Here is a 56,501-nt window from a genome sequence, read left to right as displayed (position 1 = left end):
AAAAAGGGCGGCACGTAGCGGTCAATAAAAGGTGCCCACAAAAACTTGAAGGTATAGGCTGCGCCCACCAATGTCAGAAAACCAATTTCGGTAAGCGGCACGTTCTCGACCGTAGCCCAGGCCTGCAGTGTCCCGCCGGTCAGCGCCAGCGGCAGCCCGCTGGCCAGACCCAGCAGCAACAGCGGGTAAACTCGCGGGCTCAGGTACGGGCGGATCAGATTTATCATGGCGCGGACTTTCTATCGGTCTCGAAATGATAAACCGCCAACGTACTGCGCAAACTGGGCATCAGGGAAATTTCGGTCTCTTCCCGGAAGGTGGCGCGCTCCAGGATCCGGAATCCAAGGCGTGTGGCCAGGTCTTCAAAATCTTTCAGCGTACATAAATGAATATTGGGTGTGTTATACCACTCATAGGGCATCTGGCCGGTAACCGGCATACGCCCGGTCAGAATGGACAAGCCATGCGTCCAGTGGCCGAAGTTGGGAAACGACACCACGCCATAGCGCGCAACGCGTCCCATCTCCTTCAGAATATGTTCGGTGTTGACCACCGCCTGCAAGGTCTGGGAAAGCACCACTGTATCGAACTGCCGGTCGTCAAACATGGCCAGCCCGTCATCCAGGTCCTGCTGAATAACGCGCACCCCTTTGTTGACGCAGGCGATGACCTGGGCGTCTTCCTTTTCCACCCCGACCGCCGTCACGCCGCGCCGGCTTTGCAGATGGGCAAGCAGCATACCGTCGCCGCACCCCAGGTCAAGCACCCGGGAATCGTCGCGAATCCAGCCGGCAATGCGCAGCAGATCGGCGCGTACTTTTTTTTGCTCTGTCTTGGTCGTCATGCTGCTTCCTGGTCAAGTGGCATCGTCGTCAGGTTCAGGCTGTCGGCAATACGCTGATAGTAAGCCCTGACCACTGCATGGTAGCGCGGGTCGTCCAGCAAAAACGCATCGTGTCCATGCGGCGCGTCAATTTCGGCATAGGTCACCGGCTGCCCGTTTTTAAGCAGCGCCTTTACCAGCTCGCGCGAACGCTCTGGCGGAAAGCGCCAGTCGGTGGAAAAAGACACGGTCAGAAATTCGGCCTGTGCCGGGCGCAGGGCTTCGGTCAGGTCGCCGCCATGTTTGCTGGCCGGGTCAAAGTAATCCAGCGCCCGCGTAATCAGCAAATAAGTATTGGCATCAAAGTAGCGGGAAAATTTCTCGCCCTGGTAACGCAGATAGGACTCGACCTCGAACTCGACATCGTAGCCAAACCGGAACTGCCCATCTGCTGTCGGATTGCGTTTTGCACGGCCGAATTTTTCGGCCATGTCGTCATCGGATAGATAGGTGATATGGCCCACCATGCGCGCCACGGACAGGCCGCGTGCGGGTACGGTATTGTATTCGTAATAATTACCGCCATGAAAATCGGGATCGCTGATAATCGCGCGCCGCGCCACTTCATTAAAGGCAATATTCTGTGCCGACAGATTGGTTGTGCTGGCGACCACCACGCAATGGGCAATGCGCTCGGGCAGCTCAATAGCCCAGCTCAGCGCCTGCATCCCGCCCAGCGATCCGCCCATGACCGCAGCAAAACGGTCGATACCGAAGTGATCGGCGACCCGGGCCTGGGCTTTTACCCAGTCCTCGACCGTCACCACCGGGAAGGTTGATCCCCAGGCTTGCCCGTTGCCGGATCGATCGAGGCCGGCCCGGTCGAGCCGAAGCAGGAGCCCAGATTATTAACGCCAATGACGAAATAGATATTCGTGTCTACCGGTTTGCCGGGTCCGACCATATTGTCCCACCAGCCAATGTCTTTTGCATCGGTGGCAGACACGCCGGCAACATGATGCGACGCATTGAGCGCATGACAGACGAGCACGGCATTGCTGCGCTGGGCGTTGAGCGTGCCATAGGTTTCCACGGCAAGCGTGTACGACGGCAACACCTGGCCACTGCTGAGCGTGAGCGGTTGATCAAACTGAAGAAATTGGGGCGTAACCACGCCCACAGACTGCTGTGAAGTAGAATGTTGTGAGACCATACGGACCTTTTTAGCGGGATTTTTGAGGCGCCCGCAAGCGGATCAGACAAATCGGCGCCGACCTTTATCGCATTGTATCATTTTAAGAATAAGCGGACAGGTCGCTATCGGAGCGTCATGCCGTTCAGGAACTCGTCGGCGACCGACTCTTTCAACGTGTTGTCCTGACCGGCCGCATAAGCCTGAACAATCACGCCACTGCCCGCGAACACCTTGACGTAAACGCTGGCATTCTCGTTGCCCACGGCTTTTCTGAAAGTCAGTTTCTGTCCGAAGGGCGGCAACGGCTCGGGCACCGGCTCATTCATGCTGGCGTATACCGAACGCAGCAGTGCCTCGCCCGCCTTGCGTGTACTGGCCTCGTCCTGCTTTTCCTGCGGCAGCAAGCTGTAGACAACCGCAAACACCTGATCGTCCACCAGCGCCATGTCCATGGTAAAGGGATATTGCACGCCTTCGATTTGCGTGCTGCGCGATTCACTGCGCGGCTTATCAGGGAAAATCGCCTGCACCCGCCCACCAGCGGTGGACACTTCGCGCCAATCGTACTTTGGCGAACAACCCGCCAACAAAACCATGAAAAAAACAAGAGCCAGACGTTTGATCACCTGCACCACCCAAATTAATTAATTCGAAACAAACCGTTTAAAAACTGAAAAGCTGCGGAACTCCCTTAAAATCAGCAATTATTGATTTCAGAGATATCTCAGGACGACTTGTGCAGCGCATGACCACACTACAGCAGCATCGAGACTCGCTAACTCATATTCTACGCGGAATTGAACGCGAAGGGCTACGGATCGACCGTGATGGCGCGCTCGCCACCACGCCGCACAGCACCCTTCTGGCTCCGCCCTGACCCATCCGAATATCACAACTGACTATTCGGAAGCGCTGATCGAGTTGATTACCGGAACCCATACTTCAGTGGACGATCTGCTCGAAGAGCTGACCGACGTACATCGCTTTGCCACCCGTCAGTTTCCGTCCGAAAGCATCTGGATGCAATCGATGCCCGGGCACCTGCCTGCCGACGACCAGATTCCCATTGCGACTTACGGAAAATCCAATAGCGGCATGCTGCGCCATGTGTACCGTCGCGGACTGGCCGAGCGCTATGGCCGCACCATGCAATGCATCGCCGGTCTGCATTACAATTTTTCATTACCCGATTCGCTGTGGCAGGTTCTGGATCTCGAAGGTACAACCGAGACCGAGCGCCAGTCTGTCGGCTATATGGGCTGATTCGCAATTTCACCCGTTATAACTGGCTGCTCATGTATCTGTTCGGCGCATCGCCCGCCGTTCCCCGCTCGTTCCTGGGCGATCGGCCTAATCCGCTGCGCGAACTGGATCACGACACGCTGTATCTGCCCTACGCCACCAGCCTGCGCATGAGCGATCTGGGCTACCAGAACGATGCCCAGGCCGGCTGAAAATGTGCTACAACGACCTGTCCACCTTCATCAGGAAAATGTATCACGCCGTCACGCAACCCTGGCCTGAGTACCAGCGCTGGGCACCCACCGCGACGGTCAGTGGATTCAACTGAACACCAATGTGCTGCAGATCGAAAATGAGTACTACTCAACGATCCGGCCCAAGCGCACTACCGCGCGCGGCGAAAGACCTATTACTGCGCTCATGGAGCGCGGCATTCAGTACGTGGAGATCCGCTGCCTGGATATTGATCCTTTCAGCGCTGTCGGTATTTCAAATGCAACCTGTCATTTCATGGATGCGTTCCTGCTGTTCTGTGCCGTGCATGACAGCCGGCTTTTCCCTTATGACGGTTTCTGTGAGGAAAGCCAGGCCAATTTCACCGACGTGGTCAACCGCGGCCGTGACCCCGCATTGCGCCTGACCAGCAACGGCGAAGACATTTCCATCCCCGTCTGGGGCAATCAGTTGCTCGATCAGATTGCGCTATACGCCAAGGAACTGGATATCGCTTTCAGCACCACGCAATACAGTGCTGCGATCCAGGAGCAGCGCCACAAACTGGATGACGTTTCTGCCACGCCCTCAGCCCGTATCCTGCAGGAGTTGCGCGACAGCGGCTTAAGCTTTGCCGACTATACTCAGTTGCAAAGCCAGCGCCTGACCGACGAGCTGCGCTTTGGCGAGCTGTCTGCCGACACCGAGCAGAAAATGCGCGCCAGCGTGAAAAAGTCGCTTGAGGACCAGGCAGAAATAGAAGCGTCCGACAACGAAAGCTTTGACGAATATGTCGAGCGTTATATGGCAGCCCTGAAACGGCCGGAATAGACGGAGATTTTCATGTTTCTGAAGAATGCATGGTATGTCGCGGAATGGAGCCACGACATTGTCCATGAGCTTTATCCATTGCAATTGCTTAATGAATATCTGGTGTTCTATCGCCAGCAGGACGGCCAGGTCGTCGCCCTTGAAGACGCCTGCCCGCACCGCAAGCTACCCCTGTCTATGGGCCGGCTCATTGATGATGCCGTAGAATGCGGCTACCACGGACTTACCTTCAACGGCCAGGGCACCTGTATTTTCGCGCCGGGCGCCAAAATCCCGCGCGCGGCCACCGTCAAAAGTTTTGCCACCACTGAAAAATACGGTCTGGTCTGGGTCTGGATGGGCGACGCAGACAAGGCCGATGCATCCCTGATTCCGCAAATAGCAGAGTACGGTCATCCTGATTGGGGCATCAATCAGGGCGATGCCATGATCGTCGAATGCAATTACCTGTACATGACCGACAATCTGCTGGATCCTTCGCATGTGGCCTGGGTACACCGCAGCTCATTCGGCAACAGCGCCTGCGTGAACGAACCCTTGACCACAACGGTGACCGATAGCGGTGTCATCGTTTCGCGCTGGATGTACGACACCGAAGTGGCGCCTTTTTATGCGAAGTTTGTCAAGTTCACCGGCAACTGCGATCGCAAGCAGCATTACGAAGTGCGCTATCCGTCGCACGCCATTATCAAGGCCATCTTTACACCTGCCGGCACCGGCGGCGACAACGCGACAATCCATCCCGACGTATTTCTGATGGACTCCTATAATTTTCTGACGCCGGTCGACGAAAAGACTACACGCTACTTCTGGTTCCAGCTCAGAAACTTCAGTCCCAATGATGCAGACGTGTCGCGCCAGTTCGCCGAAGGCGTACGCAAAGCATTTGAAGAAGACCGGATCGTGCTGGGCGCTGTACAAAAGGGCATGGACAATCGCCGGACGCCATTCATCAATCTTAAACTGGATGGCGGGCCGATCAAATTCCGCAAGGGGTTGGAACAGCTGATCAAGCAGGAAGAGGCAATGGCATCCGCAGAAGCCATGAGCACCCGGCCGACTGTGATCCCCATACAGGAAACCGCCATTGCCCAGCCCGATTAATTTGGCCGATTAATTTTCCCGATCAGCCAGGAGATTTGCCAGGCAACATGAGCCGGCGCAGCAAACGCCATAGCGCTGTTGCGCCAGCCCCGCGAGGTCGCTTAAACAGGCAGGACAGGTACCGGCGACATTGCTCGCCGTCATCGCGCTGTCCGCCATGCCGCGCGGCCTGTGCTTACAGGAAAATCTAGCTGTCAGTTCAGCGGACACCCGGCAGCGACTTAGTCCCTGTCCCTGCCCTTGTCCCCGACATGTTCCGGCTTGCCCTTGCGAGGGGTCGAAGCCAGTTCTTCCAGTTCCTTTTCCGACATCGAGTCATACATCGATTTGGACGCGCCTTTCAAACTGCTCACCTTTGTTTCGCCGCGCTTGGCAGCCAGTGCCGCGCCCGCGGCTTGTTGCTGGTCCTGAGATTTTGCCGGCATGATTTGGCTCCTTATCTCAAGTCGTTCGCGTTGCATGATTCGCTGACCGGGCCACAGAGCGACAGCGACCGACATGGTTTGGCCCGTATCGTCCGACCTTATCATTATTGTCCTGGCCGACGCATCTTTTTACGTAGCCTGCCTGGTTCATTTTGTTATCAAATGCGAAATCACACCACGTTGTGGTTATGCCAAATGTCATTAACCTTAACGCAAATCTTCGTAACAGCAGAGATCAGCCGACAACGTCGCCTCGGGCAGATAAGCGTCGGTATGTGTACCATTTTTTTATCAGCCACTACCGTTTGTTAGCCCTGACTGGATACGCAATCGCCCTTGCGAGCACAGCAGGCGAGCCACTGAAGGCGGTGCTGATTAAGAACGTCGCTACTTAAGCGCTTTGCTACTTAGAAACCGTACTACTTAAGATTTCCTGCCAGAAAGGTCGCCAGCCGGGCGCTTTGAGGATTGCTCAGAATCTGGCCCGGCGCGCCCTCTTCTTCGACCACACCCTGATGCAAAAACATGACATGACTGGACACCTGGCGGGCAAACGCCATCTCGTGTGTCACGATGATCATGGTGCGCCCCTCCTCGGCCAGTTTCTGCATCACGCGCAGCACTTCACCAACCAGTTCCGGGTCCAGGGCCGAAGTGGGCTCGTCAAACAGCATGACCTCTGGCTCCAGCGCCAGTGCACGCGCGATCGCTACTCGTTGCTGTTGCCCGCCGGACAGGTGCACCGGGTACTTTTTCATTGTATCCAGGCTCAGCCCGACCTTGAGCAGATTGCTTTCCGCCCTGGCCTGCGCCTCTTGACGCGACAGGCCCAGAACATTGACCGGCGCGGCCGTAATGTTCTCCTGCACAGTCATGTGCGACCAAAGATTGAAATGCTGGAACACCATGGACAGCCGGGTGCGCATATATTGCAATTGGCGGCGGTCAGCCGGCACCAGCGTACCCTTGCGCTGAACGGTGCGCAGCTCTTGCCCATGAATAAATATTCTGCCTGAATCGGGCGTTTCCAGAAAATTGATACAACGCAGTAGCGTGCTTTTACCTGAACCGCTGGAGCCGATGATACTGATTACATCACCCTTGTTAGCCAGCAGCGACACGCCCTTGAGCACCTCGTTGTTGCCGAAACGTTTGTGAATATCCTGGACGCGTAAATTTTCCATGGTGATAACCTGTTAAACAGCAGCGGGTTTCAGAAACCCGAGCCATTTGCTCTCTGCCTTGCGAAACAGCGCAACCAGAACCATTGCCAGAACGGCGTACAGGATGGCAGCAATGCCAAAGGCGGGTAAGGAATTGAACGTGGCGCTATTGACATCGCGCGCCACCTTGAGAAGCTCGGGCACCGTTGCCGTAAACGCCAGTGAGGTCGAATGCAGAACCAGAATAACCTCGTTGCTGTAAAACGGCAGGGCGCGCCGGAATGCAGAGGGCAAAATGATCTTCGTGTACAACCGGAAACGGGAAAAGCCAAAAGCCTGCGCCGCTTCAATTTCGCCATGAGGAATGGCCCGAATTGCGCCCGCCAGCACCTCTGTCATGTACGCGCAGGTGTTGATGGTAAAGGCAAGAATCACACAATTGAAACCGTCACGGAAAAACGTGGCCAGCATTGGCGTGCCACGCACTACGCTCAGGCTGAACAGGCCGGTGTAAACCAGCAGCAACTGCACGTAAAGCGGCGTGCCGCGAAACACAAAGGTGTACACGCGCACCGGCACGCTGACCCAGCGGTTGGACGAACTGCGCCAGATCGCCATGGGAATGGCCAGCACCGTGCCAAACAACACGGACAGCAGCAATATCCATATGGTCATGGCCAGCCCCGTCATGGGAATGCCAAAACCAAGGTAGGCTTGCCAGTAGCGCTCCAGAATTTCGCTCACAGCCTCACCTCCCGCACCCCGGCCGAATAGCGTCGATTAAGCCAGGACAACACGATCAGGCTGACAGCCGTCATGCACAGATAAATGGCTGCGGCCACCAGATTGAAGAAAAACAGCTGCTGGGTACTGCGTCCGGCCTGCTGCGTGACTGTCACAATATCGAGCAAACCGATAATGGAAACCAGGGCCGTTGCCTTGATAATAACCTGCAGATTATTGTTCAGCCCGGGTAAGGCAAAGCGGATCAATTGTGGCAACAGGATCAGGCGAAACACCGTCAGGGGGGCCATGCCTGTCGCGTAGCCTGCTTCCAGCTGGCCTTTGGGCACAGACTGGATCGCTCCGCGAAAGGTCTCTGTCATATAGGCGCCATAGATAAACGATAGCGTTGTCACCCCTGCCGAAAACGCATCCATCTGGTATTGCGGCCAGCCGGCCCAGGTACAAATGGCGTTGATGAGTTCCTGCAGGTTATAAAAAACCAGTAGCATGATCACCAGGTCGGGAACACTGCGGATTAATGTCGTATACCCTGTGAAGGTCCAGCGCAGCAAAGGATTGGGAGACAGCTTGCACAAAGCCCCGATCATTCCGATGATGATCGAAAAAACCAGCGTTAACAGGGTCAGCAGACAGGTTGCGAGTGTACCGGCCCATATCTGGGATCCATAACCGTACAGCATCGGGTTCCTTAAATATCGTTATTAATAATGTAATGCAACTGCATGGGGGCGGTGCGGCTCATGCCGTTGTATCCCGCCGTACATGCGATGCGGGCAACCAGGCTGCCCAAAAATGCAAACTGCGCGGTCACCGGCGTAAAGCCGGTCCGCGCAGCACCGGTCAGACACGCTTATTCGTGTTCCTTGATGCCGTATTTCTTGTAGCTTCCAGAATTTTTGCGTATTCGCCGTCCTTTTTCATATCAGCCAGCGCCTTGTCGATTTTACCCTTGAGCTCGGTATCTTCCTTGCGCAGGCCGATGCCGTTACCATTGCCGAAGACTTCTGCATCGGACACAGGCGCGCCTACCAGCTTGAAGTTCTTGCCGTCAGGGCTATCGAAGAAGATCGTGGCCGCCGCTGCGTCCTGCAGCGTGGCGTCCACACGACCCAGTGCCAGATCCTGCTTGGCCAGATCGTCATTCTGATAGGAAACCAGATTGATGCCCTTGCCTTTCCAATGCTTGTCGGCATAGGCGGCCTGCGTGGTGCCCTGAACAACCCCTACCGTTTTACCCTTGAGCGACTCGGCGGTCGTATCCAGCCCTTCACTGTTGGCCGGTACCATCAGCCGCGTGGAGCTGGCGTACATCACATCCGAAAACAGAACCTGCTTCTCGCGCTCTTTGGTAATGGTCATTCCGGACAGGATGCCGTCTATTTTCTTGGCTTTCAGGGCTGGAATCACGCCATCAAAATTCATGCGGATCCATTCGCAGTCAGCTTCAATGCGCTTACAGATGGATTTACCCATATCAATATCAATACCAACCAGCTCGCCCTGTGGATTGACCGACTCGAAAGGAGCGAACGTGGGGTCAACGCCCAGACGCAGTTTGGCGGGTGCCGCAGACACCACTGTCGGTAACAATGCAGCCAGCATTGCCGCAACAAAAAGTTTTTTCATTCCTAACCCCGGGAAACATATCGTAAATAATTGAAGTAGTATAACGCCTTGTCCCTGGTTCACAGCTGTGATTGCAGGCAGGTTACAACGCGCGGACACGAGATTTTTGCATAAATTTCCCGCTCGCTTCCTGATTTTGTCCGAAACCCATGTTTTTCTTGCCTTTCGGCCCGAGAATTCGCTCATGACACCCTTCGATTCCGCAGATTTGCCCATTTTCCGGCTCGCGCCCGGCCAACTGACCTACTCGCAGTTGCGCGCCTCGTTCCTGAAGGCTGCCCATCACCGCGGCGCTCGCCTGCATTCGTACCCGCATCCGCTCAAGGGCGTGGAAAACGAGAATCTGTGCACCGACGTGGCCATCGCCGGGGATCCCGATGCCGAAAAATGGATGGTGGTGGTGTCCGGCACACACGGCGTCGAGGGTTACTATGGCTCCATCTGCCAGACCCGCTTTCTGCTGGAACAGGATATCTCGCCGTCGGCGGGCGTGGGCATCCTGTTCATTCACCTGATCAATCCGTGGGGTACTTCCTGGAAGCGAAGGGTTAACGAAGACAATATGGATCTGAATCGCAATTATGTGGATTTTGACCAGCCCTTGCCAGCCAATCCGGGCTACGAAGCGGTTCATGACTTGTTTGCGACCGATATCCGTGACGCCGCCAGGCGTAAAGCGCGCGATGTGCGCTGGCGCCAGACCGTACAGGAAAAAGGCTATGCTGCGCTGATGAACATTGTGGAAGCCGGCCAATATCGCCACCGGGATGGTCTTTATTACGGCGGCGAAAAACCCAGCTGGTCCAATATCACGCTGCATAAAATCCTGAAAGACCATCTGCCGGCGCATGCCAGGGAAATCATCAGTTTCGATCTGCACACAGGCGCCGGGCAGTTCGGCCACCCCATGCTCATGGCCATTGCCGAACAGGACTACCCCGGCATCACGCGCGCCCGGTCCATATACGGACCATGGTTGTATACGGTGATTACCGGCGCCAACAATGCCAGCGATACCGGCATCTCGGCCGCCGCCACCGGTTACACGTCTGCGGCCATGATCAAGCTATTCAGTGACCGTAAATTTACCCAATTGGTTGTCGAATGCGGCACCTATGATAGCCAATCGGTGGGTCAGCCCGCTTTGCTGGACGATCATTTCCTGCACCTGCATGGCGACCCGGCCAGTGCCGAAGGCAAGAAGATAAAACAGCGCCTGCTGGACTTTTTCTTCCCCGCCGACCCCGACTGGCAGGCGCTGGTGCAATTCAGAACCCGCCAGATCCTGGAGCGCGCTGTTCGCGCGCTGCGCAACGAGCCGTAATCAGTAGAAGGCAGTCAGCGTTATCGAATTAAAAGAAGGGGCACGCTTGCAGTGCCCTTCTTTCATGGCGTTTATCCCTGGCGCCTACCAATGGCACACATCCGGCAAACGCAGTACGCTCTGGTTGTTGTCGTGTTTTCAATACATTCACTCTCGCAACCTTAAAGAGCACTCAAAACACGTCAATGGATGGCACATAGCCGGCTTTCCGATACAATCGCAAAAGGCGATGGGTCCCGACCCTGCCCCTATTTCAAAGCACATTTCATTCAAACGAGACATTTCTATCATGCCCATTCTTCAAGTTCAGGTCACTGCCGGCCGCAGCCAGCAACAAAAAACCGCCTTCCTGCAAAATGCCACCAAAGTCATAGAACAAACGCTGAATGCAGCCTTGCCCAGCATTCGTATTTCCCTGCAGGAAGTTGAGCAGCAGGATTCGATTGTCGCCGGCCAGATCGGTGCTGAATTCGTCAACATTGTGGCTTTCCTGCTTGCTGGCCGGAACGATGAACTCAAGGCTGATTTCATGGCAGCCATCAACAAAGCGGCCGTTACCTCGCTTGACGTATCCGATACCTGCATCCGCACAATGGTGATCGATGTTGCGCCGGAGCATATGGGCGTGCAGGAAGGCCTGAGCGCCAAGGCGTTTCGCGCCAGAAGCGCCAGCTGATGCGGCCATAACGACCGCAGCGCCTGCTGCGTATTACCCTGGGCCTAGCGCCCGAAGTAAACCGCAGCAGCGCCAACACCCTGCCTTGGCACCGCCCCTGGCCGCCGGCTCCCTTTCCCGCTCCCTTTCCCTTATTGACAATACCTCCTGATCCAACCTATTCTTCTCTGAATTATTACCAATTACAACAAACCCTTTCGGAGCGGACATGAAACTATCAGGCATCCTGCGGTCGTGCATTGCGGCCACCACATTTTTTGCTGCAGCAGCCAGCGCACAGGTCAGCGTCATGCTGCCGGCCAACCCCGGCGGCGGCTGGGATGGAACGGGCCGGCAGGCCTTCTCGGCCATGAACAAGGCCGGCATTTATACCGGTAGCGTCAACTTCACCAACAAGGGCGGTGCCGGCGGCACCATCGGTCTGGCCGAGTTCCAGAATGGCACCAGCGGCAAACCGGATAATCTGGCGGTATTTGGCGCCATTACCGTGGGCGCAATCACGCTTAACAAATCACCGGTCGATCTGTCCAAGTTCAAACCGGTAGCACGCCTGACGGCAGAGTACCTGGTGCTTGCAGTACGCCCAGACTCTCCTTACAAAACGCTGGCTGATTTTGCCAAGCACTCAAGGAAAATCCGGGTGGCACACCGGTAGGCGGCGGCTCGGCCGGTGGAGTGGATCATATTGCCCTGGCCCTGCTGGCCAGGCAAGCGGCACTGCAGTTAACAAACTCAATTACATCCCGCAGGCCGGCGGCGCCGATACCGTCACCGGTATTGTGAACGGCACACTCAAGGCCGGCATCTCGGGCATCTCCGAATTTCAGCAATTTGCCAAGTCCGGCCGCGTCAAAATACTGGGTATCACCTCGGCAGAGCGCATGAAAGGGCTGGATGCGCCCACCTTCAAAGAAGCCGGCTACGATGTCGAACTGGCAAACTGGCGTGGCGTTCTGGGTTCTGTGGACATGCCCGAAGACAACTACAAAGTTTGGGTTGACCGCTTCACCAAACTGAATGAGAGCGATGCCTGGAAGCAAACCATGGCCACTCAGGGTTGGGACCAGTTCTTCCTGGCCGGACCTGAATTTGGCAGCTTCATCAAGGATGAAAGTGACCGTATCAACAAAATCCTGAAGGACGCAGGTCTTGCAAAATAAGGAAACACCATCGCCGACAGGCGCAACACCGGCGGGGCCAGAAGCTGCGGCGCCTGGCGCCCGGCCCTGGTGGCTGGGTATTGCCGTCATAGTCCTGGGCTGTATCTGCCTGTATGCCACAACCACGTTGCCCGCGACGGCACAGTACGCGGCTATCGGCCCGGGCATGTTTGTTACCATTGCCGGCGGTGGCCTGCTGTTGCTGGGCATTTTGCTGTTGATTCAAATTGCCCGAGGCGAACGTTTCGAAGCACAGGATGCGGAAAATGCCGCGGGCAATCTGCCCATGGACAAGCGGGCTTTCTTTACCGCGCTTGCCGCCACCATCGTACCGGCACTCACCATGGAGGCACTGGGCCTGCCCATTACCGCCATGCTGTCGTTCATGCTGGTCGCGCGCGCTTTCGGTTCAAAAAAAACAATCATTGACCTGATCACCGGCGCCATTCTGGGCTCGGTGTGCTGGTTTCTTTTTTCGCGCCTGGGTCTGCAACTAGGCGGTTTTCTTCCCCTGGCAGGCTTCTGAATGGATACCTTCGGCTTATTACTGCAGGGCTTTGATGTTGCCCTGCAACCCATGAATCTTTTCTGGGCGCTGGTCGGCTCCGTGCTTGGCACCGCCATTGGCATCCTGCCGGGCATCGGCCCGGCGCTGACCATTGCACTGCTGCTGCCGGTCACCGTGTCCGTGGGACCGGTCTCGGCGTTCATCATGTTCGCCGGCGTTCTCTACGGCGCGATGTACGGCGGTTCCACCACATCGATTCTGATCAATACCCCCGGCGAAGCGGCTCCATGATGACGGCACTGGAGGGCAACAAAATGGCGCGCTCCGGGCGCGGGGCTGCGGCGCTGGCCACGGCGGCGGTCGGTTCCTTCGTCGCCGGCACCATCGCCACCCTCCTGCTGACCTTCGCGGCGCCGTCCATTGCCGAGCTGGCGTTCTACTTCAAACCGGCAGACTATTTTGCGCTCACCGTTCTGGCCTTTACGTCCGTCGCCGTGGTCATGGGAACTTCACGGGTTCGCGGCTTTGTTTCCCTGTTCATTGGTCTGGCACTTGGGGTTATCGGCATCGACAAGATGACCGGGCAGCCGCGCATGACCTTTGGCGCCAGCTCGCTGCTCGATGGGATGGAGCTCACGGTGGTGCTGGTATCGCTGTTTGCTATCGGTGAAATTATTTATGTTGCCAGCCGCTACCGGCATCAAAGCGACGATGTGCTGCCCATCAAAGGCAGTATCTGGATGACCAAAGAGGAATGGAAACGCTCATTCATGCCCTGGTTGCGTGGTACCGCCATCGGCTTTCCCATGGGCGCTCTGCCCGGCGGTGGCTCCGAGATTCCAACCATGCTTTCCTACACGCTGGAAAAGAAGCTGTGCAAAAAGAAAGAGGAATTCGGTACCACCGGCGCCATTGAAGGCGTTGCCGGTCCTGAAGCGGCGAACAATGCGGCGGCCGCCGGCGTACTTGTCCCCTTGCTGACACTGAGACTGCCAACCTCTGCCACCGCGGCTATTTTGCTGGCGGCGTTCCAGAACTTCGGACTGCAGCCCGGCCCGTTTCTGTTTACCTCCAACCCGGAACTCATCTGGGGGCTGATTGCCTCCCTGTATGTCGGGAATGTGATGCTGCTGATCCTGAACCTGCCGCTGGTGGGCATGTGGGTCAAGTTGCTGCTAATTCCCAAGCCGCAACTGTATGCAGGCATTCTGGTGTTCGCCATGATCGGTATCTGGGGCGTATCGGGCTCAACCTTTGACCTGGCCTGCATGGTGATCGTTGGCCTGATGGGATATGTCATGCGCGTCTATGACTTTCCCATTGCACCCATTCTGATCGGCCTGATCCTGGGCCCATGGCCGAGAACCAGCTACGCACGGCCCTGGCCGCTGCCCAGGCAACCCGGCCGTGCTGGTCGAAACGCCCATTTCAATTGTCATTCTGATCGTATCTGCGCTGTTTCTGCTGGCGCCCATTGTTTTGCGCAAGCTGCGCAAGGCGGCATAAGGCCACGCTATTGTTATCTGCTCCCGTAGCCATCGTCAGTGTCTGGCAACGGGAGCAGTAACGAACACCAGCCGCTTCTGGTCCAGCGCCCGCGCCACCTACCGGTTCCCTGGCTCTTGTGCCTGCCACGGCGCCAGCAACGGCTAGCCCGCTACGCCAGCAAGATCACCAAACATGGCGCGTACAATAGGCTGATGCTTGGCCGTGAACAATGCCACCAGATCCAGGTCCGGCAGTGCATCATCGGCCACATCACAAAATCGCACACCATCAAATCCGATAGACCGAATCCAGTTCGGCAACAATCCGACTCCCAGGTCTGCAGCCACACAGGCGAGCACGGTCAGGGTGCGGTTTGCATATTGGTTCACACTTACTGTGAGGCCCGAGCCAGTAAACGCGTTGAGAATATCAGTATGCAACGCAGGCAATTGCGAGGCCGGATAAAGCACCAATCCATGACGGGCAATTTCCGCCAGCCGAATACTGTCCTTCCTGTAAGTGACTGCGCTTTCGGGGATGGCAGCAATCAGCTTTTCGCGGCATACGGTCAACTGATGAACGCGCCCTTCCAGGTTGACCGGCGAGTGCACCAGTGCAATATCCAGATTGCCTTCGTGAATTTGCCTGACTTGCTCCTCGTTGCTGAGCTCCAGCAACGTTACATGCAACTGTGGTGCGATCGCCTTGAGTTTTCGCAGCGCTGTCGGCAGGATATTGAAAAGCGCGGACGACACAATCCCGATATTCAAGTTACCGCTAAAGCCGGATCTGGCCATTTGCACTTTGTGGCTGACCTGGTCAAGATAAAAACTGCCCTTTTTAAGATCGTCATAAATCAGGCGGGCAGCGTCTGTTGGCATGGCACCCCGTCTTGATCGCACAAAAAGGTGCGTGCCAAGCTTTTTTTCCAGGCGGGCAATCGACTGGCTCAGGCCGGCTGGGCCATTCCCAATGCATCGGCCGATTTACTGATGGAACCGAGTTCGAAGACGGATAAAAAATATTTAATCTGATTTATTTCCATATCACTATGTTATGAATAATTATCATAAACATAATATATCAATATGCGATCGTTCTCTAGAATAGCCATCATATTAATCGGGAATGATCATGCCGCAAGCAGTTATCGATAGCCATGCACACGTTTTTTCCAGGGACTTGCACTGGCGCCCGGGCGTCGCTATGCGCCCAGCTATGACGCCACGCTGGACCAATATCTGGCACTACTGGATCAGCATCAGGTGGCGTACGGCGTGCTGGTTCAGCCCAGTTTTCTTGGCACGGACAACAGCTACTTGCTAAACGCGCTGCACAAATCAGCGGGCCGTTGCGTCGGTGTTGCGGTAGTGGATCCTGCCTGCCATATCGAAGCGCTGGCTGCATTACGGGCGCAGGGCGTCAGAGGTATACGCCTGAATCTGTTTGGCGCAGGCGCTGTGGATTTGCGCCAGGGGCACTGGCAGCAACTGTTTACACACATCAAAGCATTGGATATGCACATCGAACTGCATGCCCCGTCGTCAATGCTGGAGCACTATATTGCTCCCATCCTGGTTCATGACGTTGCGCTGGTCGTCGACCACTTTGGTCGCCCGCAAATGGACCAGCTATGTCAGACCGACCAGCTTGCTATCTTTTGTCGCTTGCCGATAAGGGCCGGCTTTTTATCAAGGTCTCAGCCATTTATCGTATTTTCAGGCAGCCGCAGGTCGATTCACTGAACAGGCTTGTGTCACTTTTCATCCGTACGTTTTCATCAGAAAAACTCATGTGGGGAAGCGACTGGCCTCATACCCAGCATGAATCCGAACATCGGTTCAGCGACAGCCTCAACTGGGCCTTGCAGCACATCCAGCGGCCACAGGACCGGCAGAATATTCTGTATCGTACGGCCGCAGCATTCTATAACATCAAGGGAGATGACATATGAAATTATCCACAACGCTACTTGCCGCCATCACATTGTCTTTGGCCAGTGCTGCCCATGCAGCTATCCTGAAAAACCCGTAACCATGGTCGTAACCTATCCGCCGGGCGGTACGGTTGACGCAGTTGCCCGGCTCATCGGCCCCAGCCTGAGCAAAGCCCTGGGCCAGACGGTGATTATTGAAAACAAAGGCGGTGCCGGCGGCATGATCGGCGGCGCTTATGTTGCCCGAGCCAAACCGGATGGCTACACCATCATGCTGGATGCCTCAAACTTTGCACAAAATTTTGCCCTGCGCCAGAAAATGTCATTCAGTGCAGCAGATTTCGAACCGGTTTCCTTACTGCTCAAAGTGCCCAACGTGCTGGTGGTCAACCCACAGAGTGGATACCAAAACGTTGCCGATGTGATCAAAGCAGGACAGTCCGCCCAGCCTGCCCACTTTGCTTCTGCTGGGCCCGGCTCGGCACAGCATTTGGCAGGGGAACTGTTCAATCTTAAGGCCAAAACACATCTGTCGCACGTCGCGTACAAGGGTGGTGGTCCTGCTATGACAGACGTCATGGGAGGGCAGGTACCCATCATGTTTGCCAGCCTGGGATCGTCGTGGCCCCATATCAAGGCAGGCAAGCTGAAAGTCCTGGCTACCGGCGGCGACACGTCCTCAGCCCTGCTGCCCAACATTCCCACGCTTGAGAAAAGCGGTGTCCCGGATTTCTCATCCTATGAATGGAACGCAGTATTTGCGCCAAAAGATACACCGGCCGACGTCATACAGACTCTATCGACGGCAATAACAAAAGTACTGAAGGACCCGGATATTGCCAGTCGGCTGCAGGCATTGGGTGCGGATATTGAAGCCTCTACACCACAAGCGCTGCAGGCATTCGTTGATGCAGAAGAAACCAAGTGGCGTACGGTTGCCAAACAAGCCCATATCACCTTGGACTGACCAGACACACTGTAGCGGCAGGCGCGCTTGATGCACTCACGATCACACCTGGTGCGCGCCGCCTTTATCGCTCGCCGTGCCGACATGCCGGCCACCGCCAATGAATAATTATGCTGGTTGCATGCAAGCCCAGGCGCCTATAGCATCTGCAACGCGCCTTCCTGTGCCGTTTTAGAACAAAATTTTCGCCCGCCGGCACCATGCATGTCCCCGATTGGACGCATATTCTGCACTGAAAAGAAAAAAAATCGGCTTTGACGCAACGAATGCGCGTCACAGATGAATGCCTCCATCTAGGTGTTCTCCCTAGGTGAATTGGTATTATCCCTAGGACAACGATACGTCAATACCCCAATACACTTATCGTCCCGGCCGAGCCATCTCGGCATGATTCATCGATATTTTCCAGTTCGAGCAGGCAATGACACTAAGACAACTCGAGGCATTTCGCGCCCTCATGATCAGCCGTACCGTTACGAAGGCAGCGGAGTTTCTTTCCATCTCGCAACCTGCCACTACACGCTTGATATCCGATCTGGAAGCTTCTGTCGCTTTCCGCTATTTGAGCGACGCCAGGGCCGCCTTTTCCCGACACACGAAGCAGAAGAGCTGTTCAAGGAAGTCGAGCGCAGTCTGGTCGGCGTTCAGGAAATTGCCTATGCCGCCAGCCAGATCCAGAAAGCGCAAAAGGGCCAGTTCCATATTGCCGCGGCACCCTGCCTGGCCTCTGCGGCATTGCCTTTCCTGCTGCACAACTTCATGCAAGCGCATACCGACCTGTCGGTCAAGTTAACCACTCATGCCTCTACCACCATCATGGACATGGTACAGAATGCCAAGTGTGATCTTGGCATGGTCATTCTGTCCAGTGAATATCCCAGTCCGCTAGGCGAGCATTTGTTCTCGCTGGATTCGAAGATTGCCATTCCGCGCAACCATCCGCTGGCGCAGAAAAGCGAGATCCACGTCACCGACCTTCAGGGACAGACCATGATATTGGGGTCCCACGACATGGACACCCGCCAGGCGTTTGGCCTGTTACTGGTATCCCACGGCATCAAGGTATTCTCAAGCGTTGACACCAACACCTCGCAAACCATGTGCTCGTTCGTGGAGTCCGGCAATTGCCTGGCCATTGTCGATCCCATCACGGTGATAACGTATATCGGAAACAACATTGTGTTCAGGAATTTTTCACCGCGACTGATGGTCCATTTCAGTGCGCTTTATCGCGCCGACAAGCCGGCTTTGCGCGTGCTTAAGGATTTTGTGCACTACGTCAAAACAAATGTGACCATGACAATCGCACAAAACGGCAAGCTGCTTTAACGTGGTGAAAAAGCGTGTGCATGCCATAACACCATATTATGGACGGGCCAAAAAAAAGCATTTTACATAGCGGGCAGTGTTCTCTATTGTTATCCGTAAGTTGTTCCCCCCACCACGGAGAAAATGATGAAACGCAAGCTTATGACAATTGCCATAGCAGGTTTAATGGCTCCGGCAACCTCGATGGTATATGCGCAAACGCCCACGTTGTATCTGGGATCATACGGCGGTTCAACGCAAAAGGCATTTGAGGAAGATGTGCTTCCCGCGTTCGAAAAGGCCAACAACGTCAAGGTTGTTTATGTTCCGGGCAACTCGACCGATACACTGGGAAAACTGCAGGCTCAGAAAAGTAATCCTGAACTGGACGTGGTCATGCTTGATGACGGTCCTATGTATCAGGCAATGCAATTTGGCTTCTGCGACAAAATCGACAAAAGCGCGCCCGTATTCAAAGACCTGTACCCGATTGCTGACCTGGGACCCAATGCCCTGGGCATCGGACTGGTGGCCACCGGCTTGTTCTACAACGAGGAGGCTTTCAAAAAAGAAGGCATAACGCCGCCCACATCATGGCACGACCTGGAAAATCCCCAGTTCGAACAACGCACGGTCATACCGCCACTGAACAATACGTACGGCCTGCACACACTGGTGAAATTTGCCAAACTCAATGGCGGCGATGAAAAAAACCGGACCCCGGCTTTGATGCCATTATCAAAAAAATCAACCCGAATGTACTGGCCTGGGAACCCTCGCCTGGCGGCATGACCTCGCTGTTTCAAAACGGCGAAGCAATTATCGGCGTCTGGGGTAATGGTCGTGTAGAAACCCTCAGATCTACCGGCTTTCCAGTCAAATTCGTCTATCCCAAGGAAGGCGCCATGGCATTGCTCACAGCAGCCTGTCCTGTTGTCAAAAGCAATGTGCCTGAACTGGCCCAGAAACTGGTGCAGTATCTTGCCTCGCCTGAAATACAGATGGTTTTTGCGCGCACCCAAAGCTGGGGCCCGGTCAACAAAACCGTTAAGTTGCCTGCAGAGGACGCACAGCGCGTGGTGTATGGCGAGGCAGTCGACAAACTGGAAAAGACCGACTGGGATACAGTTAATGCCGTGCGCACGCAATGGAACGATCGCTGGAACCGGACAGTGGAGCGGTAAATGAGTTTTCTTTCTGTCAGAAACCTGGGCAAAGACTACGGCTCGGCCAGCGTGGTCAAATCCATGGATCTTGAAATCGAGCGCGGTGAGTTTGTCTCGCTGCTGGGCCCATCGGGTTGCGGCAAGACCACCACGCTGCAAATGATTGCCGGATTCACCGATCCCACCCGTGGCCAGGTCATTCTGGATGGCACGGACCTGACCGATATGCCGCCAGAAAAGCGTGATATCGGCGTGGTATTCCAAAGCTACGCGCTGTTCCCTCATATGACTGTCCAGGACAATATCAGTTTCGGCCTGGAAATGCGGAAAATGGCCAGAGCCCAACGCCGCGAGCGCATCAACGAAGTACTTGACATGGTCAGCCTGACAGGAATGGGCGAGCGCTACCCTGCCCAGCTCTCCGGCGGGCAGCGGCAACGTGTCGCGATCGCCCGTTCACTGGCCATCCAGCCCAGGCTGCTCCTGCTGGATGAACCCATGTCCAATCTGGACGCCAAGCTGCGCGAAAACATGCACATTGAGCTGCGTCGGATCCAGCGCAAACTGGGCATTACCACAATTCTGGTTACCCACGACCAGACCGAGGCGATGACCATGAGCGACCGTATTGCACTGATGAACGATGGATGCATTCAACAGCTGGCGCCGCCGCTCGAGGTATACCATAACCCCAGGACGCTGTTTGTATCCGGGTTTCTGGGCCGTGCCAATGTATTTGAAGGCACAATTGCGCGTAGCGATACGCCGGGCTATCAGGTCAGCAGCAATGGCCTGACCTTCGCGGTGTGCCTGCCGGAAAACCATCTTTTTCGTGCGGGCACGGCCAATATTATGATTCGACCCGAGAACGTCCGTTTTGCCGGCCCCGGCACTGCGGGCAAACTATCGGGAACGCTGTCCGAGGCCGTCTTTCTGGGCACGCACTGGCTATGTGAAGTGACAACGCCACTGGGCATGTGGTTTGTCTCGATCCAGACGCTCACCGCGCAGCCCGGCGAGACGGTTGCACTGGACTGGCAAGACTGCGATCTGCGTATTATCGCCGAGCAGCAGTAGGACAGGTGGCCCACATGCGTAAAGAACCCTATGCCCTGCTGGCGCCCGCACTCCTGCTGTTTTGCGGCATGCTCATCATTCCCATGCTGCTGGTTGCGGTGCTGTCCTTCTATGCTTTTAACGGCACCATCGGCATCATTCCGGATTTTTCGTTTGGCAACTATATAACCATCTTTTCGGACCCCTACTATGGGGAGATTTTCCTGCGCACCGCCGGTATGGCCTTGCTGGTCACCGCGATCTGCCTGGTCCTGGGCATTCCGGAAACGCTCATCCTGGCACGCATGCGCGCTCCGTGGCGCGGCATCTTCCTGGTCATGGTGCTGGGGCCTTTGCTGATTTCGGTTGTGGTGCGCACGCTGGGCTGGTCCATCCTGATGGGCCGACAAGGCCTCATCAACGATACCCTGCTCCTGCTTGGCCTGGTCGATTCGCCCATCCGCCTCACGTTCACGTTCACCGGCATGGTCATCGGCCTGGTGCACGTCATGGTGCCCTTCATGATTATTTCAATCTGGGCGACCCTGCGCAAGCTGGACCCCACCGTGGAATATGCGGGCCGCTCGCTTGGCGGCTCACCCCTCACCGTCTTTCGCCGGATTATTTTCCCGCAGTTAATGCCGGGGATACTATCAGGCTCCATTATCGTTTTCGCCCTGTCGGCGTCGGCATTTGCCACGCCTGCCATTTTGGGTGGGCGCCGTCTGAAAGTAGTGGCCACGGCTGCCTATGACGAATTTCTCAACTCCCTTAACTGGCCGTTGGGCGCCGCCATTGTGATCCTGCTGCTGATCGCCAACATCATCATTATCATGGGACTGAACCGCTACACCGAAAGAAAGTACCGCATGATCTTTTCTGCCGGAGAAAATGGATGAAACGCAATAGAACGCTCTCGCTGCTCTTTCATACGGCTTTCATGCTGTTTCTGCTGGCGCCCCTGCTCATCGTGATCGTTGTCTCGTTCACCGACAAAGGCTTCATTTCCTATCCGAGCGATGGGCTGTCATTGCGATGGTATCAGGCAGTGCTGGAAGAGCCGCGGATTACGCAATCTTTCTGGCTGTCCCTGAAACTGGCTACTTTCGCATCTACCATTGCCGTCTGCCTGGCGGTGCCGGCCGCGCTGGCGCTGACCCGTTTCCGTTTTCCGGGGCGCGATGCCGTCAGCGCATTCCTGATGTCGCCGCTCATGATTCCAAATGTGGTATTGGGCGTGTCGTTCCTGCGGTTTTTCAATATCGCCGGGCTATCGGGATCGGTATTCTGGCTGACTATGACACATGTCATTTTCATTTTTCCCTATTCCCTGCGTCTGGTCCTGGCGTCAGCTACCGGCATGGACCGGGAAGTTGAAATGGCAGCAAGATCGCTTGGCGCCGGCAAACGCCATGTATATGGCCGTATCATACTGCCATTGATCCTGCCCGGCCTGACCGGCGGCTGGCTGCTGTCCTTTATCCAGAGTTTCGATGAACTGACCATGACGGTATTCGTTGCAACACCGGGCACAACGACATTGCCGGTCTGGATGTATAACCATATTGCGCAAACCATTGATCCACTGATTACCTCTGTATCGGCAATACTTATTATTGCAACGGTAATAATGATGATCATCATGGACCGTCTGGTTGGCCTGGATAAAGTGTTGATTGGAAAAGGTTGAAATGTACAACACAGATATTATTGTAATAGGCGGCGGTATCGTCGGATCAAGCGTCGCCTATGGTTTGGCCCGTCAAAATGCAAAAGTGCTCATGCTTGACGAAGGCGACGTTGCCTTTCGTGCATCCAGGGGCAATTTCGGGCTGGTGTGGGTGCAGGGAAAAGGCTATGGCTTTTCTCCGTATACCCGCTGGACCATGCAATCGGCCCGCAACTGGCCGGCGCTGGCCCGCGAGCTTACCGAGAGCACCGGCATCGATCCCTATCTGCAGCAGCCGGGCGGCTTTGTATTCTTTACCAATCAGGCAGAAATGGACGAAAGGCAGCAACTGATGCGCCACATCCAGGCCTCGGTAGACGAAAAGTATGACTACACGTTTATGACGCCGACAGAAGTACGCAAGTATATTCCTGCGATCGGCCCCAAGGTGATCGGCGCCTGCTATACGCCCATGGATGGCCATGCCAACCCACTGAAGCTGTTGCCCGCGTTGCAGCAGGGTGCCCGCCAGTTGGGTGTGGACTACCGCTACAACAACCCTGTCGAGCATATCGATTATCGGTCAGGCAACTTTATCGTGACCACACGCGCCGGTGAAAAATATACCGGAAAAAAAGTGGTGCTTTGCGCGGGCCTGGGCAATAAGCGATTAGGTAACTTTGTTGGCCTGCACGTGCCGGTCGAACCGAATCAGGCCAGGTCATGATCGGCGAGCGCTGTGCTCCCTTTTTGTCCTATCCCACCATGCATGTGCGACAGACCAATGAAGGCACGATACAGATCGGCGATTCGCTGGAAGACGTTGGCTATGACGACACAACACGACTGTCATTACAGCAGGCCATCGCCCGACGGGCCATCGATTACTTCCCGGCGCTGGCCGACATGCGCATCATTCGCTGCTGGGCGGCGCTGCGGATTATGTCGCCTGACGGCGTGCCGATCTACCAGGAGTCGTCCGACATGCCCGGCGCCTACGTCGTGACCTGTCACAGCGGCATCACACTGGCGGCCAATCACGTTTTCACGATTCCCGACTGGATTCTGCGCGGCGCCGCTGCCCAGACCATCGCCCCATTCTCAAACCAGCGCTTCTGCAATTTGACCAGAGATCCATCATGAACACAGTACTTTTCAGAACCGTGCAGACCGACAGGAGCGAGGCATCTGCCCAGACCGTGTCCTTTGATTTCGAAGGCCGGCAATTGCATGCCCCAAAAGGCATTACCGTCGCTGCGGCACTCATACAGAACCAGGTTTTGCATTTTCGTGACTCGCCTGTCAGCGGCCAGCCGCGCGCCCCATACTGCCAAATGGGTGTCTGCTTCGAATGCCTGGTGCAGATCAATGGCGTACAAAACCGACAAAGCTGCATGACAACCATCGAAGAAGGCATGGTTATCCGGATGCAGCAGGGCCAGACCACGTTTACGGTGATTCAGACAGGTGAAGAGCAATGAGTACACACACGAACGTCGCCATCATCGGCGCGGGACCTGCCGGCATGATGGCCGCGGCCAGACTGGCAAGCCGGAATCACTCGGTTACCGTTCTGGATGAACAGCCGCAGGCCGGTGGCCAGATATGGCGCAATATCATCGGCACCACAACCGGGTTGGCCGGCATACTGGGACCGGACTACGCGGCGGGTGCGACCGTGGCCGGGCAGTTTGCCGCCAGCGGCGTGCAACACCTGCGCGGCGCTACCGTATGGAACCTGACACGCGAGCGCCAGCTCCATTATCTGCACGAGGGGCAGACCCATACGCTGACTGCCGATGCAGTGATTCTGGCCACGGGCGCCATGGAACGGCCGTTTCCCATTCCGGGCTGGACTCTGCCTGGCGTCATGGGCGCCGGCGCCGCACAGGTATTGCTCAAGGGGTCCGGGACCGTACCTGCCACACCCGTTGTCATAGCCGGCTGCGGCCCCCTGCTCTATCTGATTTGCTGGCAATATTTGCGGGCCAATGTGCAGATTGCAGCCGTACTGGACACCAGCTCGGGCCGGGATATTTTTCACGCGAGTCCGGCCCTGCTCTCCGGGCTTGCTGCCTTCAAGGATATCCGCAAGGGCCTGTCCATGATCAACGCCATCAAGGAAAAAAGGATCCCCTTCTATCGCGGCGTGCAAAATTTGCAGGTGCGGGGCGAAGCCAGCGTGCGTTCAATCTCATTTGAACACCAGGGGCAAACGCATGAGCTCGATACCAATCTGGTACTGCTGCATCAGGCGTCGTTCCCAACACTCAATTTACCTGGCTGTTGCGCGCCGCACACGACTGGTCCGACACAGGTGCCTGCTGGATCCCCAAAGCAGACGCATGGGGCCGGCTGCACGACATTGAAGGTATTTACCTTGCCGGTGACGGCCAGGGTATTGCCGGCGCCCAGGCTGCCGTTACCCGCGGCGAGCTTGCCGCCATGGCCGTAGACGCCCAGCTGGATCCGGCGCAGGCAACATCGCTCGATAGCCGCAGCACACCCTTGCTGTCCCGACTGAAAAAGGACATGGCGCTGCGCCCGTTTCTGGATGCCGCCTACATGCCCAAACGCGAAAACCGGATTCCGCAAGACGACACGATTGTGTGTCGCTGCGAAGAAGTGACTGCCGGGCAAATTCGGGATTTCGTCAAGCAAGGCTGCATGGGGCCAAACCAGGCCAAGTCATTCAGCCGCTGCGGGATGGGCCCGTGCCAGGGTCGCATGTGCGGGCTCACGGTGACCGAAGTGATTGCCGACCAGTTAAAGGTTGCACAGGATCAGGTCGGCTACTACCGGATCCGCGCCCCGCTCAAGCCGGTTACACTGGCAGAGCTGGCCAATGCCACCGATTCCTAATTCTGATTTTTTTACAGGAGTAAACGATGTCAACAATAGAACGTTTCGAAACCAACAAGCGGATGAGCCGTGTCGTCAAATACAACGGCATTCTTTTTCTGAGTGGCCTGACAGGTGATAATCCTGACGAGGACGTGCAGGGACAAACCCGCAGCATTCTGGCGAAAATTGAAAAACATCTGCAAGCACACGGTTCATCCAAAGACAAAATCCTGACGGCGCAGATCTGGCTCAAGGATATTGACCGCGATTTTGCAGGCATGAATGAAGTCTGGGACAGCTGGCTTCCCGAAGGCACCGCGCCTACACGCGCCACCGGTGAATCCAAACTGGCGGCGCCCAAGCTGCTGGTTGAGATCATCGTCTCGGCTGCCGTATAAGCGAACGTAAAAGGCAACCCATGAGTCACCCTGTCGAATGTGATGTCATCATTGTCGGTGGCGGTATTCATGGTGTTGCTGCAGCCTATTTTCTGAGCAAAAAAGGACTCTCTGTTGTCTTGCTTGAACGGGACACGTGTGGTCGCTGTGCGTCCGGTGTCAATGCCGGTGGCGTGCGAACCCTGGGTCGCGTACTGCCCGAGATCCCGCTGTCTCTGGCATCCTCCCAGCTGTGGCAAACGCTTGATTTTCTGCACGGTTTTGATGGCGCTTTTGTGCGAACCGGACAAATCAAGGTTGCCGAATCCGAACAGGATATGCAAATTCTGCGCGAGCGCCGGGATCTGCTTGCCAAACACGGTTTTCACCACGAAAAACTGATAGACAAGGACCAGGTGCGACAGATCGTGCCAGCCATTGCCGCGCACGTTGAAGGCGCCTTGTGGGTAAGCACAGATGGTTTTGCCTTTCCCTATCTGATCGTTCAAGCCTTTGCCCATCAGGCCCGCAAGTACGGTGCACAGATACGAGAGCAATCACCCGTCAATGCCATAGAAAAGAGTGGCAACCATTGGCGCGTAAGTACGCCAGAACACACTATTGCCGGCAAAAAACTCCTGCTGTGCGCTGGCGTCTGGACCGCCGAGCTGGCGCGCCTTTGCGGGGAACACATCCCGGTCACGCCTGGCGGCCTGATGCTCATGGTGACCCAGCGCGTACCGCATTTTATCAACCCGGTCCTGGGTGCCACCAGCCGCGGCCTGTCCTTCAAGCAGTTTGCCAATGGCACAGTCGTCATTGGCGGCGCGCTGGAGTGTGAGGCCGATGCCAGGCAAAACCATGCAGAACTGGACTTTTCCCGACTGGCCAACAGCGCCCGCATCGTGACCGACCTTTTTCCGTTTCTCAAAAATGTGAGCATTACCCGGGCCTGGTCCGGGATTGATGGCTATGCCCCGGACCACACCAGCATTATCGGGCCCAGTGCATCGGTGGACAATTTGTATTACGCTTGTGGTTTTTCATCCAGCGGCTTTCAGTTGGGACCGGCATCGGGCCAGTATCTGGCAGAGCTGATCACAGACCATGCTCCCAATCCGCTGCACCAGGGCCTGTTACCGGCTCGCTTTTGCTGAATGCAGCAAGACCGAGCTCTCACTCCAATCATGTATATTTTCTTATGACGCGGTCGTTGCCGAATGTGAATCCAGCAACGGATTAAGCCCACTCAAGGCCACTTTCGAATGCAACGCCCGGCCCAGTACCGATTCGCAATAGGCAGAGGCCTGCAGCATGCACTGCAGATCAACGCCCGTGTCCACGCCCATGGACTCAAGCAGATTGACCCAATCTTCAGTGCAAACATTGCCGGTAAAGCCGCCGCCGTATTTCACTTCAGTCGGATGCCCGCCTACCCCGCCCATGGAACAGTCAAAATAGCGCACGCCGCTCTCGTAGGCAGCAAGGTAATTGACCATGCCGGTGCCTCGTGAGTCATGAAAATGGGCAACGGGCACCACTTGCGGGAATTCCTTGATCACTGCAGCAAAAAGCCGCTGAGTTGTCGCCGGCACCGCCATCCCCGTGGTATCGCCCAGGCAACCAATTGCACGCCAGCATTACTGAATTTTTCCACGTCGCGCAGCACTTCGGATTCGCTCACCTGTCCTTCGAACGGGCACCCAAACGCCATGGAAATGGTGCCTACCAGACGGTATTGCCCGCTCGCAGCCGCGACCATATCCGCAATATTTTTCCACTGGTCCGCACGTGTGCGCTTCAGGTTTTTCAGCGAATGACCATCCGTGGCCGACACCAGCAAACTGATCTCGTTCGCGCCGATCCCCTTGTCCGAGTCTATCAGCGCACGCTCCACCGCCCGTACGTTGGCGCACGTCGCCTTGTAGAACACGCCAGGCCGTCTTTGTATGCCAGCGAGCACTTCACTGGCATCGGCAAACTGCGGAATCACTTTCGGGTTTGAATAGGAGGTCGCTTCGATCCGTGTCAGTCCCATCTCGGAAAAGCGGTCGATCAGCGCAATCTTGGTAGCCAGCGGCAGCATCACGGGCTCATGCTGTAGGCCATCCCGGGCGAAGCACTCACAAATAACGATATTGCTCATTTTGTCGGCTCCGCCAATCCAAGCACGGCTATGGCATACGCGCGCAGTTTATTTTTCTGCACCTTTGAACTACCGGTCATGCCGATTTGATCAAAACTGTCCACAACCTGTACGTAACGAGGTACCTTGAAGTTAGCAATACGCGGCTTGCACCAGGCAATTAACTCCTCGGGTGTGCAGCTATGCCCTTGCTTGAGGATAACGAAGGCAGCCGGCACTTCGCCGAGCCGCTCGTCGGGTACCCCAACCACTTGCGCCAGTTCAACGGCCTCGTGCATCAGAATAAATCCTTCGACTTCCGTGGGCGCAACGTTCTCTCCACCAACACGGAATATGTCCTTTAAGCGGCCAACCATTTTCAGGCGCCCGGCCTGATCCATTTTGCCAAGATCTCCGGTCTTGAGCCAGCCATCTTCGGTAAAAGTGCGGGCAGTAACTTCAGGCATATTGTAGTAGCCGCGCATGACACTCCATCCCTTTACCTCAATCTCGCCGGCCTGACCCGCCGGCATTATTTCATTTGTATTTGTATCCATAATCCGCACCTGCACGCCCTTATGGGGTAATGCCCAGCCTTCGGTACGCAATGGCAGCGGGTCATCCCAACTGGACATGACTACGTTGGGAGAAGCCTCCGATAGACCATAGGCATTGCACAGATTCGGCACTTTCATCTGGTCATGAATTTTCTGCATGACCTCTGGGCCAGCAGCAGCCCATCCGCCGCGCAAATGCAAATTCGATGCATCAAAATCCGGATGCCCCATGAGCATAAGAAAAATCGTGTCGTTGCCTGAAGTGAGTGTGCATTTTTCCCGTTGCAGCATGGCCAGGGCAAGCGATACATCAAATTTGGGTAAAGTCAGCAGGCAACACCCGGTACTGACCGATACCAGAATCGATAAAGTGGACCCGGCTACATGGAAAAAAGGCCTGATGCTGAAATAACGGTCCTCTGGTGTAATGCCCATGCGCAGCGACACGGCATAGGCATCCGAAAGCATATTGTCGTGGCTGAGCATGACGCCTTTCGGGAACGACGTCGTGCCAGAGGTATATTGAATCAACAGGATATCGTCAGGACTGACGCTACCGCATTGCAAGGAGCAGGCATTGATATCTTCCTGGCTCATACTGGCAAGCAACTGGTCAAAATCAATCGCTCCGGCCGGCACCGATGCAGTCTCAAACATGAGTACCTGAGTCAGTTTTGGCAATACCTCGCCGGGCAACCCCACGGCCAGCGCAGGTTCCACCTCGGACAGCAATGCGGCAAAATCAATACCCAGGAATTGGCCGGTCAGCACAATGGCTTTGGCATCTGCCTGCTTCAGGCAAAAGACGAGTTCTTCCTTCTTGAAGCGCGTATTGATGGGTACGGTTACCGCGCCGATCCGGGCACATGCAAAAAACGTCTGCAGCCACAGCACACCATTGCCCAGCATCACCGCGACATGATCGCCTTTGCGAACACCACGTTGCCACAAGGCTGCTGCCGTACGGTCTACCTTTTCGGACAAGCTGCGCCAGGTTTCGCGCGACTCATTGTCTATGAAAGCATCATTGTCTGGATATGCCGCCACGGTCTGGGCCAGCACCTCGCTCAGGATCCTGCCTCTGGGCAACATGGTCACTCTCCTTTTACGCTGCCAAAGGTGGATATGGCGGACTTCCAGTCGCTGTGGCGCAGGTTCTTTTCAATTGCCAGCAGCTCAATCGCCATGGCGCCCTCGCGGGTTGTCTCAACGCCGGCGTTAACAGAATGCTTGGTCAGCTTGACGGTCAGCGGTTTTGCATTTGCAATATCCCCGGCCATCTGCATCAGCTGTTCTTCGATCGTATCCTGCGGGACAATCCGGTTGATCAGACCGTACTCGCGCGCCTCCTGCGCATCGAAAACACGACCGCTAAAGAGCAGTTCCTTGGCAATGCGAATTCCTGCAATCCGGCTGATGCGCTGGGTGGCGCCCACGGTACCCCAGCTCACTTCCGGGTAGCGGAAGGTAGCCTCGGGCGTTGCCCAGGCAAAGTCGCACGCGGCAATAATTTCGCAACCGGAACCAAAAGCCGGACCGTGCACCAGCGCAATGGCGGGACGCGATAGTTTTTCAATCGCGTCATAGGCAGCAAAACCGGCTACCCGTCTGGCCGTCATATCGGACAATGTCATATCCTTGCGCTCTTTCAGATCTGCACCCGCACAAAACGCCGGGCCGGCACCGCGAAAAACCACCACGCGAATGCGTTCATCCTGCTCGATCTGCTCGGTGACGCTGACCAGCTCGGCACACATTTTCACATTCAGCGCGTTTCTGCTTTGCGGACGATTCAACAGTACAGTGGCCACGCCATTTTCCTCTACCGTCAGTTCAATCGTTTCATATGACATTTGTCGTATCCTTATTTGCTTGTAATATTGGCCGCCTTCAGCAGCTTTTCTATTCTTTCGCGATCCTGGGCAACGAAGTCGCTGGCCGCTTTGCTATCCATCAGGAACGGCTCAACGCCCTGCTTCTCGTACATACTGATCGTTTCAGGATTTTCCGAGACTTTTTTCAGTGCTGCGTACAGGGTGTCGACCACTTCCCTGGGGGTATCGGCCGGAACGGCCATGCTATACCAGCTTGAGCCTTTGAAGCCGTCGTAACCCAGTTCATCCATGGTCGGAACCTCCGGCAAGGCGGGGGAACGCTTGTTGGCGGCAATCGCCAGCGCGTGCAACTTGCCTTGCTTGATGAACGGCAACACCGCGGGTAAATTCAGAAAACCGACCTTGACCAGCCCGCCGGCCAGGTCTGTTGACGCAGGCGCTGCCCCCTTGTAGGGTACGTGCAGTAACTTTGCCTGCGTTTTCTGCTTAAAATTTTCGCCCGTCAGATGGGGGGAGCTGCCGTTACCGGCCGAGGCATAGGTATATTTTTCCGGGTTGGCCTGACTGTCCTTGATCAATTCATCGACTGATTTCAAACCCGAATCGGCCGCAACCGTTAACACATTCGGAATATTGCCAACCATGCCAACGAAGGTAAAGTCCTTGATGCCGTCATACTGCACCTTTTGCATCAGGGGAGTCACGACATGGGCAGCTGCTGTGCCAAACAGCACGGTGTAACCGTCGGGTTTGGCCCGGGCAACATACTCGGCGCCAATGCTGGCGCCGCCACCCGGTTTGCTCTGGATGATAATGGATTGACCCAGCACATCGCTCATTTGTTTGGCCACGATCCGCGCCAGAATATCAGCCGGCCCCCCGGCCGCGTAAGGATTGATGAACGTAATTGGTTTATCCGGGAAAGCGGCAGCCTGCGCGGTATGCATGATACCCGCTGCCAGTATCGTTATGGCGCCGGCAAAGAGCCGATTGCCGCTGGAAAAATAGTTGGACATGTCTGTCTCCTGTATTGCTGATTTTTGCATCAGTCAAAAATGGCGTTGTCATGGCAGATCCGCAAAAATTACAACCGGATATGCCAGCCTTGGTATCAAATTGCCTTCAGTTGCCTCAAACCCAGGATTTGTTCTTCAGTCAGCCCGAGTTTTTCCATCAGAATCAGATCTGTATGCTCGCCCAGCAGGGGTGGCCGTCCCATGACCGGGTTGTCGTATCCTGTAAACTTGAACGGGACTGCGATTCCTTCAAATTCGCCTACCTGCGGGTGAGTAAAGCGCTGCACCAGTTCCCGGCTTGCTACGTGGGCGTCGGCAAAAATCTCATCGACCGACATAATCGGTCCTGCCGGCACACCACGCTCGTCGCACAATTGGCAAAGCCGGGCACGATCCAGCTTGCCGATGGCCTGCTGCAACCCCTGCATGACTTCGCTGCGTCGCCGCACCCGCTCGGCATTCTTTGCCAGGCCGGCGTCTGCCGCCCATTGATCCAGTCCAAGCAGCTCGCACAGAGGCTTCCAATGCTGGTCGCTGCCGGTAATCTGCACCCATCTGCCATCGGCACATTCGAATGCAGCAGACGGCACCCGCCCGGGATGCTCGGTGCCCAGCCTGGCCGGCACCTCGCCCAGCGAAAAATAGCGGGCGGCAGCCAGTGACAGTAAGCCAACCTGCCCGTCGAACATGGAAAAATCCACATGGCAACCACGACCCGTCCGGTCTTTGCCTACCATCGCAGTCAGAATCGCGATCACAATCCATAACCCCGATGTCAAGTCAGCGACCGGCAAGCCGGGTTTGACAGGACCGCCACCGCGTTCTCCGGTCAGACTCATGATGCCGCCCATCGCCTGAAACACCGTGTCATAGCCCTTGCGCGGTGAATACGGCCCAGTCATGCCAAAGCCTGTGCACGATACATACACGATGTCATTGTTCTGTTCTTTGATGGCATCGTAGTGCAGATTGTATTTTTTCAGGGTGTCGACTGGAATTTCCAGGAACACATCGGCCTCGCGCGCCAATTCCCTGATGATGTTCTGTCCCTCTTGCGATCGAAGATTAACCGTGATCGATTGCTTGCTACGGTTAAATGCAAAAAAGTAGGCCGATTCACTGCCATGCTCACCTGTGACGCGTGGCTCGAAATGACGCGTTTCGTCACCCGTGACCGGCTGTTCCACCTTAATCACCTGCGCGCCCATTTCAGCAAGAATCATAGAGGCAAACGGACATGCCAGCACCCGTGACAGATCAAGTATTTTCAGCCCTTCCAGCGGTCGCATGCTATTGCCCTTCATGGTTTGCTGAACCCGCGCATCATGACGTTGGCATCACGCCCCACGGCCAGCGCCTCTTCAAGGGCCAGGTCTGCCGCGCGATAAAATGTGCGCTTGGTCGTCGCCATCGCCACAGGACTCCAGCTGGCCAGTTTCTCTGCAAAGATCCGGGCCTCGCCCAACACGTCTGCGGCCGGGCACACCCGATTGACCAGATCCAGTTCAAAGGCACGCTGACCGCTCACTGGTTCGGCCATCGCCACCAGCTCAAAGGCTTTTTTCTGCCCCAGCTGGCGCACCAGATTGGCCAGCACTACTGCGGCAACAATCCCGTGCTTCAGTTCGGGGTAGCCAAAACGGGCATCTTCAGCCATCACCACCAGATCACAAGCCAGCGCCAGTCCGGCGCCACCGCCCAGCGCATTGCCATGCACAGCAGCAATAATCGGTTTGGCAATTTTTGAAAATGACAAATGCAATGCCGTTGTCAGATCCGCACGGTCCAGCACCTGATCAGATGCGTCCGGCGTCAGACTGCTGAACTCTGTCGTGTCGGCTCCTGCACAGAAAGACTTGCCATTGCCATGCACAATAATCGCCCTAACCTGGGGATCGCGCTCAGCATCTTTGAGGGCATCGAGCAGCGCCTGGGTCAGCGCCGTATTCAGGGCATTGTGTTTTTCAGGCCGGTTCAGACTGATGGTCAGAACATTGTTTTCAATTTCAGTCAGCAAGACAGACATGCGATTTCCTTCCGTTCGTAAAATTCATATTCCACTTCATATTCCGCGTCATACTGCATTTCATATTTCACTTAGCGCGCACCGGGCATCATTCAGTTCAGCCACCAGCTGCTGCATAAGCTGCTTACCGGCACAATGCTGTCGACCAGCCCGGCCGATTGGCCAAGCTCCACTTTGCCCCATGCCACATCGCCATCCAGTGCAGCCTGCCTGAGCGTGCTTTTTCTAAATTCGGCTTCGTATTCCTGTTTGTCGCATGCCGAGAGATCAATTTGCCGCATATGTGCAGCAAAGTCATTGCGAATCATTCGGACCGGCAGCCCCTTGCGGCCGACCAGGTCGGTGCCATCCACACCCGTTGCCAGCGCCACGGACTTATAAGCATCATGGACACTGGCTTCCTCTGTCATCAGAAAGCGGGTCCCCAGTTGCACGGCATCTGCACCCAGTGCAAGCATAGCGGCAATGCCATAGCCGTCGGCGACACCGCCGCCGCCCACGATCGGCAGCGCAAAATCCGGGCTGCCTTGCGAACAATAACCAGCGAACTCACTTCATTGGCCGGCGGATGCCCGCCAGCCTCTGCGCCCACAACGGCCAGGGCGTCAACACCCGCAGCAGCGGCCTTGCCGGCATGCTCCAGGGTGGATACGACATGGACCCATCTTGTTCCAATCTCCCGAAAACGGGCAAGATGGGCCTTGGGCCCGCCCTGCGAGGCAAAAATCACCGGCACCCGAAACTCATAGGCCATGTCCAGAAACGCCTGCGCCCCGGGCCGGTACAGCGGAATATTGACCGCAAACGGTTTATCGGTGCCGGCGCGCACCGCTTGCAGCACCTTGCGAAAATCCTGTTCATACATCGGTCCCGCAGCGATCATGCCCAACCCGCCCGCATTGGACACCGCTATCGGCAACGCCGCGCTGGACGAAGCCCAGCTCATGCCGGCCTGGATAATCGGATATTCAATATTCAACATTTGGGTAATACGGGTTTTCATGCAGTGTCGACCTGAGAACGATAAGTAGAAAAGAGTATGGGCTACCAGACATTTGCGGCTTAACCAGAAAGCGGCCTCCACACAAACCATCAGCAAACTAGTTGATTTTTTCAACCATTATCCAGATCGTAAACCATATAGTTTCTTTATTCAACTATTTTTGTTGATTTTTTTTATCATATCCCGCATGATTCAGTACATTGGAAACACAAAGACGATGATCATCATGAAGCAACCTGAAAACATTAAAGAACTGTTTTCGTATCGCCTGAACCGGTTGGCGTTTTTAAGCAGCACCCTGGCTGAATCCATCAACCAGGATCTGTTCGGCCTGGACAAGCAGAGCTGGCGCTTTATCGGCCTGCTGGCCGCCTTTGCGCCCATGTCATTGAAAACGCTGGCAAAGGAAGCAAACATTGACAAAAGCCGCGCCAGCAAAGCGGTGGCCAGTCTGTCAGAGCGCGGTCTGATCCAGCGTAAAAACAGCGACAGCGACGGTCGCAGTATCCAGCTGTCGCTTTCCGAAGAAGGGGAAAAACTCTATGCCAGTGCGTTTCCCATCGCCCTGCGCAGGAACAATGAAATCCTGGACGTGCTGACCCCGCAGGAAAAAGAACAGTTTGACGTGATTATCGCCAAGCTGATTTTTCGCACAAAAATTCTGATGGACCTGCACCCAGGTCGCAAAAAGGGTGGCACCGAAGCGCCTGACCGTAAGCCGTAAGTTATCTGCCATAAGTTTTCTGACATAAGCAGCACAGAGCCGGGCTTTTTGCGGCACCCCTGGCGGCGCACCTGTTCTGCGCGGTAGACGCATCGGGTCTGACTCTGGTCGAGCATAGGGCAAAACCGCAACATCGCTTCACTGATGTTTCCCAAACATGATATAGTTTCATTTATCAACCATATTAGGTTGCTATTCATAACTATATTTGTACAGGAGGGATGACAATCGTGAAACCGTCAGCGTTATTGCCTGCAGGCTCGGGCCCGTTCAATTCCCATGGATAACAAGACACCACAGTTGCCGCTGGCCGGCATACGTATCCTGGACCTGACCTCAGCCGTTGTTGGTCCTTACGCCACGCAGACACTGGCAGACTATGGGGCAGACGTCATCAAGCTGGAGCAGCAATCGGGCGACATCATCCGCTGGATCTCCGGTCATTCCCCCACTCCCGGCATGTCGGGCAAGTTCATGCACATGAACCGTAACAAGCGCAGCCTCTGCCTGAACCTGAAAACAGAACGGGGCAAGGCGGCGTTCATGAAGCTTGCAGCCCGTTCGCATATTGTGATCCATAATATGCGACCCGATGCCATGGCCCGCCTGGGCATTTCCTTCGGTGCGCTCAGCAGCGTCAATCCCAATCTGATTTATTGCAACATCGTGGGCTTTGGCAGCCAGGGGCGTTATGCCAATCGTCCTGCCTATGATTCTATTTTGCAGGGTGCGACGGCGCTGGCGTCCCTGTTTGCGCAAAATGGCAACGAGCCACGCTATGTGCCTTATGTTGTGGTAGACAGAACCGCTGCACTCATGGTGGCCAATGCCATTATGGTCGCGCTCTATGCTCAAACCCGCAGTCCCGGTCCACGGGAGATCGAAGTTCCTATGTTTGAAAGTTATGCCACGCTGGTGCTTAGCGAACATCTGTACGGCGAATCCTTTGATCCCCCGATCTCACCCAGCGGCGACAAGCGTTTGCTTGACGAAAACGCCCGCCCCGTCAAAACCAGCGACGGCTATATCTGTGTCACGACCAATACCGATGCCCAGGTACTGGCGCTGTTCGACGCCATGGGCAGACCACAGCTCAAGTCTGACCCGCGCTTTAACCGGGCCCTGAACAGAATTGATCACATTGCCGAGTTTTTTTCACTGCGTGCCCAGGAAATAGCCAAACACGATACGCAATACTGGCTGGAGCGGCTCACGCAGTACGACATCCCCTGCATGCCCTGCCATACCATTTCTTCCCTGTTATCCGATCCGCATATTGCAGATGTGGGCCTGGTTCAAAAGCAGCAGCATCCCACGCAGGGAACGATACGACATCTGAATGTGCCGGTCAGCATGACCGGTTTTTCGCCGACGCTGCGCCATCACGCCCCGCATATTGGCGAACACACAAGGCAGATTCTGACCGAGGCCGGCTTTGGCCAGGACGACATCTCGACCATGCTGCAGGCTGGCGAGGCTTACCAAAGCGATCCGCAAGACAGTGCCGCCGGCAATTGAACACGCCCCAGGCAATCGCTTTGCCCGGCGCCATCATTGGGCAGCCCCCGGGCATACCGGCAATTACTCTGGCTTGGCGCCTGACATTTTCACCAGTTCAGCATAACGCGTTATTTCAGATTGAATGAATGCGCCGAACTCGGACGATGTGTTGTCTCCTTCGACAACCTGCGCGCCCATGCCTTCGAGCTGAGCGCGGGTTTGCGGATCCTTCAGCGCGTTATTGACCGCTTTATTCAAGGTATCGACAACGTCTGCAGGGGTTCCCTTTGGAGCAACAATGCCATACCAGGCAGAAGCCACCATATCCTTGACGCCAACTTCTTCAAACGTCGGCACATCGGGCAAAAAGGGAATGCGTTTTTTCGATGCCACGGCGAGCGCCGTCAGGTTCCCGCCCTTAACCTGCGCCATAGAGCCTGTATCGATCATGAAATCAAGCCGCTTGCCCAGCAGATCGCTCACCGCAGGGCCACTGCCCTTGTAGGGAATATGCGTAAAGCGGGCGCCCGTAATGTGTTGCAGCAATGACGTGGCCAGATGCTGGGATGAGCCCACGCCGGCAGAACCATAATTGAGTTGCCCAGGGTTCTCTTTGGCAAATTTGAGCAGATCAGTCGCTGTAGCAAAGCGCGAGTCCTTGGGCACTTCAAGCACGTTTGGAATATTGGCCACAAATGCAATAGGCGCAAAATCCTTTTGCGCATCAAAACCCAACCGCTTGTATAAATGTGGGTTGGCCGCATTGGTCGAGCTGGTCGCCACCAGCAGCGAATAGCCATCCGGCTTCTCACGCACAAAGGCGCTTGTACCAATGTTGCCGCCAGCGCCCGCCTTATTTTCCACCACTACGGTCTGCTTTAACTGAGCCGTCAGCCTTTGGCCAGGATGCGTCCCAGCACATCGGTTGCGCCGCCAGGCGACCAGGGCACAACCAGCTTGATCGCATGTTCCGGAAACGCCGCGGCTTGAACTGTTGCTGGCGCAGCGATAGCCAGTAGCGCGCCGGCCAGGGCAGGCAAACACAGACGCTGAAGTTTCTTGCTGTTTTTCATAAAAAAATCTCCTTTATTGAGTAGCAACAGCCACTCGTTTCGATGTTCGGTTGACACGCCCATTGCTACCAGGCGATGACAAATAACCGTTATGGGTGGCGTGGCGGCCATAATTGCATTTGAAAAAAAATAATATTGATTGATAATAATGATTCTTTTTGGGAATCAATTTGTCTTCCGCTTCGTTTCGCGGGCTACGAAACGTTTTATGTCCATACAATCCAATCCTGAGTCGCCATGCTTACATTCAAACAAATCGAAGCCCTTTACTGGGTGGTGCAACTGGGCAGTTTTGCCAGCGCGGCCCAGCGCCTGAATACAACCCAATCGGCCATTACCAAGCGCATCCAGGAGCTGGAATCGGATTTCGATGTCAGCATTTTTGATCGCAGCGGCCACAAGGCAACCCTGACACCCAAAGGCCAGGAAATCGTTGAACTGGCTTCCGAACTGTTAACCCAGCGCGATGTGATGCTCATGAAGCTCAAAGGCCATCACACGTTTTCAGGCATATTGCGCCTGGGCATTACCGAAATCACGGCAATGACCTGGCTTCCCGATTTGATTGCGCAATTGCGCATTCTCTTTCCCAAACTAACCGTCAGTCCCAAAACAGGCATGGCGGCCGAGCTGCAGCAGAACCTGCTCAAGGGCCAGCTGGATATGGCCTTTCTGCACAGCGAATTCAAATCGCCATTGCTGGAACAGTCCCCCTTTGACTATGTTCCTTAGCCTGGGTAGGCAGTCCCCAGCATTATCACAAGTGACCGGGTCTACACGCCCCAGGACATTTCCGAAATGTCACTGATTCGCCAGGACATGGAATCGGGTCTCAATTCCGTGTATGACGATTGGCTGCAACCGTACACGGCAGAAAAAAACCTGTTTACGATCAACAGCTTGCTGGCCATGGCAGGGCTGACAGTAGCCGGTTTCGGCATCTGTTGCCTGCCTATCGACTATTTCTATCCCCTGGTCACCAGCCGCAAGCTGGCCATACTGAAAACCACCAAAGCACCGCCTAAATCCCTTTACTGCGCCATGTATGCAAAAAATGCCAACGCCATGCTCTACAAGGAAGTTGCCATGCTGGCCAAGGATGTCTGCAATTTTGGCATTCCTTACGGCAGCGGCGTCAGTGTCTGATATCGGCCAGGAACTTGCGGGCGCGCTCGGTCCGGGCGTGAGTAAAGAACTCGGCCGGCGGCGCTTGCTCAACAATGGCCCCCGCATCCATGAACCAGACCGTGTCGGCCACGTCCCGCGCAAAATTCATTTCATGCGTTACGCAGATCATGGTCATCCCTTCGGTAGCCAGCGACTTCATCACCAGCAAAACCTCGTTGACCATTTCCGGATCCAGCGCGCTGGTGGGTTCATCAAACAGCATGATCTTCGGGTTCATCGCCAGCGCGCGGGCAATGGCGACCCGTTGCTGCTGTCCGCCTGACAACTGGCCGGGAAAAGCGTCGGCCTTATGGCCAAGGCCCACCCGTTCCAGCAACGACATGGCCTGTTCACGCGCAGCCGCTTTATTGCTGCGTTTCAACATGACCGGCGCCATCATCAGGTTATCGCGCACGTTCATATGAGGAAACAGATTGAACTGCTGGAATACAAACCCGATATGACTGCGCAACGCATCTATTGATTTGCAGGCATTCACGTCCTGTTCATCCACAATAATGGAACCGGCCTGTATTGGTTCAAGCCGGTTAACGGTGCGAATCAGCGTGGACTTGCCTGAACCGGACGGGCCGCACACCACCAGCACTTCGCCCTGCGACACCTTTGCGGTCACATCGCACAAGGCCTGGTATTGGCCGTACCACTTGGACACGTTGTTAAACTGAATCATGCGAAACTCCTACCCTTCAAATGCTATACGGCTGTGTTCAATTCGCGTCTCAACCAACTTGACCAGCCCGACCAGAATCAGATTGAGAAAAAAGTAAGTCAATGCCAGCAAGCCGAATACCTCAAACGGCCGGGTCAGCAATATACTGTTGATCTGGGTGGCGGCAAAGGTTAGTTCATGCACGCTGATCACAAACCCCAAAGAGGTCTCTTTCACGGTTGAAATAAATTGGCTCAGAATGCTGGGTATCGTATTGAACAGGGCCTGCGGCAGAATGACTTTGCGCATTGTCTGAAAATAGCTCAGGCCCAGCGAGCGCCCCGCTTCTAGCTGTCCGGCGGGCAAGGCCTGAATGCCGCTGCGCACAATCTCGGAGATGTAGGCGCTCTCATAGAAAACCAGCGCGACCACCATCGTCGTGGTGCCGGCAACCGGGCGATTGATGATCACAGGCACCATGAAGTATGCCCAGAATATAAACATAATCAACGGCAGGCCGCGCACTATATATACCACTGCGGTTGCAGGCCAGTACAAAATGCGCACAGATCCAATCCGGCACAACGCCAGCACAATACCCAGCGGAAAAGAGAAAATCAGGCTGAGCACGGCCAATACGATGGTGGCAGCCAGCCCGCCCAGCGGCCCCTCGGGGTATTGGCAACCAGCAGCAGCAACCAGTTATCGGAAAGTATTTCAAACATGCTGTTTCCTAGGGCCGTTTTTCACTGAAGGCGGCCTTTCTGGACAGGCTTGCACCGACAAACATCAGGCACAGCGAAATCACCAGATAGATCACAGTTACTATTAAATAAATTTCAAACGTTTTGAATGTTGCCGACTCGATCTCGCGACCGGCGCCCGTCAATTCGATCAGGCCTATTGCCATTGCAAGGCTGGTATTTTTAAACAGCAACAGGGTCTGGTTGGTGAGTGTGGGAATGGAGACCACAAACGCCTGCGGCAAAATCACTTTGCGCATTGATTGCAGATAATTCAAGCCCAGGGTTCTGGAAGCCTCCATTTGTCCTGTCGGTATCGAACGGATCGCGCTGCGCAAATCTTCGGTCACATAGGCAGCAGTAACCAGGCCGATGGCAATCGTCGAATAGAAGAACTCGCCGCCGATGACATTGATTGCATCGTTGATCGCCTCGGGCACAATCGAGGCCACGCCAAAATACCAGAACAGGATATGAACCAGCGAGGGCACATTACGATGAAAGGCGACATATACGGCAATCAGGTAATTGATCACCCGGATATTGAGCGTACGTACGATGGTCAGGACACTGCCAAGACCAAATGCTATCAGCCAGGCCAGCAGGGTCATTTTCAACGTCGTCAGAACGCCCTGTAGCACAAGCCACGGATACTGGCCGTTAAGCAGCGAAGCGAAATCCAATGTATAGTTCATATCCCGGCTACCTGCGCCCTAGCCTTTGATCTCTTCCATCTTGAATACCCGCTTGGTATGAAACCGGGTCTCGGGGCCGAACCAGCGATCGAATATCTGCTGGGCTTTCCCTGATTGTTCAAGGCCGACCATCGTTTCATTGATCTTGCCAAGCAGCGCCTTCTCGCCTTTTTTCACGCCAAGGCCCCATGACTCGGTAAAAAGCGGATCTTCAATCATGGTCAGCTTGACCGGCGTTTTCCGGGCGCTCTGCTCAAACTTCAGAAGCATCAGCTCAGATCCGACGAAACCATCCACCTTTTTTTGCTGGAGCGCCACAAACGCCGTAGATGGATCTTTGAACGTGACCGTCGTGATGTCCGGGATCAGGCGCTTGACACCTGCCTCGGATGATGAACCGCTTACAGCACTCACGCGTTTGCCTGCCAGGTCGGCAGTTTTCTTAAGTTTGTCGGCATCTGTCTGACGAATCAATATCTTCTGCGGGCTGACATAGTCGGCATAACTATAATCAATTTGCTTGGCCCGATCCGCAGACCAGCCCAAATTGGCGGCCACTACATCTACGCGGCCTGCCGCCAGTTCGGGAATGCGTGCGGCCACTGAAATCATTTTGACCTCGAGTTTGACGCCCATGCTGTCAGCGATTTCCTTGCACAGGTCCACTTCATAGCCAACCACCTGGCGCGTCTTTGGATCCTGGAAACTGAATGGTTCAGACGTGCCAAGCGTGCCGCATACGAGCGTGCCGCGCTCCTTGATCGTGTCTAGCGCGTCGGCCTGCGCAACGTTGGCACATGCCATGACAATGGGCAATATGGTCAATAGGTTTTTCAATTTCATGATGACTTTCCTGGAAAACTTCATTGTTAGACAAGTTGTCTGCAAGCAGATGCAATCTTTTCACATCCTTCTCTGATAACATCCAAATCGGTAGCAAAGCTGATTCTTATAAAGCCCGGCGTACCATAGGCTGTGCCGTCAAGCACCGCCACTCCGGCATGGTCCAGCAGGTAAAGCACAACATCCAGATCTGTCGCAAGGGTCTTGCCATCAGGTGTACGTTTGCCCAGCAACCCCTTGATACTCGGAAATACATAAAATGCACCTTGCGGCACCGTGCATGTTATGCCCTCGATCACATTGAGCAAAGGCACAATCACATCGCGGCGTTCACGAAAAATGCGGCAGGCCTCTCGCACGCAAGACTGGTCCTGCGTGAGCGCCGCCACTGCAGCGCGTTGGCTGGGTTCACTGGCGCAAGAGGTCGTCTGTGATATCAGGGTCGTCATCGCCTTGATCAGAAACGCCGGACCTGCGGCATAACCGATACGCCAGCCGGTCATGGCATACGCCTTGGATACGCCGTTGACCACCAAAGTACGCGCCCTGAGCGTTTCGCTGTAGGTGGCCAGTGATACATACACATCGTCATAGCTGAAGTGTTCGTAGATCTCGTCAATCATCAGATAGACTTGCGGATGACGCTCCAGCACAGCTGCAATTTCGCGAAACTGCGCCGCGGTATACATCGACCCTGACGGATTATTCGGGCTATTTAACAGCAGCCACTTGGTTTTATCGGTAATGGCCTGTTCCAGCTGTGCTGCCGACATTTTGAAACCCGACTCGGCCGTGCTGGCCAGCATGACCGGGGTGCCGCCATTGAGCGTAACCATGTCGGGGTAAGATACCCAGAATGGTGTCGGAATGATAACTTCGTCCCCATCGTTCAATGTCGCGGCCAGCGCCGTATAGATCAACTGCTTGGCGCCGGTGCCCACAACCAGCTGGTCGGTTGCGTAGTGAAGGCCGTTTTCACGTTCGAATTTTTGTGCAACGGCCTGCAGCAATTCGGGCACGCCGGCAGAGGCAGTGTATTTGGTCGCGCCGTGCCGGATCGCCTGCACGGCTGCGGTCGCAATATGCTCCGGCGTCGCAAGATCTGGCTCGCCAATCGTAAAGTCAACAATCGCTTTGCCGGCCGCCCTGAGCGTGTCTACTTTCTTTTTTGCAGCCATGCTTGGCGAGGGCTTGATGCGCTGCATGCGCTGCGCCAGCAACGGGTTCGGGCTTGTCATCATCGTGGTCATTTCAGTACAACCCTTTGGTTGCAAGCAGCGGGTGCAGCCAGCTTTGCTCTTTAGCACCTGACGCTATTTCATTCATGATTTTTTCTTCTTTTTCGGCATGAGCCCTCGCTGCGGCGATCAGCGCTTCGGCCTGCCCCACAGGAAAACAGACGATACCATCTTCATCTGCAACAACGACATCTCCCGGGGCGATCACCTGGCCGCCGATGCTGACCGGTACGTTGATCCTGCCCGGACCTTCCTTGTATGGCCCGCGATGCACATTACCCCGGGCGTAGCACGGGAAGCTGTCATTTTCAAACGCAGCCACATCGCGAATGGCGCCGTTGACGATAATGCCGGCACATCCGAGCTGCTGCAGGTACTTTTTCATGATCTCGCCAATGCAGGCGTTGCTCACATCGCCGGCCGCGTCTATGACCAGCACGTGACCCGGCTCGAGCATGGTCATCGCCTTGTAAATGTACAAATTGTCGCCCGCACGCGTTTGTACGGTAACGGCGGTCCCGACCAGCTTTCCGGTCCGGTTGTAACGCTGGAGCCCGACAACGCCCACCTGTCTGTGTAGGTTATCGCTCAGGTGCGGGGTGACGATCTGCTGCAGGGCTGCCGCAATGCCGGGTTCAAGTACCGGGCTGGACGGGTTGATCTGGATCGAAAGGTCTTGCTGTGTCATCTTGTTTACTCCTTGATGACAGCATCATGCCCAGTCCATCTTTTTTCTTAAAGGGAATTTAATGCGTTATTATTTATTCCAAAAAGGAATGTAAATAATACTGGCTACTTTTTGCTTGCAATATGGGAGCTATATTTTGTGACATTTCAAAAGGTTAACCTGCCGGCAAGATCGGTAGCCCTTGGTTAACTTCACGCCCCAAATTGGTGCAAACCTAGCAGGATGTGGCGCTGCCCTAGGGAAAATCCTAGGCTTTAATCGTCTCTTTCAGATGCGTGATCAGTGCCTGAGCCGCGACCGACTGCACCCGGTCGCGCGCCTGCACCAGTGAAATCATGCGGTTCGGCACTTCCAGTTCCAGCGGAATAATGGCAATGGCCGGCTTTGTATAAAGAAACAGCGATAGACCCGGCACAATTGAAATACCCATATTGTTGGCCACCAGACCGGCCACCGTGGACAAATTGGATACTTCCATATGCGTGATGAGTTTTTCCGGATAGAAGGAAGCATCCAGATGCTGCCGAATACTGGTGCTGCGTACAAACTGGATTACCGGATGCGCCAGTATGTCTTGCTGGCGCAGCTTTTTCCTGGTGGCCAGCGGATGGTCAGTTGAACAAACCACATAGAACGAATCGGAACATAAGGGCTGACTGATCAGCTCCGGATGATGCTCACCAACGAAGGTCACGGCAAAATCAGCCTTGCGCGTCTTGACCAGATTCAGGCACTCATCGGCTGTCACATCAATAAAGGCCACCGACACACCCGGGTAGATACGATTAAACTGCGCAACCGCCGGAATCAAACTGCCCACAGCGACCGATGGCAATGCCGCCACCGTCACGTGTCCCGCCTTCTTTGACACATGCTGTCGCAATTCGCTTAGCGCGTGCTCAAAGTCGTCCAGCAGTTTATCGGCGAACGCGTCAAACAGCAGCCTTCCGGGGTCAGCATGACATTGCGCGTATTGCGCTCGAACAACTTGGCGCCCACCTGCTCTTCCAGATTCTGGATCAGCACGCTCAGCGCAGGCTGCGTCAGATGACACTGGCTGGCGGCCTTGGTAAAGTTTTTTTCGGTGGCCAGCGCCTTGAAGGCCTTCAGGTGTTTGGTGGAAAGATTCACAAATGTAATGGGTAACCCGGTAGTTGATTGGGTGGCGCCAATGGCAGCCACCCTGACAACTGCTATCGTACTTCAACACCGGCCTTGGCAACGATATCCACCCATTTTTCAGTTTCAGCTTTCTGAAATTGTGCCAGCTCTTCCGGCGTGCTGGCATCGGCCTCAATACCCTGAATCTGAAGGTTTTTCACGATTTTCGGATCGTTCAGCGTTTTGACGAACGCCTGGTTCAATGTCTTGATCACTTCATCAGGTGTACCGGCAGGTGCGTACGAGGCAAACCAGGCCACCATCTCATAGCCTTTTACGCCGGTTTCGGCCAAGGTTGGCAAATCCGGAGCAATATCGGTACGCTTGCTGGTCGATACTGCCAGCGCACGCAACTTGCCGTCGCGCGCCAAAGGCAGTGTGGTTGCAGCATCTGCGATCATCATCTGAATCTGTCCGCCAACCGTGTCCACCACCGCTTGCGGATTACTCTTGTAATCGACATTGCTGATCTTGGTGCCAGTCAGTATCTTGAATAATTCTCCGCCAATTCTGGCGGAGGTGCTGCCACTGCCAAAAAACACTTTATCGGATTTTGCTTCAGGTGCTCAATAAATTCCGGTACCGTTTTGGATGGAATGCTTTGCGGGTTCACCACCAGCACCAGCGGAATATTGCCCAATTTGGAGATGGGCGCAAAATCCTTGACCGGATCATATGGCAGCTTCTTGAACAGTGCAGAATTGCTGGCATGCGTGGTATTGGAGGTCACAAAGATGCGATAACCGTCAGGCTTGGCCCGGGCAATGTCTTGCGCTGCAATAAAGCCACTGGCGCCGCCCTTGTTTTCCACCACCACCGTCTGTCCGACCTGTTTTGACACCTCTTCTGCCAGCACCCTGGCCAGCTTGTCGGTCCCGCTGCCCGCGCCAAATGGCACCACAAATGTGATCGGCCTGTCGGGGTAGCCGCCATGGCGCTGCCCGCCGCCAGTGTCATACCAGCCAGCGCCAGGATGATGTTGGATTTGAAATTATTCATTGTCATTGATTGTCTCCTTTTTAAGTTCCGATCTGTATCGACATGTCAAGCAGTCGGAACGAATTTGATTTACCATGTTTATCCAGATTCAGGCTGCTGTTCACCCCCCCTTCAAGCACGTTATCAATAACGAAATTCAGTGCCTTCAGGTTAGGTAACTCGTAGCGCACCACTTGCGTTGCACCGCGGTGGGCAAACCATGCCTTGACTTTTTCCGCACTAACCTGCTCCAGCAATAGGGGCCAGTGCACCGGGTCATACGGAATCAGACTAATGTTCAGCCGGTTGCCCTTATCCCCGGCCCGTGCATGTGCAATCTCATGCAGCTTTATCCACGTGCTCATCATGCCTCTCCCGCAACATATCGCCAGCTTTCCTGCACCAGGTCGCGCGGGACCAGGTACGACACCGTGCGCACACTGCTTTTGACACTGGTGCGCACGCCTCCGCCGCCGGCCGGCCCACAACAGTACAACGCATTGACTTCATACATCATGCGCTCCACGGTCGCTTTGTCTGGCGCGTTGATGGCCAGCCGCAAGCGTACATCCGTGACCTGGGCTAGCGGCAGACTCTCACGCAACGCCGCTGTATCCGAATCCAGTACGCTGACCACCCCAAGCAGATCACGCCGAAGGCGGCACGGTCCGTTCAGCCGCTGTGCGCGCTCACCCAGTACATCTGCCGCAAGCTTTGCACGCTCCCCAGCATTAGGCCTGCATACGAAATTTCTCCTTCGCCAAACCAGTCTCCCATGAACGAGACCGTGGCCTTGAGCGTGTCGGGCCGGGGTGCGCCGCGCGCGCCGATAACCTGCACCTGATCGGGCGCAATCTGAGCAATCTGCACCTGGGAAATATCAAGAATGACATCTGGCGTCATATAGCACGCCGGGTCATGAATTTCATACAGCATCTGTTCTTTCACTGTCATCAGATTGACTGTGCCACCCGTATGATCGGCCTTGCCAATGATTATCCGGCCGTCTTCAAAAAGCTGTGCAATGGGAAAGCCGACATTGGCCAAATCAGGCACGTCCTTGTAACCCGGATCGGCAAAATAGCCGCCCGTGACCTGTGAGCCGCATTCGAGCAGGTGCCCGGCCAGTGTGGCCGCAGCCAGCCGGTCCCAATCCTGCCAATCCCAATTGAAATGCGCCATGGCTGGGCCCAGCGTGAGCGCCGGATCGGCCACCCTGCCGGTAATCACAACCTGCGCGCCATCGGCCAGGGCCTGTGCAATGCCTCTGGCGCCCAGATAAACATTGGCCGCTATCGGATTGCCGGCGCCAGCAGCCAGTTCACGGTCGCCTTCCCAAATCTGCAGACTGGAAAGATCCACCTTCGCCAGAATATCGTCGCCTTCTACTACAGCAATTTTGACGCCGGCCAGATTCTGCTCAATGGCCAGTGCAGCAATGGCTCTGGCTGCGGCAACAGGATTAGCTGCTCCGAAATTGCTGACGATGGGAATATGGTGGGCAATGCAATCATTCAGAATGGGCGCCAGTACGTCCTGCAGCAACGGTTCGTACCCAAGATCAGGATTCTGGTTTTTGGCCAGCTGGCCCAGCGCCAGCGTGCGTTCGGCCAGCATCTCGAAGATCAGAACAGCGGGCTGTCCGCGCGCAATCAACGTCTTGACCACTGCCTGGGCAGCATCAATGCGGTCTCCGGAAAAGCCGGCGCCACAGCCTATGAGCAGACTTTGCATCTGTCCTCCCTGTTGACGAATGAATTATCGTGCTAATGAAATATCGTGAAATTCATTCTATTGAATTTCAATTGAAAATTTAAATTGATTATTTTGATGAATTAATAAATAAATAGTATTAATTTGACTGCGCCAGTATGACGACAATCTGTCTTTAAATTGTCATATCAGGGTTAACCTCCTGTATACTTTTTTTAAAACCTACTCAAAAAAACGACTGATGGGGATTGATGATGCATCCATTTGTTGAAGGTGGCCTGCAGAACGTCTGGCTGAGCAATGGTTATCGGATAAAGGAGACCAGAAATGGCAGGAGCGTCGTCGTCCATAACCCCCAGGGACTCAAAAGAACCATTTGCAGTGCACTCTGCGTAAAAAGCGTGCCGCTGTCCGGCGCCGAATTTCGTTATTTGTGCAGGGAACTGCAAATTACGTCTGCCGTGCTTTGCAAGCGACTGGCGCTCACTGAATCACAATTGCAGGAATGGGAATCGGCCAGGCAGGTTCCCAGGCACGCCGACACCTTTATCCGCATTATGTATGCGGTACATCTGGACCGCCCGGAACGGGTGCAGCGTATTGAAGCGCGCTCGGTGGCGCGAAATCAGAATGTGTATTTCGTATTGCGCCATACAGACCGGGGCTGGACCTTGCAGGAAACGCTGGAGCGACCAGCCGCCGTTCCCTCACTCACGCAGTTAAAAGGCCAGGACCCGACGCTGGCCACAGACCGGGACTCCCTGGCCTGACAACCATTCGGTACTCCCGAAAAGCAAACAACAAGACCCCCGGGCACACAGCCCGTGATCCTGTTGTTCTGACGGGCAGAGCAAACTGTCAGGCCAAAGTCCGCAAGGTGGGTTCCCGTTTCCACTGCCGCGTTTTTGCCAGTTTGATAAACGCCTTGATGTCTTCGGGCGCGACCACCCCCGCATCGGGCTTGATGCCGGCCGCTTCCAGAATTTTGTGCGTTCCCTTGCACGCGGCAATGGCTTTCAAATGCCCGAAGGCATCGCGGAACCAGTCTATGGCGGCTGCCTCGTGCACCAGTTTTTCCGCTTCGGCCATCGGCAGGATACTGACCACGCCATCGAACACGATCGATGCGTTCCCGCCAGTTGTCCGTCCGCTGTCACGTAGCTGCCATCCTTGAGTGTCACACCACGTTTTTGCGCAACCAGCTTCACCGCCGCGCCGGCCTTGTCCAGCGCGCTTCTCATCGCGTTGATACTCTCGTTATTGGACCCGTCGGCAATCAATATCCCGATGGTGCGCCCTTCCAGCGTATCTTTCATGCGATCAATAATGCGCAAGGCAGGAGACAATTCCAGATCCTGGACAGGTACTACCGGCTTGACCGCTGCCGGCAAAGCTTTGAGGCCCAGCCCATCGCCGACGCGTTTTGCCAGGCTCTCGTCTATGGTACGCAATTGGCTCACGACCGCCAGGCGCACATGCTCGGTCTCTACCTTGGACAGTTCAAAAACCAGTGCGGAGGCCAGATGCGCCTGCTCCACCTCGGATTGACTACGATAAAACATTCGCGCCTGACTGTAGTGATCGGCAAAGCTTTCCGCCCGAATACGGGACTTGGCGCCTTCTGTCTGCACTGCAGCGCTATGGAAACCCGTTTTGATGCTGGCACGCGTGGCATTGGGATCCAGGCTTTGCGGATCGTATGCGGTTCTTCCCCTTTGCGCCTGCATCTGCATGTGCCCGTCGCGTTGCGTGTTTTGGAACGGGCACTTGGGGGCATTGACCGGGATCTGTGCAAAATTGGGTCCGCCCAACCGAATTAACTGCGTATCCAGATAGGAGAACAGCCTGCCCTGCAGCAACGGATCTTCGGAAAAATCAATACCGGGTACGATATTGGCCGGGCAGAATGCCACCTGCTCGGTTTCGGCAAAAAAGTTATCAGGCCAGCGGTTTAACACCATTCTGCCAATAATTTTGAGCGGTACCAGTTCTTCGGGAATCAGTTTGGTCGAATCCAGATGATCGAACGGGAACGCATCGGCCTCTTGCTGGGTAAACAGCTGCACCCCCAGCTCCCACTCCGGAAAACTGCCATTCTGAATGGCTTCGAAAAAATCCCGGCGATGAAAATCCGGATCTGCGCCAGCCAGCTTGACGGCTTCATCCCACACCGTGGACTGCAAGCCCAGTTTGGGGCGCCAGTGGAACTTGACAAAGGTACTTTGACCGTCCTTGTTAACCAGCCGGAAACTATGCACACCAAAGCCTTCGATCATACGCAGCGAGCGCGGGATGGTCCGATCACTCATCGCCCACATAATCATATGCAGGGATTCGGGCATGAGCGAGATAAAATCCCAGAATGTGTCATGCGCAGTGGCGGCTTGAGGAAAGCCGCGATCCGGTTCCATTTTCACCGCGTGAACCAGATCCGGAAATTTCATGGCGTCCTGTATGAAAAATACAGGTATATTATTGCCGACCAGATCCCAGTTGCCTTCCTGCGTATAAAACTTCACGGCGAAACCGCGCACATCACGAGGCGTATCCACCGAGCCGCTGCCCCCGGCCACGGTGGAGAATCGACAGAATACGGGCGTCTGTACGTTCTTTTCCGTCAAAATTCTCGCCGTCGTATATTTGGACAAAGACTGAGTCAATTCAAAGAAGCCGTGTGCGCCAGTGCCGCGCGCATGAACGATGCGCTCAGGAATACGTTCGTGATCAAAATGGGTGATTTTTTCCCGAAGAATAAAGTCTTCGAGCAACGTCGGGCCGCGCGGTCCTGGCCGCAATGAATTCTGATTGTCACTAATGGTCAGACCCTGCTGGGTGGTCATGACCGGATGCGTACCGCCAGCCTGTTGGTGTAATTCCCCGGCATTGCCAACTGCGTCTTTGGCTCCATTTACAGGGCGGGAAACCGATTTTTTCGAACTTGACTTCATTAGTATCTCCTTAAATCAGGACGTGAATAATGATCAGTTGAAACGGAAAACGGACAAATAAGATGCTATCTGGAATAGCAAATGGACGGGAGCAGAATGCAACCAGTATGCCACAATCTGTATCGCATCGCGTGGTCGACCCCATGGCAAATTACGTAACGGCTCGTGTCAGATTCATCAGCGATCGGCCCGCCAGGAACCGGGCAAGCGCAAGCGCTCTTAACGCAGTCTTCTTAGAAATGCCAGAAAGTCCGGGTCATTGGCATAAGCAACATTGATTCTCAAGGCGGGCTGCTGGCTAGGCCTTTTTTCCGGATAAAACACTGTCCCAGGGGCCAGGAATATGCCGTCTTCCGCCGCCTTGCGAGCCACTTGAATATCGTCCAGATGACCCGGCAACTCGAGCCACATGTAATAGGTGCCTTCAGACTGATAAGGAACATGGTACCCCAGTTCCGAAAAATTGCTCAACGCCTGGGCGCTCGCCTGTTCGACCATGGGTCTGAGTCGTCGCAAGTGCTTCAGATATTGTCCATTGGCAATCAGACTGTAAAGCCATCTCTCTAGATAATCCGATGAGGTAACAACAGTCAGCATCTTGATATTGCAAAGGGAGTCAACCAGTGCCTGGCGGCCGGCCACATAGCCTACGCGAAAGCTGGCCGACAGGGTCTTGGAAAAGGTGCCTATATACAAGACCCGATCCAGCTGGTCCAGTCCCGCCATGCGTGGCATACCGGGCGGCAGCAAGTCAGCAAACGCATCATTCTCGATCACCCTGAAGTCATACTTCTCGGCCAGCTTCAACACCTGATATTGCGCAGCAAGCGTGGCACAGCCGCCTGTAGGATTGTGGCCCAGCGTTTGCGTAAAAAACAGCTTGGCGCGATGCAGCCTGGCCTTCTCTTCCAGATCGTCTGTATCAGGCCCGGTGCCGCCGCGTCTGACGCCAATCATTTTAATTTTGTACAGTTTGAGTTTGGCAAATAAAGGATAGTACCCAGGACTATCAACAAGAACCGTATCCCCCGGGGACAGAAACTGTTTGATAATCAAGTCCATCGCGTGGTTAGCGCCATAAGTGAGCAGAACCTGGTCCGCCGACGCTGGATAGATCTCTCAATAAGATTTTGCGCGATCGCCTCGCGCAGCGGCTCGAACCCCATGGGATGTCCGTAGCCATATTTACTATCATTCGGAATTTTCAGTCGCAAATCAATATCGAACTGGCTCATCCATGAAGACGGAGGCCTGCCATCGCCGACACGCACACGATAGGTCTGATTCAACTGCTCCCGCAGCAGCGATATTGCATCTACCGCTTCGGCTATATGCGTCGTGCTGCTTCTATTCTGCTTTTTGCTTAACGTGCTGACGTAATAACCCGAACCTGGCCTGGCCGTGATATGCCCCAATGAAACAAGTCTGTCATAGACATCGATCATGGTATTTTTCGACACGTTGAAATGTTCACGTGCAACTCTGATAGACATCAGCTTCTGCCCGCTTTTCAGATTTCCATTCTGGATGGCAAGAAGCAGATGCTCAACAATACTATTGACTTTACTCATTATTGTTCCGATATATGGTGCTGCGCACAATAAGCATACCCTTACATATCCGGGTACAGTATCCACATATTTAGGATCAACCGTACCTTGTTTAATTTCACATAACTTTGCATCATAGCGAACAATGGAATAACAATATATATTTTAACCGTACCCACTACTGTACCTATATATCCTAAAAAATCAAGGAGACATGAATGAAAATCTTACGTCGCGATCTGCTTAAAACACTGGCCTCGGGAACCGTTGCAGGCATCGGAGTCCTGGGTGTGCCTGCCGTAGCACGGGCCCAGGAAGTCGTGAAGTGGAAAATGCAATCGTTGTGGGACGGTGGTACCACGCCGCAAAAATTTGAAGAGCTGTTCGTCAAGCGTGTGGCAGAACTAACTGACAACAAATTCCAGATTCAACTATATTCAGCGGGCCAGCTTGTGCCGGCCAACCAGGCATTTGATGCAGTGCGCGGCGGCGCCTTCCAGATGATGAAAACATTCGATGGCTATGAAGCAGGAAAAATTCCTGGCCTGGCGTTTACCAGCACCGTGCCTTTTGGCTTTCCCGAACCAGATCAGTACGAAGCCTGGTTCTACGAAAAAGACGGACTGGCCCTGGCGCGAGAAGCTATATGCCTGCGGGCTTGTATTATGTCGCCCCCACTGTTTATGGGCCAGAACCCATACATTCTCGCGTTCCCATCAAATCGCTCGCCGATCTGAAAAACAAAAAGGGACGCTTTGTCGGACTGGCCTCCACGGTCATGGGCGCCTTGGCGTGTCAGTCACTACCCTTGCAACGAACGAAGTCTATTCAGCTCTGGACAAGGGTGTGATCGATTTTGCCGACCGAGGCGATTTGACAGCCAACCTTGAAGCCGGCCTGGCCGAAGTAGCCAAGTACATCATTATGCCGGGCCCGCATCAGCCTACCACGGCAACAAGTTATGTAGCCAATCGCGCTGCGTATGAAAAATTATCGGCACCCCATAAAGCGGCTCTGGCGTCCGCAGCCCGGGAAATTTCCGGCGCGTTGCGTCAGCATATTCTTGTGGCTGACACTCTGGCATTGAAAGCATTCCAGGGCAAGGGCGTAGAAGTGACTACGCTGAGTGCAGATGAACTGGCGCAAGGTCGGGTGCAAGCGACAAAAGCGGGGGAATCGGCGACCAAAGGCAACCCGCTGGCCAAAAAAATGATGGACAGCCAAATTGCATTTATGAAAGATCTCGGGCTGCTGTCCTGAGCATTCAATTGAAATAAACGCTATCTGCATCATTGTTTTTTGGATTTATCCCATGCCTGCTTTTGTGTCCGCCTATATCCTGGGTATTACCCGCATTAATAAATTCTTCTTCAATATTGCATCGGCGATTATTTTCGTCATCGTATTTTCGATGTTGTACGAAGTGATCAGCAGATATGTATTTCATGCCCCTACAACCTGGGGCATGGAACTGGCAACGCTGTTGTTTGGTCCCTACTTTCTGCTTGGCGGGGCCTATTTGCTGCATATGCGTGGTCATGTCAACCTTGATTTGCTCAAGCACAAATTGTCGCCACGAAATCAGCGACTGCTCGACGTATTCAGTTTCGTGATCATTATTGTGTTCAGCATCATCATGTTTTCCTATTCATTCGCACCCGCGATGCAGGCATGGGAGTATAAGGAAACATCGTTCTCCGCCTGGAATCCGCCAATCTGGCCAGTCAAGTTTGCCATACCCATATCGGTTTTATTACTGGGACTTCAGAGTTTTGCGGAAATGCTCAATGTTCTGTACAAAGAACAGGATCAACAATCATGAGCGCGAACATTATTCTGGTCATCATGTTTGCCGGATTAACGCTGTTCATGCTGACCGGCCTGCCCATTGCGTTCGTGCTTGGCGGCTTATCGCTGCTCATTACGGTAACCCTTTGGGATGCGAATGCCGTGGTGATCATGGTACTGCAGATTTTCGACACCATGCGCTCCGAAGCGCTGTTGGGCATCCCGCTGTATATCTTCATGGCGGCCATTTTACAGCGCACCGGGGTTATTGAAGAACTGTACGGCGTTATGGAGATCTGGTTCGGGCGCTTGCGGGGCGGACTAGCCATTGGCACTGTGCTTATCTGTGTGCTGATGGCTGCGATGACAGGGTTGTCGGCGCTGCAGTCACCGCAATGGGACTGCTGGCCATGCCCGAAATGCTCAAGCGGGGATATGATCCGAAACTGGTTACCGGCACAATATGCGCGTCCGGCACACTCGGCATCCTCATTCCACCGTCTATCCTGACCATTGTCTATGCGGTGACAGCCCAGGTCTCGATCGGCAAGATGCTCATTGCCGGCATCGTGCCAGGACTGATTCTCGCTGTTTTCTACATCCTGTACATTCTTTACGTTTCCTATGCGCATCCTGAACGCGTTCCCCAATCCCGACGCGAGCGCGTTCCCTTCGCGACCAAACTGCGCAGTATAAAAGGCGTTATTTTTCCCATTATTCTTGTCATATTGATACTGGGCTCAATATTTTTTGGCATCGCCACACCGACCGAAGCGGCCGCCGTGGGCGTTGCGGGTGCCTTCATCATTGGAATGCTCAAACGCAAACTGAACTATTCCGGCATTCGTCACGCTACATTCGAAACCGCGAAAGCCACCACAATGATTCTGTGGATCACCATTGGTGCAAAAGCTATGTCTCTGTCTTTACAGGCCTGGGCGGCGCTGATACCCTCCTGAACCTGATCCGCGACATGCAGGTGCATCCTTACGTCATATTGGCGGCAATGATGCTGATTCTGATCTTTCTGGGAACTGTCCTGGACGAAATCGGCATCATCCTGCTTACCGTGCCGGTCTTTTTGCCCATCGTCAAATTACTCGGCTTTGATGAAATCTGGTTTGGCGTCCTGTATGCCATCACGATACAAACAGGCTATATCAGCCCTCCTTTCGGCTACACCCTGTTTTACATAAAGGGGCCATTGCCTGCGCACCTGGGCATGGGCACGGTATACAAGGGCGTTGTGCCGTTCATGATATTGCAAATATGCGCGCTAATATTTTGCGCAGCCTTCCCGGATCTTGTTACCTGGCTTCCATCCTTGATGGACAGACGTTGATCTTTTATTTTTCACACGGAACGAAACACCATGCCTGAACTCAGCTCTCGAATTGCCGGCTTTCACAAACTGGGAATACAGGGTCGCCTGGATATTTTGAAAGAACGGTGCAATCTGGAACCGGAAACGGTCCTGGCCATGCTCAACACGGGCAATTTGCCCGCGGACACAGCCGATCATCTCATTGAAAATGTCATTACCACCATGAATATTCCGGTGGGTATTGCCACGAACATGAAAGTCGATGCTCACGATGTCCTGGTACCGATGGCGACAGAAGAATCCTCGGTGGTTGCCGCGGTTTGCAATGCGGCAAGACAGTGTTATGACAGCGGCGGATTCACCACGTCCATGTCTGGCTCACAGATGATTGCCCAAATTCAATTGGTTAATATCACAAATCCGCAATTCTGCAGAATCGCCATTCTGGAACAGAAAGCGCAGATAAAAAAGCTATGTGACGAATGCGATCCCATTCTGCTTTCACTGGGCGGCGGTCTGCAGGATATCGAAGTGCGAGTCATTGATTCGGGCATGGGGCCCATGGTCATTACCCATCTGATCGTCGACACGCGTGACGCCATGGGAGCAAACGCAGTCAATACCATGGCAGAGAAACTGGCGCCGCTGATTGAACAGTGGACAGGTGGCAAAGTGTATCTGAGAATTCTGTCCAATCTTGCTGACAGACGGCTGGCCCGGGCGCGTGCAACATGGACGTGCGATGCGATTGGTGGGCAAGCAATACGCGACGGCATGATGAGCGCCTATCATTTTGCCCAATCTGATCCTTATCGCGCAGCAACCCATAACAAGGGCATCATGAACGGCGTATCGGCCGTCGTCCTGGCAACTGGCAATGACACGCGCGCGGTGGAAGCCGGCGCTCACGCTTATGCCGCACGTAACGGGCATTACGGCAGCCTGACACATTGGGAAATCGACCAGAACGGAGATCTGGTTGGCAGCATTGAAATGCCAATGGCTGTAGGCCTGGTTGGCGGGGCGACCAAACTTCATCCTATGGCAAAAGCCAATTTACAAATACTGGGTGTAACAAGTGCAAACCAATTGGCGCGTATTATTGCCGCCACTGGATTGGCACAAAATTTTGCGGCATTAAAAGCACTGGCAACAACGGGCATCCAAAAGGGACATATGGCCTTGCATGCTCAAAATGTTGCCATGATGGCCGGTGCTGTTGGACAGCAAATTGATCAGGTGGCCAATGCCCTGATCGCTCTGGGAACCATAAGGATAGACGTCGCGC

The 56,501-nt window shown here is 54.8% G+C and carries 56 protein-coding genes, 12 pseudogenes and 1 riboswitch (2 of these 69 only partly in view); of the genes and pseudogenes, 33 read left to right on the top strand and 35 right to left on the bottom strand.

Translation table 11 applies throughout. The features are described 5' to 3' along the window. The 4 genes and pseudogenes from TKWG_RS04620 to TKWG_RS21135 all read right to left on the bottom strand — a co-directional run. Nucleotides 1–227, bottom strand: the beginning of a protein-coding gene (locus tag TKWG_RS04620; protein ID WP_014749710.1) for an AmpG family muropeptide MFS transporter. 1,045 nt of this gene lie to the left of the window's left edge; the window shows 227 of its 1,272 coding nt (coding positions 1–227); it begins with the start codon at nt 225–227; the stop codon falls past the left edge of the window. After that, nucleotides 224–844 (bottom strand): methionine biosynthesis protein MetW, encoded by a 621-nt coding sequence (metW, locus tag TKWG_RS04615; RefSeq protein ID WP_014749709.1) that lies wholly within the window; start codon nt 842–844, stop codon nt 224–226. The genes TKWG_RS04620 and metW overlap by 4 nt, the downstream gene beginning before the upstream one ends. Further along, nucleotides 841–2,036: pseudogene (gene metX / locus TKWG_RS04610) on the bottom strand (homoserine O-succinyltransferase MetX). Before metX ends, metW begins: the two are co-directional and overlap by 4 nt. Continuing rightward, nucleotides 2,026–2,104, bottom strand: a riboswitch (SAM riboswitch). Its footprint overlaps the pseudogene before it by 11 nt. A 36-nt stretch (nt 2,105–2,140) precedes the next feature. Then, nucleotides 2,141–2,614 carry a hypothetical protein gene (locus tag TKWG_RS21135; RefSeq protein ID WP_171815122.1) on the bottom strand — a complete coding sequence of 158 codons (474 nt, stop codon included), beginning with the start codon at nt 2,612–2,614 and terminating at the stop codon, nt 2,141–2,143. A 125-nt stretch (nt 2,615–2,739) separates the two neighbouring features. On the opposite strand from TKWG_RS21135, the pseudogene gshA reads away from it, so the two are divergent. Beyond that, nucleotides 2,740–4,304: pseudogene (gene gshA, locus TKWG_RS04600) on the top strand (glutamate--cysteine ligase). 12 nt (nt 4,305–4,316) lie between these two features. Then, nucleotides 4,317–5,408 carry an aromatic ring-hydroxylating dioxygenase subunit alpha gene (locus TKWG_RS04595; protein WP_014749704.1) on the top strand — a complete coding sequence of 364 codons (1,092 nt, stop codon included), beginning with the start codon at nt 4,317–4,319 and terminating at the stop codon, nt 5,406–5,408. 221 nt (nt 5,409–5,629) lie between these two features. On the opposite strand, the gene TKWG_RS04590 is transcribed toward TKWG_RS04595, so the two are convergent. The 5 genes from TKWG_RS04590 to TKWG_RS04570 form a co-directional block, all read right to left on the bottom strand. Then, nucleotides 5,630–5,833, bottom strand: a complete 204-nt coding sequence (locus tag TKWG_RS04590; RefSeq protein WP_014749703.1) for a DUF3008 family protein — start codon at nt 5,831–5,833, stop codon at nt 5,630–5,632. Between the two features lie 419 nt (nt 5,834–6,252). Beyond that, nucleotides 6,253–7,017, bottom strand: a complete 765-nt coding sequence (locus TKWG_RS04585; RefSeq protein WP_014749702.1) for an ABC transporter ATP-binding protein — start codon at nt 7,015–7,017, stop codon at nt 6,253–6,255. A gap of 12 nt (nt 7,018–7,029) precedes the next feature. Continuing rightward, on the bottom strand, nt 7,030–7,740 hold the full coding sequence (gene hisM / locus TKWG_RS04580; protein ID WP_014749701.1) for a histidine ABC transporter permease HisM: 711 nt from the start codon (nt 7,738–7,740) through the stop codon (nt 7,030–7,032). Beyond that, a complete protein-coding gene (locus TKWG_RS04575) occupies nt 7,737–8,423 on the bottom strand; it encodes an ABC transporter permease (protein WP_014749700.1) in 687 nt (228 codons plus the stop codon). The genes hisM and TKWG_RS04575 overlap by 4 nt, the downstream gene beginning before the upstream one ends. A gap of 160 nt (nt 8,424–8,583) precedes the next feature. Then, a complete protein-coding gene (locus TKWG_RS04570; protein ID WP_014749699.1) occupies nt 8,584–9,369 on the bottom strand; it encodes a lysine/arginine/ornithine ABC transporter substrate-binding protein in 786 nt (261 codons plus the stop codon). A gap of 106 nt (nt 9,370–9,475) precedes the next feature. Here TKWG_RS04570 and TKWG_RS04565 point away from each other — a divergent pair, with 106 nt between their 5' ends. The 6 genes and pseudogenes from TKWG_RS04565 (at nt 9,476) to TKWG_RS04545 (ending at nt 14,543) form a co-directional block, all read left to right on the top strand. Beyond that, on the top strand, nt 9,476–10,693 hold the full coding sequence (locus TKWG_RS04565) for a DUF2817 domain-containing protein (protein WP_202947768.1): 1,218 nt from the start codon (nt 9,476–9,478) through the stop codon (nt 10,691–10,693). 289 nt (nt 10,694–10,982) lie between these two features. After that, nucleotides 10,983–11,369, top strand: a complete 387-nt coding sequence (locus TKWG_RS23525; protein WP_041709862.1) for a tautomerase family protein — start codon at nt 10,983–10,985, stop codon at nt 11,367–11,369. A gap of 208 nt (nt 11,370–11,577) precedes the next feature. After that, nucleotides 11,578–12,024, top strand: a complete 447-nt coding sequence (locus TKWG_RS25805; protein ID WP_264300275.1) for a tripartite tricarboxylate transporter substrate-binding protein — start codon at nt 11,578–11,580, stop codon at nt 12,022–12,024. Further along, entirely contained in the window at nt 11,984–12,529 is a 546-nt protein-coding gene (locus TKWG_RS04555) for a Bug family tripartite tricarboxylate transporter substrate binding protein (protein WP_264300274.1), read from the top strand. Before TKWG_RS25805 ends, TKWG_RS04555 begins: the two co-directional genes overlap by 41 nt. Then, on the top strand, nt 12,519–13,055 hold the full coding sequence (locus tag TKWG_RS04550; RefSeq protein WP_014749696.1) for a tripartite tricarboxylate transporter TctB family protein: 537 nt from the start codon (nt 12,519–12,521) through the stop codon (nt 13,053–13,055). Before TKWG_RS04555 ends, TKWG_RS04550 begins: the two co-directional genes overlap by 11 nt. After that, nucleotides 13,056–14,543: pseudogene (locus tag TKWG_RS04545) on the top strand (tripartite tricarboxylate transporter permease). A 143-nt stretch (nt 14,544–14,686) separates the two neighbouring features. Here TKWG_RS04545 and TKWG_RS04540 read toward each other — a convergent pair. Then, entirely contained in the window at nt 14,687–15,406 is a 720-nt protein-coding gene (locus tag TKWG_RS04540) for a LysR family substrate-binding domain-containing protein (protein WP_014749695.1), read from the bottom strand. A gap of 39 nt (nt 15,407–15,445) precedes the next feature. Then, a pseudogene (locus TKWG_RS26875) lies at nt 15,446–15,570 on the bottom strand (LysR family transcriptional regulator); the annotation flags it as partial. Between the two features lie 142 nt (nt 15,571–15,712). Between TKWG_RS26875 and TKWG_RS25800 the strand changes: the two are divergent. From TKWG_RS25800 to TKWG_RS04480, 15 genes and pseudogenes are all read left to right on the top strand, one after another. Then, nucleotides 15,713–16,270 carry an amidohydrolase family protein gene (locus TKWG_RS25800; RefSeq protein ID WP_081489219.1) on the top strand — a complete coding sequence of 186 codons (558 nt, stop codon included), beginning with the start codon at nt 15,713–15,715 and terminating at the stop codon, nt 16,268–16,270. Then, nucleotides 16,159–16,479, top strand: a complete 321-nt coding sequence (locus TKWG_RS25795; RefSeq protein ID WP_081489218.1) for an amidohydrolase family protein — start codon at nt 16,159–16,161, stop codon at nt 16,477–16,479. The genes TKWG_RS25800 and TKWG_RS25795 overlap by 112 nt, the downstream gene beginning before the upstream one ends. After that, on the top strand, nt 16,469–17,428 hold the full coding sequence (locus TKWG_RS04530; protein ID WP_148274471.1) for a tripartite tricarboxylate transporter substrate binding protein: 960 nt from the start codon (nt 16,469–16,471) through the stop codon (nt 17,426–17,428). The genes TKWG_RS25795 and TKWG_RS04530 overlap by 11 nt, the downstream gene beginning before the upstream one ends. Before the next feature lie 387 nt (nt 17,429–17,815). After that, nucleotides 17,816–18,757, top strand: a complete 942-nt coding sequence (locus TKWG_RS04525) for a LysR substrate-binding domain-containing protein (protein ID WP_014749691.1) — start codon at nt 17,816–17,818, stop codon at nt 18,755–18,757. Nucleotides 18,758–18,880: 123 nt separating this feature from the next. Next, nucleotides 18,881–19,528: an extracellular solute-binding protein gene (locus TKWG_RS26405; RefSeq protein WP_322786601.1), complete on the top strand. Its 648-nt coding sequence runs from the start codon at nt 18,881–18,883 to the stop codon at nt 19,526–19,528. Next, nucleotides 19,525–19,920 (top strand): extracellular solute-binding protein, encoded by a 396-nt coding sequence (locus tag TKWG_RS26400; protein WP_322786600.1) that lies wholly within the window; start codon nt 19,525–19,527, stop codon nt 19,918–19,920. The genes TKWG_RS26405 and TKWG_RS26400 overlap by 4 nt, the downstream gene beginning before the upstream one ends. Then, complete coding sequence (locus tag TKWG_RS04515; RefSeq protein ID WP_014749690.1) at nt 19,921–20,979, top strand: ABC transporter ATP-binding protein; 1,059 nt, start codon at nt 19,921–19,923, stop codon at nt 20,977–20,979. A gap of 14 nt (nt 20,980–20,993) precedes the next feature. Further along, nucleotides 20,994–21,857, top strand: a complete 864-nt coding sequence (locus TKWG_RS04510) for an ABC transporter permease (RefSeq protein WP_014749689.1) — start codon at nt 20,994–20,996, stop codon at nt 21,855–21,857. Next, on the top strand, nt 21,854–22,648 hold the full coding sequence (locus TKWG_RS04505) for an ABC transporter permease (protein WP_014749688.1): 795 nt from the start codon (nt 21,854–21,856) through the stop codon (nt 22,646–22,648). The genes TKWG_RS04510 and TKWG_RS04505 overlap by 4 nt, the downstream gene beginning before the upstream one ends. Before the next feature lies 1 nt (nt 22,649). Beyond that, nucleotides 22,650–23,354: an NAD(P)/FAD-dependent oxidoreductase gene (locus tag TKWG_RS25790; RefSeq protein ID WP_202947767.1), complete on the top strand. Its 705-nt coding sequence runs from the start codon at nt 22,650–22,652 to the stop codon at nt 23,352–23,354. Next, nucleotides 23,351–23,770, top strand: coding sequence for an NAD(P)/FAD-dependent oxidoreductase (locus TKWG_RS25785; RefSeq protein WP_202947766.1), 420 nt, complete (start codon nt 23,351–23,353; stop codon nt 23,768–23,770). Before TKWG_RS25790 ends, TKWG_RS25785 begins: the two co-directional genes overlap by 4 nt. Further along, nucleotides 23,767–24,108, top strand: a complete 342-nt coding sequence (locus tag TKWG_RS04495; protein WP_014749687.1) for a (2Fe-2S)-binding protein — start codon at nt 23,767–23,769, stop codon at nt 24,106–24,108. Before TKWG_RS25785 ends, TKWG_RS04495 begins: the two co-directional genes overlap by 4 nt. Continuing rightward, nucleotides 24,105–25,489 (top strand): annotated as a pseudogene (locus TKWG_RS04490) (FAD/NAD(P)-dependent oxidoreductase). Before TKWG_RS04495 ends, TKWG_RS04490 begins: the two are co-directional and overlap by 4 nt. Before the next feature lie 26 nt (nt 25,490–25,515). Continuing rightward, complete coding sequence (locus tag TKWG_RS04485; protein ID WP_014749686.1) at nt 25,516–25,869, top strand: RidA family protein; 354 nt, start codon at nt 25,516–25,518, stop codon at nt 25,867–25,869. After that, nucleotides 25,866–27,005 carry an NAD(P)/FAD-dependent oxidoreductase gene (locus TKWG_RS04480; RefSeq protein WP_264300294.1) on the top strand — a complete coding sequence of 380 codons (1,140 nt, stop codon included), beginning with the start codon at nt 25,866–25,868 and terminating at the stop codon, nt 27,003–27,005. Before TKWG_RS04485 ends, TKWG_RS04480 begins: the two co-directional genes overlap by 4 nt. Before the next feature lie 42 nt (nt 27,006–27,047). On the opposite strand, the pseudogene TKWG_RS04475 reads toward TKWG_RS04480, so the two are convergent. The 8 genes and pseudogenes from TKWG_RS04475 to TKWG_RS24545 all read right to left on the bottom strand — a co-directional run bounded on the left by TKWG_RS04475 (nt 27,048) and on the right by TKWG_RS24545 (nt 34,410). After that, a pseudogene (locus TKWG_RS04475) lies at nt 27,048–27,934 on the bottom strand (hydroxymethylglutaryl-CoA lyase). A 56-nt stretch (nt 27,935–27,990) separates the two neighbouring features. Beyond that, nucleotides 27,991–29,622 (bottom strand): AMP-binding protein, encoded by a 1,632-nt coding sequence (locus TKWG_RS04470; protein WP_014749682.1) that lies wholly within the window; start codon nt 29,620–29,622, stop codon nt 27,991–27,993. Nucleotides 29,623–29,624: 2 nt separating this feature from the next. After that, a complete protein-coding gene (locus TKWG_RS04465; RefSeq protein ID WP_014749681.1) occupies nt 29,625–30,383 on the bottom strand; it encodes an enoyl-CoA hydratase/isomerase family protein in 759 nt (252 codons plus the stop codon). 11 nt (nt 30,384–30,394) lie between these two features. Continuing rightward, nucleotides 30,395–31,381 carry a Bug family tripartite tricarboxylate transporter substrate binding protein gene (locus TKWG_RS04460; RefSeq protein ID WP_014749680.1) on the bottom strand — a complete coding sequence of 329 codons (987 nt, stop codon included), beginning with the start codon at nt 31,379–31,381 and terminating at the stop codon, nt 30,395–30,397. Between the two features lie 95 nt (nt 31,382–31,476). Continuing rightward, entirely contained in the window at nt 31,477–32,685 is a 1,209-nt protein-coding gene (locus TKWG_RS04455; protein ID WP_014749679.1) for a CaiB/BaiF CoA transferase family protein, read from the bottom strand. Beyond that, nucleotides 32,682–33,407 (bottom strand): enoyl-CoA hydratase/isomerase family protein, encoded by a 726-nt coding sequence (locus TKWG_RS04450; protein ID WP_014749678.1) that lies wholly within the window; start codon nt 33,405–33,407, stop codon nt 32,682–32,684. The genes TKWG_RS04455 and TKWG_RS04450 overlap by 4 nt, the downstream gene beginning before the upstream one ends. Before the next feature lie 92 nt (nt 33,408–33,499). Then, the gene (locus TKWG_RS24550; RefSeq protein ID WP_014749677.1) at nt 33,500–33,865 is read right to left on the bottom strand and encodes an NAD(P)H-dependent flavin oxidoreductase; all 366 of its coding nucleotides are present in this window, start codon (nt 33,863–33,865) and stop codon (nt 33,500–33,502) included. Then, on the bottom strand, nt 33,817–34,410 hold the full coding sequence (locus TKWG_RS24545; RefSeq protein WP_014749676.1) for an NAD(P)H-dependent flavin oxidoreductase: 594 nt from the start codon (nt 34,408–34,410) through the stop codon (nt 33,817–33,819). Before TKWG_RS24545 ends, TKWG_RS24550 begins: the two co-directional genes overlap by 49 nt. Nucleotides 34,411–34,636: 226 nt before the next feature. On the opposite strand from TKWG_RS24545, the gene TKWG_RS21120 reads away from it, so the two are divergent. Together TKWG_RS21120 and TKWG_RS04435 are read left to right on the top strand one after the other, a co-directional pair. After that, nucleotides 34,637–35,134: a MarR family winged helix-turn-helix transcriptional regulator gene (locus tag TKWG_RS21120; protein WP_171815121.1), complete on the top strand. Its 498-nt coding sequence runs from the start codon at nt 34,637–34,639 to the stop codon at nt 35,132–35,134. Nucleotides 35,135–35,413: 279 nt separating this feature from the next. Next, the gene (locus tag TKWG_RS04435) at nt 35,414–36,652 is read left to right on the top strand and encodes a CaiB/BaiF CoA transferase family protein (RefSeq protein ID WP_014749674.1); all 1,239 of its coding nucleotides are present in this window, start codon (nt 35,414–35,416) and stop codon (nt 36,650–36,652) included. Nucleotides 36,653–36,715: 63 nt separating this feature from the next. Here the strand turns inward: TKWG_RS04435 and TKWG_RS04430 are convergent, their stop codons facing one another. Together TKWG_RS04430 and TKWG_RS24540 are read right to left on the bottom strand one after the other, a co-directional pair. Beyond that, entirely contained in the window at nt 36,716–37,501 is a 786-nt protein-coding gene (locus TKWG_RS04430) for a Bug family tripartite tricarboxylate transporter substrate binding protein (RefSeq protein WP_014749673.1), read from the bottom strand. A gap of 23 nt (nt 37,502–37,524) precedes the next feature. Further along, entirely contained in the window at nt 37,525–37,707 is a 183-nt protein-coding gene (locus TKWG_RS24540) for a hypothetical protein (protein ID WP_014749672.1), read from the bottom strand. 237 nt (nt 37,708–37,944) lie between these two features. On the opposite strand from TKWG_RS24540, the pseudogene TKWG_RS04425 reads away from it, so the two are divergent. Next, nucleotides 37,945–38,853 (top strand): annotated as a pseudogene (locus tag TKWG_RS04425) (LysR family transcriptional regulator). Here the strand turns inward: TKWG_RS04425 and TKWG_RS04420 are convergent. The 11 genes and pseudogenes from TKWG_RS04420 to TKWG_RS04375 form a co-directional block, all read right to left on the bottom strand. Beyond that, entirely contained in the window at nt 38,843–39,565 is a 723-nt protein-coding gene (locus tag TKWG_RS04420) for an amino acid ABC transporter ATP-binding protein (RefSeq protein WP_014749669.1), read from the bottom strand. The pseudogene TKWG_RS04425 and the gene TKWG_RS04420 overlap by 11 nt on opposite strands. A 9-nt stretch (nt 39,566–39,574) precedes the next feature. Further along, nucleotides 39,575–40,269 (bottom strand): annotated as a pseudogene (locus tag TKWG_RS04415) (amino acid ABC transporter permease). 8 nt (nt 40,270–40,277) lie between these two features. Then, nucleotides 40,278–40,982, bottom strand: coding sequence for an amino acid ABC transporter permease (locus TKWG_RS04410; protein WP_014749667.1), 705 nt, complete (start codon nt 40,980–40,982; stop codon nt 40,278–40,280). An 18-nt stretch (nt 40,983–41,000) separates the two neighbouring features. Then, nucleotides 41,001–41,825 carry an ABC transporter substrate-binding protein gene (locus TKWG_RS04405; RefSeq protein WP_014749666.1) on the bottom strand — a complete coding sequence of 275 codons (825 nt, stop codon included), beginning with the start codon at nt 41,823–41,825 and terminating at the stop codon, nt 41,001–41,003. Between the two features lie 26 nt (nt 41,826–41,851). Continuing rightward, nucleotides 41,852–43,075, bottom strand: a complete 1,224-nt coding sequence (locus tag TKWG_RS04400) for an aminotransferase class I/II-fold pyridoxal phosphate-dependent enzyme (protein ID WP_014749665.1) — start codon at nt 43,073–43,075, stop codon at nt 41,852–41,854. A gap of 1 nt (nt 43,076) precedes the next feature. Then, the gene (locus TKWG_RS04395) at nt 43,077–43,751 is read right to left on the bottom strand and encodes an RraA family protein (RefSeq protein ID WP_014749664.1); all 675 of its coding nucleotides are present in this window, start codon (nt 43,749–43,751) and stop codon (nt 43,077–43,079) included. Nucleotides 43,752–43,998: 247 nt separating this feature from the next. Next, nucleotides 43,999–44,622: a LysR substrate-binding domain-containing protein gene (locus TKWG_RS04390; RefSeq protein WP_171815120.1), complete on the bottom strand. Its 624-nt coding sequence runs from the start codon at nt 44,620–44,622 to the stop codon at nt 43,999–44,001. A 17-nt stretch (nt 44,623–44,639) separates the two neighbouring features. After that, nucleotides 44,640–44,933 (bottom strand): LysR family transcriptional regulator, encoded by a 294-nt coding sequence (locus TKWG_RS21115; protein WP_050981527.1) that lies wholly within the window; start codon nt 44,931–44,933, stop codon nt 44,640–44,642. Nucleotides 44,934–44,944: 11 nt separating this feature from the next. Next, nucleotides 44,945–45,723, bottom strand: a pseudogene (locus TKWG_RS04385) (Bug family tripartite tricarboxylate transporter substrate binding protein). 208 nt (nt 45,724–45,931) lie between these two features. Beyond that, a complete protein-coding gene (locus TKWG_RS04380) occupies nt 45,932–46,258 on the bottom strand; it encodes an AtuA-related protein (RefSeq protein ID WP_322786599.1) in 327 nt (108 codons plus the stop codon). Beyond that, a pseudogene (locus tag TKWG_RS04375) lies at nt 46,255–47,624 on the bottom strand (acyclic terpene utilization AtuA family protein). Before TKWG_RS04375 ends, TKWG_RS04380 begins: the two are co-directional and overlap by 4 nt. 230 nt (nt 47,625–47,854) lie before the next feature. Between TKWG_RS04375 and TKWG_RS21110 the strand changes: the two are divergent. Then, entirely contained in the window at nt 47,855–48,373 is a 519-nt protein-coding gene (locus tag TKWG_RS21110) for a transcriptional regulator (RefSeq protein ID WP_050981526.1), read from the top strand. A gap of 88 nt (nt 48,374–48,461) precedes the next feature. On the opposite strand, the pseudogene TKWG_RS04365 reads toward TKWG_RS21110, so the two are convergent. The 3 genes and pseudogenes from TKWG_RS04365 to TKWG_RS23925 form a co-directional block, all read right to left on the bottom strand. After that, nucleotides 48,462–50,551, bottom strand: a pseudogene (locus TKWG_RS04365) (catalase). A gap of 219 nt (nt 50,552–50,770) precedes the next feature. Beyond that, the gene (locus tag TKWG_RS23930) at nt 50,771–51,613 is read right to left on the bottom strand and encodes an aminotransferase-like domain-containing protein (protein ID WP_202947765.1); all 843 of its coding nucleotides are present in this window, start codon (nt 51,611–51,613) and stop codon (nt 50,771–50,773) included. Then, on the bottom strand, nt 51,604–52,122 hold the full coding sequence (locus TKWG_RS23925) for a GntR family transcriptional regulator (RefSeq protein WP_202947764.1): 519 nt from the start codon (nt 52,120–52,122) through the stop codon (nt 51,604–51,606). The genes TKWG_RS23930 and TKWG_RS23925 overlap by 10 nt, the downstream gene beginning before the upstream one ends. A gap of 197 nt (nt 52,123–52,319) precedes the next feature. Between TKWG_RS23925 and TKWG_RS24535 the strand changes: the two genes are divergently transcribed. From TKWG_RS24535 to TKWG_RS04340, 6 genes and pseudogenes are all read left to right on the top strand, one after another. Further along, nucleotides 52,320–52,838, top strand: a complete 519-nt coding sequence (locus TKWG_RS24535; RefSeq protein WP_238534312.1) for a type 2 periplasmic-binding domain-containing protein — start codon at nt 52,320–52,322, stop codon at nt 52,836–52,838. A gap of 55 nt (nt 52,839–52,893) precedes the next feature. Beyond that, a complete protein-coding gene (locus TKWG_RS24530) occupies nt 52,894–53,361 on the top strand; it encodes a type 2 periplasmic-binding domain-containing protein (protein WP_238534311.1) in 468 nt (155 codons plus the stop codon). 52 nt (nt 53,362–53,413) lie between these two features. Next, a complete protein-coding gene (locus TKWG_RS04350; RefSeq protein WP_014749657.1) occupies nt 53,414–53,923 on the top strand; it encodes a TRAP transporter small permease subunit in 510 nt (169 codons plus the stop codon). After that, nucleotides 53,920–54,399 carry a TRAP transporter large permease subunit gene (locus TKWG_RS25780; RefSeq protein WP_264300273.1) on the top strand — a complete coding sequence of 160 codons (480 nt, stop codon included), beginning with the start codon at nt 53,920–53,922 and terminating at the stop codon, nt 54,397–54,399. The genes TKWG_RS04350 and TKWG_RS25780 overlap by 4 nt, the downstream gene beginning before the upstream one ends. Further along, a pseudogene (locus TKWG_RS26865) lies at nt 54,285–55,231 on the top strand (TRAP transporter large permease). Before TKWG_RS25780 ends, TKWG_RS26865 begins: the two are co-directional and overlap by 115 nt. A 30-nt stretch (nt 55,232–55,261) precedes the next feature. Further along, nucleotides 55,262–56,501: the 5' portion of a hydroxymethylglutaryl-CoA reductase, degradative gene (locus tag TKWG_RS04340; protein WP_014749656.1), read on the top strand. 32 nt of this gene lie beyond the right edge of the window; 1,240 of the gene's 1,272 nt are visible here — the first part of the coding sequence; it begins with the start codon at nt 55,262–55,264; its stop codon lies off the right edge, out of view.

The organism is Advenella kashmirensis WT001, assembly GCF_000219915.2.
Taxonomy (GTDB): domain Bacteria; phylum Pseudomonadota; class Gammaproteobacteria; order Burkholderiales; family Burkholderiaceae_B; genus Advenella; species Advenella kashmirensis.
Note: the sequence above shows the minus strand (reverse complement) of the source record. Positions and strands in the feature narration are given on the sequence as shown.

Bases quoted from the DNA above. Each gene is read 5' to 3' on its own strand.
- TKWG_RS25785 (WP_202947766.1), top strand. From the start codon at position 23,351: ATGATCGGCGAGCGCTGTGCTCCCTTTTTGTCCTATCCCACCATGCAT.
- TKWG_RS23930 (WP_202947765.1), bottom strand. From the start codon at position 51,613: ATGGACTTGATTATCAAACAGTTTCTGTCCCCGGGGGATACGGTTCTT.
- TKWG_RS04380 (WP_322786599.1), bottom strand. From the start codon at position 46,258: ATGATGAGCACGTGGATAAAGCTGCATGAGATTGCACATGCACGGGCC.
- TKWG_RS04435 (WP_014749674.1), top strand. From the start codon at position 35,414: ATGGATAACAAGACACCACAGTTGCCGCTGGCCGGCATACGTATCCTG.
- TKWG_RS04590 (WP_014749703.1), bottom strand. From the start codon at position 5,833: ATGCCGGCAAAATCTCAGGACCAGCAACAAGCCGCGGGCGCGGCACTG.
- TKWG_RS04575 (WP_014749700.1), bottom strand. From the start codon at position 8,423: ATGCTGTACGGTTATGGATCCCAGATATGGGCCGGTACACTCGCAACC.
- TKWG_RS26405 (WP_322786601.1), top strand. From the start codon at position 18,881: ATGATGAAACGCAAGCTTATGACAATTGCCATAGCAGGTTTAATGGCT.
- TKWG_RS04465 (WP_014749681.1), bottom strand. From the start codon at position 30,383: ATGTCATATGAAACGATTGAACTGACGGTAGAGGAAAATGGCGTGGCC.
- TKWG_RS21135 (WP_171815122.1), bottom strand. From the start codon at position 2,614: ATGGTTTTGTTGGCGGGTTGTTCGCCAAAGTACGATTGGCGCGAAGTG.
- TKWG_RS25790 (WP_202947767.1), top strand. From the start codon at position 22,650: ATGTACAACACAGATATTATTGTAATAGGCGGCGGTATCGTCGGATCA.
- TKWG_RS04530 (WP_148274471.1), top strand. From the start codon at position 16,469: ATGACATATGAAATTATCCACAACGCTACTTGCCGCCATCACATTGTC.
- TKWG_RS04510 (WP_014749689.1), top strand. From the start codon at position 20,994: ATGCGTAAAGAACCCTATGCCCTGCTGGCGCCCGCACTCCTGCTGTTT.
- TKWG_RS04525 (WP_014749691.1), top strand. From the start codon at position 17,816: ATGATTCATCGATATTTTCCAGTTCGAGCAGGCAATGACACTAAGACA.
- TKWG_RS04540 (WP_014749695.1), bottom strand. From the start codon at position 15,406: ATGCCAACAGACGCTGCCCGCCTGATTTATGACGATCTTAAAAAGGGC.
- TKWG_RS04410 (WP_014749667.1), bottom strand. From the start codon at position 40,982: ATGAACTATACATTGGATTTCGCTTCGCTGCTTAACGGCCAGTATCCG.
- TKWG_RS04395 (WP_014749664.1), bottom strand. From the start codon at position 43,751: ATGACACAGCAAGACCTTTCGATCCAGATCAACCCGTCCAGCCCGGTA.
- TKWG_RS21110 (WP_050981526.1), top strand. From the start codon at position 47,855: ATGATGCATCCATTTGTTGAAGGTGGCCTGCAGAACGTCTGGCTGAGC.
- TKWG_RS04420 (WP_014749669.1), bottom strand. From the start codon at position 39,565: ATGATTCAGTTTAACAACGTGTCCAAGTGGTACGGCCAATACCAGGCC.
- TKWG_RS04515 (WP_014749690.1), top strand. From the start codon at position 19,921: ATGAGTTTTCTTTCTGTCAGAAACCTGGGCAAAGACTACGGCTCGGCC.
- TKWG_RS04470 (WP_014749682.1), bottom strand. From the start codon at position 29,622: ATGTTGCCCAGAGGCAGGATCCTGAGCGAGGTGCTGGCCCAGACCGTG.
- TKWG_RS24535 (WP_238534312.1), top strand. From the start codon at position 52,320: ATGAAAATCTTACGTCGCGATCTGCTTAAAACACTGGCCTCGGGAACC.
- TKWG_RS24550 (WP_014749677.1), bottom strand. From the start codon at position 33,865: ATGCTTGCACTGGGTGCAGATGCCGTGCAACTGGGGACCCGCTTTCTG.
- TKWG_RS24545 (WP_014749676.1), bottom strand. From the start codon at position 34,410: ATGAAAACCCGTATTACCCAAATGTTGAATATTGAATATCCGATTATC.
- TKWG_RS25780 (WP_264300273.1), top strand. From the start codon at position 53,920: ATGAGCGCGAACATTATTCTGGTCATCATGTTTGCCGGATTAACGCTG.
- TKWG_RS04400 (WP_014749665.1), bottom strand. From the start codon at position 43,075: ATGACCACGATGATGACAAGCCCGAACCCGTTGCTGGCGCAGCGCATG.
- TKWG_RS04405 (WP_014749666.1), bottom strand. From the start codon at position 41,825: ATGAAATTGAAAAACCTATTGACCATATTGCCCATTGTCATGGCATGT.
- TKWG_RS04485 (WP_014749686.1), top strand. From the start codon at position 25,516: ATGTCAACAATAGAACGTTTCGAAACCAACAAGCGGATGAGCCGTGTC.
- TKWG_RS04495 (WP_014749687.1), top strand. From the start codon at position 23,767: ATGAACACAGTACTTTTCAGAACCGTGCAGACCGACAGGAGCGAGGCA.
- TKWG_RS23925 (WP_202947764.1), bottom strand. From the start codon at position 52,122: ATGAGTAAAGTCAATAGTATTGTTGAGCATCTGCTTCTTGCCATCCAG.
- TKWG_RS25795 (WP_081489218.1), top strand. From the start codon at position 16,159: ATGTCAGACCGACCAGCTTGCTATCTTTTGTCGCTTGCCGATAAGGGC.
- TKWG_RS04350 (WP_014749657.1), top strand. From the start codon at position 53,414: ATGCCTGCTTTTGTGTCCGCCTATATCCTGGGTATTACCCGCATTAAT.
- TKWG_RS04570 (WP_014749699.1), bottom strand. From the start codon at position 9,369: ATGAAAAAACTTTTTGTTGCGGCAATGCTGGCTGCATTGTTACCGACA.
- TKWG_RS04450 (WP_014749678.1), bottom strand. From the start codon at position 33,407: ATGTCTGTCTTGCTGACTGAAATTGAAAACAATGTTCTGACCATCAGT.
- TKWG_RS21120 (WP_171815121.1), top strand. From the start codon at position 34,637: ATGAAGCAACCTGAAAACATTAAAGAACTGTTTTCGTATCGCCTGAAC.
- TKWG_RS04455 (WP_014749679.1), bottom strand. From the start codon at position 32,685: ATGAAGGGCAATAGCATGCGACCGCTGGAAGGGCTGAAAATACTTGAT.
- TKWG_RS24540 (WP_014749672.1), bottom strand. From the start codon at position 37,707: ATGAAAAACAGCAAGAAACTTCAGCGTCTGTGTTTGCCTGCCCTGGCC.
- TKWG_RS04585 (WP_014749702.1), bottom strand. From the start codon at position 7,017: ATGGAAAATTTACGCGTCCAGGATATTCACAAACGTTTCGGCAACAAC.
- metW (WP_014749709.1), bottom strand. From the start codon at position 844: ATGACGACCAAGACAGAGCAAAAAAAAGTACGCGCCGATCTGCTGCGC.
- TKWG_RS04505 (WP_014749688.1), top strand. From the start codon at position 21,854: ATGAAACGCAATAGAACGCTCTCGCTGCTCTTTCATACGGCTTTCATG.
- TKWG_RS25805 (WP_264300275.1), top strand. From the start codon at position 11,578: ATGAAACTATCAGGCATCCTGCGGTCGTGCATTGCGGCCACCACATTT.
- TKWG_RS04595 (WP_014749704.1), top strand. From the start codon at position 4,317: ATGTTTCTGAAGAATGCATGGTATGTCGCGGAATGGAGCCACGACATT.
- TKWG_RS04460 (WP_014749680.1), bottom strand. From the start codon at position 31,381: ATGTCCAACTATTTTTCCAGCGGCAATCGGCTCTTTGCCGGCGCCATA.
- TKWG_RS23525 (WP_041709862.1), top strand. From the start codon at position 10,983: ATGCCCATTCTTCAAGTTCAGGTCACTGCCGGCCGCAGCCAGCAACAA.
- TKWG_RS26400 (WP_322786600.1), top strand. From the start codon at position 19,525: ATGACCTCGCTGTTTCAAAACGGCGAAGCAATTATCGGCGTCTGGGGT.